Here is a 43,036-nt window from a genome sequence, read left to right on the forward strand (position 1 = left end):
TTAAATCATCACGGATTCAGGTACAAGAGACAAACCCAAGTAAATGGATGGATTTGCACCAGGAACTGCCGTTTTCAAAGCAGCTGGTGCAGCAATATAGGAAGCACTCCCTGCTAATACCCCCATTAATGTAGTACCACTTAACCCGAGTTTCGGCAGTTTAAGCCTAAAAAATTTATTTTTGGGCTTTTTAGATAAAACCCCTTATCAAAATGCCTATTTATCAAGGTTTATAAAAATCTAAATTAGGAAAATTAAAATGTAGTGACCTAATATACAATTTATACCATTGAAAAAGTCTTGGTATTTTGAAACACTTATAATATGATTTTTCAACTTTCAAGCAATAGATATTAATTATAGGAGAAATCAGTATGCTCACGGTTATATGTTGTAAAAGTAATACAATTAGTTCATTTGTAGTGACCAAATTAAACAATCAAATCCCTTTGCAACGGGGTTTTTCTGCCCTTCTGCCGAAAGTTGGGTTAAAGAAAGTCCAGTAACGCTACCTACCACTACCCCTATACTTCCAAATAAAACCGGAGCCATCAATCCGAATATGATGATTTTTACACCATGCTTTTTCACCTCTGGTAACCGTTGCCTGGCAATAATGCCCATATTTAAAAGAAATAAAATTAAGACACTACTATATAGATCTAAAAACAGCGGCTTAACAGCAGGTAAAGCTCTTTCTCCCAGCACAAATCCTATAAATAAACTCCCTAGTAGAAGTATGATGCTTTTGCTAAAAAGACTCTCTTTAAATATCTCTTTATCAAGAAAGCTAAAGTTTGGGGGTGATACAACACCTAATCGTTCCGAGAAAATTGCAGATGTCCCTTCCTTTCTTTTCTCAATTATTTTTAAGATGACGATGGAAACTAATATTGCTGGACTTTCCATAACAACCACTAAAGCACTCATAAATCCTTCATATGAAATATTACTAATCGTTAAAAAAGAAGTTGCAGCCCCATAGGTAACAATACTTACCGAACCGTATGTCGCCGCTAGTCCTATTGAATTGTTAATGTCTAATTTCATCGCCTTCGTGAGGAAAAGTACGATTACTGGAATGAGTACACCTAAAATTAATGAAGCAATTAAAGGAACAACCACTGCATCAAATGAATAATGTGAAAGTTCAATTCCTCCCTTTATACCAATAGCGATTAACAAATAAATACTGAGCCCCTCACTTAAACCTTTAGGAAATGCCAAGTCTGATTTTACCAATGCTGCCAGAATCCCTAAAAGAAAGAATAATACTACCGGGGTTAGAAGATTATCAATAACCAAGTCCATTCTCATTTCCTCCTTTTATTTTAAATACCAAACAAAAAAACCGACACAAATTCAGAATAAAAAGTCATAATGACTCTTCTTTTCTGATTTATGTCGGTTTTCCTTCAACTAATCTATAGTTATTTGAAGAACTCCCTGTTCTATTCAAAATACTTTTTATCATAATCACTGGATACCTTAAACACCATAACCCGGTCTCCTGTTACAGTACTTATATCCGTGTAAAAGCTTTTTACTTCTTCACCAGTAATCCTATTGATAATATCTTTTAACTCAGTAATTCCCGATTCAACTAACTCTGAACGAATTCTCTTAATCGAGAGCATACCTTCCTTCGTTTGGCAGACATTATATTCAGCAGGAGTTAAAATGCCACGCAGATTAACGATAATCAAATCTCTTAAAATATCTGTTTTAACTGAGATCGATCCTCTTCCTAGAAAATCTTTTTCCCACTGGGTTAGAGCTTTGCTAATTTCTGCTTCAATTGATTCCTTAGTCTTTTTCAATACAATCCCGCCCCAAACATACTCCTTGACCCTCGTCTACATAGGCAAGTAAATATACCGATTTATTTTATCCTAACTTGTTTAATCTTGTAATCTATCCCTTTTTCATAAAGATAATACTATTACCAGTATGCTAAAGATCCCTCTCATCTTGTGTTTTCTGGAGTGAGACCAATATTTGCTTAAGCAAGACAATGGAAACAGAGAAAATCAATACATTTAACAGGATCACAAAAAAAGTGAATTCAGATCATCATTTCGCAGTTGTTCTATTATCGTTACTATTGAGAAATATAGCAGCCCCAGCATTGGCATTAGTACTGTAAACATCAGTTTGCTATTATTTTTTAAATTTGTTATCCAACGCATCTCGAAGCCTCTTTCCTACTTTTCTATGAAACTTAAAAATTTACCATTAAAAATTCGTTTTTATTTTTACTCGGATATAATTGGATTTAAGAAGATTATTTATTTTGTGAGGTGACTTCCTTCAGAAGAAAATCATTGCCACAAAATATCCTTTTTCTTCCTATCTTTCTTCATTTTTCTGAATATCGACAATAATCTTTTGAATCTCTTCGTTATCTCCTTTAGAAACCATCTAGATAAATTCATTTACTAAGTTTGTGTCAAACTGGCTTCCAGAGTTTTTTCCCAACTCCTCTAATGCTTCTTCCACTGTATAATTACAGTTTCGATAAATATACCTTTCCCTGGTCATTGAATCAAAAGCCTCACAAATATTAATGATACATTCTTGAATCGTTATTTCTTCACCTTTTAATTCGCGTGGATACCCTTCACCATCCCATCGTTCATGATGTTCTAGAATATAGGTTGCGGCGATGGCATTTCCAAATATATTTCGAACAATCGTATTCCCAATGTGAGTGTGTGATTTCATTATGATGCGGTGATTGCCTGTGTGAATAAGTTTTTGAAAGTTGCATTTCAACTTATCCACCACGGCCTCCTGTACCGGTACGAATCAGGCAAGGTTCCGTGACAGAATTCCTCTAACTATAGCATACAAGCCCCTGCGAAATAACAGGACCCGCCAGGTTTATTTGGTGTGTCCATTTTTGGTGATTCCGTGTTGCTTAGTGTGCAGGCGCGCGAGCCGAAGACCCTGCAGCGAGCGGAGCGAGTGAAGCCGCTGATGCCGTGCCCGTGGCAAGCAAGCGCCGGAATGGAAATCAGCGACTTAGTGCATCTCGATCACTCTTTTCTCCTGAAAAATAAACGGGAAAACTCTTGACTAATGGTCAGAAAGCGCATGTTTCTGCATCGCTACGCTAGCTTCGAAACGTGATAGTGCGTTGTAACGGAAATCGACAGCGTCATTAAAGAGGGCTGCCCTTAAAAGTCATTTTCTTTGACTATTGGGACAGCCCCACGTTTATTGTTATAGGAAAATTTTTAATAAGACCTCATTTACTTATGATACGGTTCCCCTTAGCAGGTCTAATGAGGTTTTACCCTATTCCATTTTAGATAGCTGGCTGAAGGATCTTCCTAATCTCTCCTACTTCAACAGCTCTTCCGGAATCAGCTTAAATCCTTCAATCATCGTGTCTTCTTCCACCTCGATCATTAGATACCGTTTGCCATTGTGATTGACCTGTCTGACAAATCTCAAGTCTTGTGGGCTGATCGTAATATTCGCTACTTTCGTGCTGATTTTGATTGACTTGGATGCGTAACTTGGAACGATATGGCTTGCTTTCAGTTCATACGTTTTGTCGTCGACCACCTGCTGAAAGGCCCTTTCCACTTTTTCCGTATTCACATCTTTTACACCGCTCGCCTTCAGCACACGTTCAACCTCTTTAGTATCCAAAGTAGGAGTACTCCAATCTTCGTCCTCATTCTCTTCTTCCATCACCAACATATAATTGATTTCATCATACACACTCGCGAGGGTTTTCGAATTCACTTCATCACCAATTATTGCTTTGACAATTTCTTCAAACACCGCTTTATCTTCCTCGGCAGTCATGATTTCCTTGCCGTTCAACACATTCTCGATAAATTGCAAATCCGGTTTATTCGCTTTGCCCGCAGCATAAAGGATGTGATTGACGTCTGCGGCGTTGTCCGTGAAGCAAGGGAACAGAAATCCACCAATTGGAGAGGCAAGTTTAATGACCGTATCGGCTAGCAGACTCGACTTAAACTCCCTCTCGATAAAATCAAATACCAGTGAACGTTTCGGCAGTTCGGTTTGATTCATGCTACTAAGAATAAAAGGTGTGGTATACACTTCATCCCGAACGTTTATTTCCGTTTCATCAGAATTGCGTTTCGTCGTTTTATAATAATTTCCACGAATGAATGTGACGACCATGTCCTTTTCATATTGGATGTCCTGAACCATCTTCAAGGCGATACGTTGCATATCCGCTTTCCATTCACCTACATCATCTGTATGAAGCCCCTGATATAAAAGTCGTTGCGTATGGTCCGTTTGCTCCTCAGCTTGAGACTGAAACTTTACCTCAAACAGCTTCACATCCAGTTTCCCGCCTAAAACCTTTTTAAAGTTGGTAAGGAACAACTCTTGCTGCTCCCGGTCCAACAAGGAAAATGACTGACTCTCCTCATGATAGATATCACTGCTTTCCTGCTTGATGTAAACGTTATAAATATCAGCGATTTTCAGTAAATCAGAATCCATCTTAAATTGTTTGCTAATCGCTGCTATGTCCTTCTTATTCATCTCTAATTCCAACTCCCTGGCTAGTAAGATCCGTGATATTGAATTAAAATCCGTGTTCTATGCAAAAAAAAGAGTATCCAAAGCTACAATTTAGCTGTTGACACTTCTTTATTATAACAATATTTAAGATGCATAAAGGAACACAGTCGGTTTTTTGTGGGTAGTAATTTGGGCTAAGGGATTTCCAATATATTTAATTGTCTGCTCTTTGGCATCCGCGTCATCTTTAGCTAATTTCAACCGATTGGATCTGGATCTGCTGTGTCCCTTAAAAATTGTACTTTCTATAAGTGTAGGTTTGGCTACTTTCATTTTAAAGATAGTCCGGTTTTTTTGTATTTATTTTTAAAGATTTTTTGTATATACCCGTTGATTTTTAAACACTTAATAGATTGTAGTGAGCAGCGGTGGAAAACATCTGCTCCTGTATCGCTACGCTAGCCTCGTCGCAAAGCATAAGAACCAATTACCTTTGGTCCTATTCTTTACTGCGGGAACAACGTGTCCAGGTCAGACCCCAACAATGGAACGAAGGCTATGACGCAACAACGCGAGTCCACGCCTTCGTGACCAACACCCTGTTAGCCCGAGAAACTCACTTACCGCCCGCGGAAAGCGCTGCCCGTTTCTGAATTGCTACGCAAGCTTCGAAATATGAAAGTGCGTTGTTACGGAAACTTTCAGCATCATTTTTATATGAAAAAAGGATTCCTTAAATGTCATTTTTTATGACTATTGGGGAAAGCCCCATGCTTATTGCTATAGGAAAAAGTTTTAATAAAACCTCATTTACTTATGATACGGCTTCTCCTGGGTTTACCTTAAACGCATCGGTTATATAAAGAGGGAGCAGACTCTCCACATGAATGTCTGCTCCCTCTTAAACCTATTACTGAGTCATTTACGAGCCCATGCAGTAATGGCTGCAATATCCTCAGGGGTTGTCCTGCAACAACCTCCGATGATTTGGGCACCAGCTTCATACCACCGTTTTGTGTTAGAGGCAAAAGAATTTGCCAAAAGCTCTTCATTCCATGTTTTACTTGTTGCATCGTATTCTTCACCTGAATTAGGGTAAACAATTATCGGTTTGGAAGATCGACTTTTTATTTCTTTAATTAGTGATTCTATGAATTCTGGTGCTGAACAATTGATGCCGATTGCAGCTACTTGCTGTTCTCCATCTAACCATTCGCCGCAATTGGATATTCTTTCCCCATCACTTATGTGATACCCATCCTTCGCACTAAAACTGAACCAAGCATAAACCTTCGGGAATTCCTTTAGTACCTTCACAATTGCTTTAGCTTCTGCAAGACATGGAATGGTTTCACACGCTAAAATATCAGCCCCTGCTTCCACCAATACCTTTATCCTGTCTTTATGAAAGGCAACCAATTCATCTTCGTTTAAAGAATAATCACCCCGATATTCAGAGCCATCCGAAAGAAAAGCGCCATATGGACCTACAGAGGCTGCAACTAATGGTTTTGGTCTGTTCGATTTATCATCCAACTCTGTCCAAAATTCATCACGGGCCTCTGCTGCAAGTTGAACAGACTTTTTGATCAATCCAAATGCCTCTTCCTCTGTCAATCCTATGGCTTTAAAGCCTTCAATAGTCGCCTGGTAGCTGGCAGTAATAGCACAATCTGCACCTGCTAGAAAATAATCCAGATGAACCTTCTTTATCAATTCTGGATTTTCCATCAGTATTTTTGCTGACCATAAACGATCATTCAAATTGCATCCATAATTCTCAAGCTCTGTAGCCATTGCACCGTCAAGGATGACGATAGGAAAGTTATTCAAAATTTGTTCTATAGGATTCACTCCAAAACATCCTTCCAAATCCAAACTCGTTTCACCATCTTTTAATGGGGTCTAATTGCTTTAACTAAAAACTACTTCGTTCTTTCAAATTTTGGAGTATTAACTCTAAATCAAAAGAGGAACTCAGTTCGTCAAACAATAAAACTTTTAGAAAGAGACTCTCTTTATTTATAAAAGAGAGTCTCTTTTTCGATGGTGATGACCTGTTTTGTTTCAGCTGCTTCCATGATACCTAAAATGACTTTCAGCGATTTAAGAGCATCCTCGCCAGTGACAATCGGCTCCTTATTCAAACGAATTGAATCGATAAAAGCGTCAATGACTCCGCTGTTTGTCTGGTTATCGTTAGTTTGGATAGCTTCCAGCTGGTAATTTATTTTCTCACCAGAACGCATGATGATTTCAAGCTGGTACTCTTCGTTATGATAAATTTTCATAATACCTTTCTCGCAATAGACAATGGTGCTGTTATCTTCTTCTCCGTAATAAGTCCAGGAGAAGGCGGCGTTTCCGAGACGCCCTTTTTTTGTTGCCAAGCTGCATACGAGATTGTCGCATACTTCAATTGGTTCACCATTCTCATCAACTTTATGCAGGGCTCCCTGAAATGCACTCACTTGGACAATTTCATCGTCGAGCAAGTAATGCAGCAAATCTATTTTGTGGATGCCAAGATCTCCGCCGACGCCAAATCCGGATCGCTCCTTTTTGAAAAACCATGTGGAATTGGTCTTATTGATGCCCCAGGCTTCAGGACCTGAATGTCCGAATGCCGTACGGAACGTCAACACATTTCCAAGGTCCCCGCTGACAATGATTTCTCTTGCTTTTTGGTGCGCGCGCGTAAAACGCTGGTTATGGTCAACCATCAGTTTTTTTCCGGATTTTTTCTGGGCATCCAGAATTTCTCTCGCGTATTCTATCGTCAATGAAATCGGTTTTTCGCACAGCACATGCTTTCCGCTCAAAAGCGCCTGGGTAGAGAATACATGGTGATACTCATTCGACGAACAATCGCTGATTGCAACGATACCGGGATCAGCAAACAATTCATCGACACTCTGTACAACAGTCCCACCAAACATGGCTGCCATTGCTTCTGAACGGTCGAGGTTACGGTCGTAGAAGACGATTTCATCGACATATGGATTCGCTGAATATTCCGGTGCATGGCGTATTTTTGTAATGGACCCGCACCCGATAATACCTACCTTGATGCCCATTCGATCTCCTCCTACTCTCTTTTTTGGAACACAACAGCAATGATGATGATCAATCCTTTAACGAATCCCTGAAGATGAGGAGAGACATTCATCATATTCATCATATTGTTCAGGATACCCAAAATCAGGATGCCAAAAAGCGTTCCGATTATTTTTCCGCGTCCACCGGTCATACGCGTTCCTCCAATTATAACTGCTGCAATGGCATCGAGTTCGTATTGCGAACCCGAACTTGAAGAGGATATCGAATTCAGGCGCGAGGTTTCAATGACTGCAGCGACCCCGACCAACATACCAATGAGCGTATAGACCACGATTTTGATACGGTCCACGCGGATAGCTGACAGCATCGCCGCTTTTTCGTTCGAACCAATTGCATAGACGTACCTGCCGAATCGGGTTTTGTGCATCAATATATAAATAAGTACCGCCATCGTGAAGAAAATGACGACGGGAAAATCCAAAATCCATAAATTATTGTTGGCGATTGCAGTAAATCCGCTGACTTCAGCTGATACACTGCCTACTTCAGCGAGGAATTCTTATCTTCTGAAGTTACAAAAAATGGAAGTGTCTTTTCAGTAAAAAATGTGGAAGTATTCACTTAAACAAACGGGTGGCGGTGGCGATGCTTGAATAAAGACATTACGGCTCCCTTTATGGGGGACGTTCACACGGAGCAACTCGACGGACTACTAAACTATACTTTCTCGGTTCCCGCAGATCTATAGGGAGTTACGAAGTCGCTCTCCTCTACCGTTCCTACTAGATACGAAAAGAACCCATACTTTTTATACGCTAGCCTTCCGATCGGGTACGTCCTGTGAAACCTCTGTAACGGAGGTGGAGGAACAAACCCAAGTCTAGCGATAAGTAATAATCTTTTTTGAACCGTGCATTGCACCTGTCTGGTAAGAACGTGGGAACATCATTTCAAAATAATAATGATGCTACAGTACAAGCTCTTCGATTAAGAGTAACTTAAAACTTATAATTAATAATACCATCGCTAGTTGGTACGCGGAATGCCTGGAAACTGGCACGTTCCGTGTGGAGTAGGCGAAAAACTGGCGATAACTTCAAATGCTTACCTATTACTAACAAAGTTGAAGAAAGGCATCTTGAAAGATAAAGAAGTTGTAATATCTATGACAAATAAATTAGCAGTAATTCGAGCATCAATTACCAGGAGCATTGAAACATCAAAGTAAGGCAAGTTGAATCTTTTATCAACCAAATCGAAGCGGAGATAGGTAAATCTATAACAATCGAACACGCAGATTTATTGATCCAGCTTGTAAGGTTATAGTAACATTCAAAAAGGTCTTGTGTGACCCTTAAACGGGAACACAAGGCCTTTTTTTCTACGATATTAAGATTAACGCACATGCTACATCTCGGGAACGATTGATCTGCAAGTCAAACTAAACGATTTGCACTTTGGCGGACACTACGAACGTTTTCTTAGCATATTTGAACACTTCTTGCTAGTTGACGGACGAAACCAGTTATTCAAACATTTTCTAAATCATTTAAGAGTTTCTGTATCCGTTAATCCCCGTTAGTTATGGTAAGGTTCCCCTTTTTATCCCAAAGTGAGGGGCATTTTTTAGCAGCTGGTACTGAGGAAATAATAATAATGGCATTCGGGGTCGTTTCGTTTCTAAGTGGCGGTACCCCAATTGTCCTTTGCGTAATAGTTTGACAAGTTGCACTCTAAAAATTTACAAAAACCGTCCAATACTTGTAACAGCCACCTGAGACAAGCATGTATTTTATTATTGCAATCACTCTACTTTATCCGTACCACGGTTTTCCTTTTTCAATTTAACATCCTGCTCTTTTGTGAAATCCGGTTCCTCACCGAATTCTGTTCTTAAATTAGGATTGGAGAAACTTGAATGTCCATCGTTAACCGTGTCGACCTCTTCATTAAGTAGTATGTGTTAAAATCTATGGTAAGGTTCTAGAATCAAATTAACTTTCATTTTCATTTATCCCTGTAAACAAAAAAAGACTAGTCGATTTGATTGAACTCTTTTAGTGAATGTATGTAATGAATTTATATTCATCACCCATTCACAGAATATCTATTCTATCAAAAAAATTGGAAAAATAGGGTATTAAATAACGAAAACCATAACTCTAAACTGAGTTATGGTTTCACATTTATTTATGATACGGTTCACCCTTAATTATCCGAAATGCTCGATACACCTGCTCCACTAATACCAATTTCATCAACTGATGTGGCAAGGTCATCTTTGAAAATGATAGTTTTTCATCCGCTCTCTTCATGACATCTTCGTGTAAACCAAGTGATCCTCCTATTATGAAAGCCACTTTGCTGCGGCCGTATGTCATAAGAGATTGTATATCTACAGCCAACTGTTCAGACGATTTCATTTTTCCTTCTATTGCTAATGCGATGACATACGTATCATCGCTTATTTTGGATAAAATCCGTTCACCCTCTTTTTTCTTGACGATTTCCATATCTGCAATACTTAAGTTTTCGGGTGCTTTCTCGTCTGCTACTTCTACTATTTCAACTTTTGCATAACTTCCTAATCGTTTCGTGTATTCTTCAATCCCCATTTTTAAATACTTTTCTTTTAGCTTTCCTACTGAAATTATTACGATATTCACAGGTTATCCACCTTTACATTTTGTTTACAAACACTTTATCCACAGAAGTTATCCACATATACACAGGGTGAAACTATATATGGTGTGCAATCATATGTTCGCCACTAAATAGATTGCTGTAACTTCGCAGTAATCACATTTTGTGGATAACTTTTCTTCGTCCGTTAATTCTGTTAAAATTGGAAAGGTATTTTGTTCAGCTACAAACATATCAAGTGCATGATCTATATGGGTTTGACAACATTTAATTTTCATTTTTTATCATCCTTTCGATTTCCGAATTATCCTCAAAGTTATTCACAATTTATTGTTATTATCCACAATCTATTTTAACAAAGTAAAAGCGAGTAGGAAAGGTGCAACTTCGCACTCCTACTCGCTTTAAAATTTTTTTAAGAATCGGAAAATGTTATCCACAATCAAATAATAGTATAGATATTACACAGCTGAATTATCTTTTAATATTAATTTGGACTCCATCAGTTCCCCACCGCGATATATTTTCACAGTTAAGTCCTCTCCAACTTCTTTTTCATTGTATAAATGTTTACGTAATTCAATCATATTCTCAATTTTTTCTCCATCCATTTCAACGATAACATCATACTTTTTTAATCCAGCTACATCTGCTGGAGATCCTTCAATCACTTCGTCAATAACTACTCCCATAGAAATTTCTTCTGGTAAACGAAGCGTTTCACGTTGGTGCAAAGCAGAAACATTAGTTACATCAACAAGTGTAACTCCCATTGATGGACGTTTTACTTTTCCAAACCTTTCTAGGTCTTCGATGACTGGAATAACTGAGTTTACAGGAATTGCAAGTCCCATTCCTTCAACTGTTGCTTGTGAAATCTTCATTGAATTAATACCAATTAATTGTCCTGTTATATTCACAAGTGCTCCACCACTATTTCCTGGGTTAATCGCAGCATCTGTTTGTAATACTTCAGCTTGCCAATCTTCTTGGTTGTCTCCATTTAAATCTACAGGGATCGTACGGTCTTTACCTGATACCACACCTGTTGTCACTGATCCTGAAAAGTTCAATCCGAGTGGGTTTCCAATTGCAATTACTGGTTCTCCTAATCTTAATGCATCAGAATCTCCAAATTCAGCAACTGTCGTTACCTTTGATGCGTCCATTTCAAGAACCGCTAAGTCAGTCCAAATATCCGCGCCTAGTAACTTCGCTTGTACTTTTACACCATCTGCTAAAGTTACTTCAATCTCATTTGCACCTTCAATCACATGATTATTTGTAATGACATATGCTTTACCATTGGCTTTTTTGTATATGACACCTGATCCTGTTCCCGCTTCTTGTCCTTCACTTGATGGGCTTAAGAAATTTGATGTGGATTGAATATTCGTGACACCTACGACTGAATCTCCGGCCTTTTCCACTGCTTTAGTAACATCTGTTGTGGTATCCATAGTTATCTGTTGGGTTTCGTTTAATACATCAGATGAATCGTCCCCGTTAACTGAAGTATTACTTCCTGGCATTATGCCAACGAGCGAAGGTAACATCAGCCATACGATTAGTGCCCCAATCATTACACCTATAAGTCCACTGAAAAAGTAGCCTCCTTTACTTCCTTTTTTGACATTCCTTAATTTTAATCTATATTCTTCCTGTCCCTCTTGAGGTTCTTGAGGTTTTTCATCATAATATCCCATACCTTTATCGTCCTCTCTGCTATGTGTTATCTTTACTTTACCCGTCCAACATTAAAATTAGATGAAAATAGCTTTAAAACTTCCTCAAAGTTATAGATGAATTTTTTAATAATAATAACTATACGATAGAATGATATCAATTGATCACTATATCAACAAAAAAAACCTCATGAATTATGAGGTTTAGACAGTTACTAGTTTAGTTGCTTTATTTGTATCAGTATCATATAGATTCAAAAATTCACCTGTTACTATTCCACAAGATTTGAGTGTTTGTGTAACACTCATTCGGGCCAAATCTTTCATGTTATTATCTTTACTTAAGTGTGAAAGATAAATACGTGTAGGCTTCTCTTCAACTACTTCACTCATTGCGACTGCAGCATCTTCATTGGATACATGGCCTACGTCACTTAAAATACGACGTTTTATTGACCAAGGATAGCGACACATTTGTAGCATACCAACATCATGGTTACTTTCAAAGATATATGAGTCTGCACCTTGAATATAGCCTTTCATCCGATCACTGACATATCCAGTGTCGGTAATCAATACTAATTTACGCCCATTCTCATGGAACACGTAAAACATTGGATCCGCTGCATCATGAGATACTGCAAATGATTGAATATCAAGCGATCCAAATGTTTTCACAGTTTCCATGTCAAAATGAAATCGCTGATCTAGTGGAATCTTTCCAACTAAGTGGTCCATTGCCTTCCACGTCTTGACGTTAGCATAAATGGGAACTTGATATTTACGGGCAACTATTCCTAGACCTTTTATGTGATCACTATGTTCATGCGTGACTAAAATTCCGCTTAACTTTTTATTATTGCGGTCAATAGAAGTTAACAGTTCATCTATTTTACGTCCACTTAGACCAGCATCAACTAAGAATGCATGTTCTTCATTTTCTACATAAATCGCATTTCCACTACTACCGCTTGCTAACACACTAAAACGCATGACGAAAACTCCTTATTGTTCTACTATTTCCTCGGGATCTTTGCTAAATTCAATAATCTTGCCCTCTACAGCATTAACAAAGTAGTCTTCATTCGTACCATCTTGTAATTCTACACGAACTCGCCAGGTGGGTGCAAACACTTGTGTCTCTGTTAATTGAACGAGAGTTGAATAACCTAAGCTTATCAATGAAATTGTAGAGTTAGGTTTTATCAGATTCCGTTGATACAAGACTTCTACAGCTGTATCATCTGTTAATAAGTTTTCGGTTTGCTCAAAAGCTTCAAGATCTTCCAGTGCTGTCTGTTCATATTTGTACACTTCATTTTCTTCATTCCAATAGATTGTAAGAAGTGCATTTTGATTATGAAAGATCTGTCGATTATTTATCGTTTGAAAATAAGTAGCTTCCATAGAAGTTTCATCAATTTTAAACAATTCATACGATGCACCATTGAATACATGTTCATTTACAAATAAGTTTACAACTGTGGGATTAACTAGAGTACCGAGACCAATTGGTTCATTAAAACTGGCCAAAAGTTCTGTGCTATTAAATACTTCGTATGTCTGATTTTCTGATTCTGGTAAATCTTCAAAGGAATACACCTGAATATTTCCAGAAGCATATGACTCTTTAATGGTATCTACAGGTGTACTGTTAAAACGAATATTATCTGCTTGCAGTCGCTCTTGAATTGTTGTTTCACCATCTACTTGGTATTCTTGTGCTTCATTATAACGATTAAAAAACAACAAAAACAAGAAAATATTTAAAATAAAAAAAACGATAATAAAGATAGTTTTAATCTTATTCCAATCCAACCTACTCACCTCCTAAATCATCAGACACGAAGCGTGTCCAGATATTATTCGATAAATAAAACCATGTTGGTTCTAAAATAAGTAAGCGTTGTTCATTATCACGTGTTAAATAATAACCCAATGTAATTTCATCAATATTGTTAAAATCAATTTCTTTCATCCTGTTCAACGCTCGAGATACTTTCTCCCCTGAAGCCAAATTCGAAATTACAGTATCAAATGGCAAGGACAAGTCAAGGGTGTAATACGGTCTCAAATAATTATAAATACCAGGGCTTCCCCAATAAGCTGTAATTTTAGTAGAAGTATCACCACTGAAGACCGGATATCCTAACAAAAATAATTGATAATCGATTTGTTGATTTATTGGATTAATACCAGCAAAACGAAAATCGTCAGTCCACCCACCATGTTCATTTACAAAGTCTAGGCTATCGAATACCAATTTTGAAGGGATGGCAGGCGTAAATATTTCAGAAGAAGGATTTACAAAACTTAAAGTATGTTCTAGTAAATTTACATCCATCAAAGCGGTACCATCCGAATACTGTGCATGATTTGCCCCCACAGGACTTTGTCTCACTAGGTTAGGGTCATTAAATAGCGCATCTCGAAAGCGATTTATATCAATCTCTTTCAAGTAATACGTATATCGAATACTCTCCACATCATCTTCAATAAGAAACAGAGATAACTTGCCTTCTCGTTTAACTTCTACGTATTCTGAAAAATTCACATTTGGTGAAACAACTTTCTGTTTGAATATTTCCATATCTACATTTTCTGCTATTGCCGAATATAGGGTATTTGTTTTTGAACTAGCGAAGTATATTTTTAGATTTTCACTATCAGATTGACCCCAATTAACAATTAAGCGATCAAAACTACTCTCAGGAATGTCTGTGATGGAAAAAGGTAAGATTCTATCGTATACCGAAAACGGTACATTGTCTTGGAAAAACAATGTAATGCCATTATCTGTAGTCATCAATTTATTTAAATTATCGTTATCTAAATTATTATTTTCTAACTTCAATTCTCTTAGTTCCCAATCCTTCATTATACTAACAACTAGATCTAAATCAAACTGAACCATAGAACCAGTCAATTTGTTTTCCTGGTTTACAATCATTTTGTAAGGCTTTATTACATCATTTATACGTTTTTGTTCAGCAATAGATATATTCACAACTGGTGGTTGTTGGTTAGTTTCATAAGTCGGCGTATAAGTCCATATTGTGAATGTTAAGGTTATACTTAAAAAGACTAACAGGGTTAGAATAACCGATTTAGTTTGCTCTACATATCTCAATCCCATTCACCTGCCTCATCTAACTCAATTGGCAAAGTGAAGAATATCGTCGTTCCATAACCTTCTTCACTTTCTGCCCATATGGCGCCACCATGCGCTTCTATCATCTCACGAGCAATTGCAAGACCAAGTCCTGACCCACCCATTGATCTAGCGCGTGCTCGGTCAACACGATAGAAACGATCAAAAATTCGTTCTACATTTTCTTGTGGAATCCCCATGCCATCGTCAGAAATCATTGCTTTTAATAAACCGCCCTGAACAATACAGCCAAAACGAATATTACCGCCGTCTGGCGAATACTTTAAAGCATTCGAAATAATATTATCGATGACTTGCGTTAACTTGTCAGTATCGATTTCCACAAAATATTGTGCCTCTGGCAACAACCGAAGAAAATGTACATCTTGTGATCTTGACATTTCAAAGCGATCTATGATGCGATTAAAGAATTTATTAAATTCAACAAGCTCTTTGTTCAAATCAGAACTTCGGCTATCCATTTTAGATAGCTGCAACAAATCATTTACTAATCGAATCATCCGTTCAGTTTCTGTTTGTGTAACGTTTAAAAATGATGGGGCTAATTCTCGGTCTTGCCAAGCACCGTCCGCTAGGGCTTCCAAATAACTACGCATTGTAGTGAGAGGTGTACGAAGTTCATGAGAAACATTTGCTACAAATTCACGTCTCTCCATATCAATCTTCTCTTGTTCGGTATTATCATGGAGAACCGAAATAATTCCATTCACAAACCCAGTTTCTTTTTGAATAACTGAAAAGTTTACTCTTAGAATATAGTTACGTTCAGGTGAACTAAAATCAAGATTAATGGAGTCTTTCATATGAATTAAGTCTTCAAACGTATATTCTGAATCAATTCCAAGAACGACTGAAATTGGTCGATGCATGACCAGTTCTCTCGGAACCTTTAAAAGTCGAAGTGCAGTTTCGTTAATTAACATAATTCGGCCTTTTCGATCGGTTGCAATCACACCGTCTGTCATATTAGAAAGTACAGAGGCCAATTTACGCCTTTCACCTTCTGTTGTCGACTGGGCTTCTTGAAGTCGATTGGTTAAATGGTTAAAGGCAATCGCTAGTTGACCAATCTCATCATTACCGTAAACTCGTACTTTACGAGAAAAGTTTCCTTTTGCCATGGCTTGGGCTTGTCTACGCATATCAGAAATTGGTCTAGTAATTGTTTGAGCAATTAATATACCCAAAATCACTGTAATTGCGAGAGACATAGCTGTACCACCTGCAAGAATTAAATTGATCTCACTCATCTGCTCAAACACAGTTTCAATATTTGATTCTAAATAAATCGCACCTAACACTTCACCTTGATAGATTATAGGCGAAGCTAATACCCAAATCCTATCCTTTTTTTGCAGATCTACTTTAATAGTATTAAACGGAGTTTCAGAAGAGATAGATCTACGAACATTCGTATCCATTGAACGTTGACCCACAATCGATTGTTTATTTGTATCGGATGTAGCTAATATGCGAAAATTGGTGTCCACTACACGAATTTCATTAATGTCTTCTGATCGCACACTATAAAGTACGGTACGCAAACTTTGTTCTATAGTTGGGTCTTCTTCTCCACGCTTTTTGATAATTTCTGCACGCATACTAAACTCCAACAAATCCACTCGTTGTTGAATGGATTCGATGAAGCTGTCTTTTAGCGTATCTTCTAATTCACGTGCAAAATATAAACCAATGATTTGCATAGCTATTACTATCAGCAATATGTAAACCAATACGAATTTTACGTGAATCGACTTAAAAAAACTTACCTTTTGCATGCTGACTACTCCTGTTCAGGATTACGCATATAATACCCTACACCACGACGTGTCACTATCCACATCGGATGACTTGGGTTGTCCTCAATTTTTTCGCGAAGGCGACGAATGGTTACGTCAACTGTACGAACATCTCCAAAATAATCATATCCCCACACAGTTTGCAATAAATGCTCACGTGTCATCACTTGACCTAAATGTTTCGCTAAGTAATGCAGCAATTCAAATTCACGGTGAGTTAATTCTATTGACTCTTCTCGTTTCAGTACTAAGTATGCATCTGGTTGAATTATTAGTAAACCAACTACAATTTCATTTGACACTTCTTCTGTACCCTCCGCCTGAGAAGTTTGATGGCGGCGCATATTTGCTTTTACACGAGCAATCAATTCACGTGTACTAAATGGTTTTGTTATATAATCATCTGCACCTAGCTCTAAACCAAGCACTTTATCAATTTCAGAATCTTTAGCTGTTAACATTATGATAGGGAAATCGTGTTTTTTGCGAACCTCACGACAAACTTCCATGCCATCTAAGTTTGGTAACATAATATCTAGTAACATTAAATCGGGTTTTACTTCTTCTACTTTTTTCAATGCTTCGTCTCCATCATAAGCACAAAAAACGTTATAACCTTCTTTTTTTAAATTAAATTGTAAAATATCGGCAATCGGCTTCTCATCATCAACTACTAAAATGGTTTTAATCATACTTCGTCATCCTCTCAATTGCAATCTAGCTATATGAAAACGAGTAAATGAATTTAGTCTCTTTATACTACATACTGTATCACGCTTTACCTGATTACGCATCTATAGGATTAAGTGGTAGATATAATAAGTATTTCCCGGGCAATACTTCGACAAATTCTACTGAAAGTCGTCAAAAGCTTAATCTATTTCGACAGCTATAGTTCGTTTTTTAGAATAAATGGGTAAACACTCTACATAATGCCCCTTTAAACTTTCGAACCTAAAACCGTTAGACCCCCTAGCGCACCTTTTTTCTGGAACAAATAATCTATTGAAACGTATACTTCCAATACTATGAAAAAACGACCAACTCTGTAAAATTGATCGTCTCGTGATTTTTATTGTCTTACAAGACTCAACGGATCAATAATTTTACCGTTTTGAATTATCTCAAAGTGTAAATGTATTCCTGTAGATCTTCCAGTTGCCCCCATAATTCCTAAATTCGTTCCAACTGGCACACTTTGTCCAATATTAACGTTTATAGAAGCTAAGTGTGCATAAACTGTTTCATATCCATTGTTATGGTTAACTACCACTTTGTTGCCATATGATCCATCTCTACCAGCAAAGGTAACAACGCCGTTATCTGATGCTTTAATTGTATAATCACTTGGTCTAGCAATATCAATTCCGCGGTGGAATGAACCCCAACGATTACCCATCTTACTTGAAATGTAACCACCCACAGCCGGCCAAGAGAAGTGGCCTGTACCACGAGAAGGAATTATTTTTGTTCCATTTAAGACAATGTTATTTTTCATTTCTTTCACAACAACTTCTTGTTGTACGGAACTATCGATTTGTATTCCATTTTGTTCATGTATTAAATAGGTCGTTTCTTTAATTCCGTTACTGCCTTCTTGAATAACTTTTGAATCACCTTTAAACATCTCATCTGACTTTTGTTCTTGATTTTTAAATTGAACTTCTTCTGTTACTTTCTTCTCACGAACAACTTCTACGTTCACTAAAGGCTCGTAATCAGTTACTAACAACTCTTGTCCAATTTGAAGGATACTATTTTCATCAACGCCGTTATTTAACTCTGTTAATTTCGCAGAAGTTATGTCATGTTTAGAAGCGATTTTGCTTAACACGTCACCAGATTGGACGATATATACCTTCTCTTCTAAAGTACCCCTTAAAAGGTACTTTACGGCCTCAGCAGCAGTCATGATGTTTTCAGGTTTCGTTTGTTGTGTCACACCAGAAACTGATTCACTTAAGTTTACTTCTACAATACGGGTTTCATTGTTCTTTAATTCGGGTAAAGATTGTTGAGAATGTTTTCGTTTTTCAAGTTCAGCAAGCTCTTTTTCAGAAACTGATTGAAGTTTAAGGTTTTTAACAACTTCATCATAGGTTGCTAAATCACTAACGTAGACAGCAATTTCGTTATTAACAGACAATGCAAAAGCATCGGTTTCAATAGTTATAAGACTATCTAGTTTATCCAATATTATTGTATCGTTTGTTTGTTTATTAAAGACTTGTTCAGAAACGATAGATATATTTGATCCAGCACTTAAAATAAGATTATCGTATTTGGTGTTTGCAATTGCTAATTTATCATTAACAAGTTCTTTTACTGCATTTTCATCAGATACTACCCCTACGTATTGATCACTAGCATATATATGAAAGACCTTCTGTAACTGTGCACTATCATTGTCATTTGCAAATCCTGTACTCATTGTCAAACTAGAAGTAAATAATACTATAATGGCTGTTTTTTGTATTATATTTAATGTATTATTTCGTTTTAAGTTCATTGTTAGCCCCTCTCGAAAATTCACTCTATAATTAAGAATGACTCTCTCGTTATAAAAATTTGCGCCCCTATAATTTAACACAAACTATCTGACTGTTGTAAATAAGTACCATTCTGTAAAACAAATGACTCATTTGAACCATAAATTTCAATTAATTTCATTATTTTGGGTTTTATTTAATTCTAATTTACTATTATATTTTTAAGTTAATTATATTTTCTCTCTATTTTCATCTTTTTACTCCTTATTTAGCAGATTTTATGTCATATTTGTCATAATTCAATGTCATTTCCTATCGGAATCAAAAGAAATGCTGTAAAATTAATATATTCATTGTGAAAAGAGGTCAAATATTTTGACAGATGAACAACAGTTACAAGTAGTTCATAAACATCAGGCTTCCCACCGAAAAGCATCCAAACCCGTAATAGCGAAGCGTATTCTAATGATTATTGCTGGTGCTATTTTAATGGCAATGGGTATAGAGTTATTCCTTGTACCTAATCAATTATTAGATGGTGGAATTGTGGGTATATCCATCATTTTATCTCATTTAACAGGTATACAATTGGGACTATTCATTTTCCTCTTAAACATTCCTTTCTTCTTTATAGGATACAAACAAATTGGTAAAACTTTTGCTCTAGCAACTGTATTAGGTATAACCGTCCTTTCTATTAGTACATATCTCTTACATCCAGTAGCACGATTCACAGATGATTTGCTCCTTGCTACTGTCTTTGGAGGCATAGTATTAGGGATTGGTGTTGGACTAGTCATTCGTTATGGTGGTTCTTTAGATGGAACAGAGATCTTAGCGATTCTTTTTAGTAGTAAAACAGCTTTCTCTGTAGGAGAAATTATTATGTTTTTCAACTTAGCCATTTTCACAGTTGCGGGATTTGTCTTCACTTGGGAACAAGCGATGTATTCAGTATTGACATATTATATCGCTTATAAAACAATAGATATTGTTATTCAAGGATTAGACGAATCTAAATCTGTCTATATCATCAGTGATTTGTCTGAAGAAGTCGGTGATGCGATTATGGATCGACTTGGACGAGGTGTAACTTTCTTACATGGTGAAGGTGCGTATACTGGTGACAGTAAAAAAATTATTTTTACTGTTATCACACGTTTAGAAGAAGCAAAATTGAAAACAATTGTAGAAGACATTGACCTAAATGCTTTCGTTGCAATCGGCAATATCGCAGAAGTACGTGGTGGAAGGTTCAAGAAAAGAAATATACATTAACGACATACAAAAACTGCGCTTTCCTATTTTGGAAGCGCAGTTTTTGTATGGTTTTCTATTGTTCTGTTACTAAGAAAATATCTTCTGAAGTCTGGAAATAATATAAAAAGGCAATAAGAACAATAGAAAAGTAACACAATCCCATTCTTCTATAACCACTTAGGTCAAATTATGTCACCAAAGAAAATCCGTCTTAGAATGATAGTCTCCATATACTAAAACACCATGGACATGGGGTTCATCTAATTCATATACTTTTGTAGCTTTTAAGCACTGCGTGTTACGCCTTATAGCCCGACGCTTGGACGTAGACATATCATTCCAAGTTCAAAGGTGTCACTCGAAAAAACTTCTTGTATCGCAAAAGCGGAGAAGGTTCCCCTTCTCCGCTTTTGCTTTAATAATTTAGCGCCAAACACTCGTAATAATATTTGTTTGATTTCGATCTGGTCCTACTGAGAAAATTGAAATTGGAACACCACTTAATTGGGAAATGCGCTCTAAATAGTGTCGTGCATTTGCTGGAAGCTCATCGAGTGATTTACAAGATGTGACGTCTTCGCTCCAACCTGGTAGTTCTTCGTATACTGGATCACATTCAGCTAACATACGTAAGTTTGCTGGATATTCTGTAATCAACTCACCTTTATAACTGTATGCTGTACAAATCTTCACAGTCTCTAGACCACTTAACACGTCAATCGAGTTAACTGTAAGATCTGTTAGACCACTTACACGACGTGCATGACGGATTACAACACTATCAAACCAACCAATCCGACGTGGTCGCCCTGTTGTTGTCCCATATTCTTTCCCTACTTCACGAATTTGCTTGCCTACTTCATCAAACAATTCTGTAGGGAATGGTCCATCCCCTACACGAGATGTATATGCTTTACAAACTCCTACAACATGACTAATTTTTGTTGGACCAACACCTGCACCGATTGTAACACCACCTGCTACTGGGTTAGACGATGTCACGAATGGGTAAGTACCTTGGTCAATATCCAACATAACGCCTTGTGCACCTTCGAATAAGACTCTACGTCCTTCATCCAATGCATCGTTCAATACTTTAGATGTATCTGTTACATACTTTGCAATTTCTTGACCATACCCGTAGTATTCTTCCAATATTTCTTCCAAAGTAAAACCATTCGTTTCATAAAACTTCTCAAATAGACGGTTTTTTTCTTCTAAATTGTACTTAAGTTTTTCTTCAAATATTTCTTTATCAAGTAAATCCGCCATCCGAATTCCAACACGTGCAGCCTTATCCATGTATGCTGGTCCTATACCTTTACCTGTTGTACCAATTTTGTTTGCACCACGGCGAGCCTCTTCCACTTCATCTTGCTTCAAGTGGTAAGGTAATATAACGTGTGCGCGGTTAGAAATTCGTAAGTTTTCTGTAGTTACCCCACGATCATGTAATCCCTTTAATTCTTTTACTAATGCTTTTGGATCTACAACCATACCGTTACCAATTACAGAAACTTTGTCTTTGTAAAAAATACCAGATGGAATTAAATGAAGCTTATATGTTTCCCCACCAAAAATTATTGTGTGTCCTGCATTATTACCACCTTGATATCGAGCAATTACTTCTGAGTGTTCTGAAAGAAAGTCAGTAATCTTTCCTTTTCCTTCGTCGCCCCATTGTGTTCCTACTACTACAACTGATGTCATATCAGCACCTCCGTCAGACGTTTTCACGCGTCCTGAATCGAACAGTGTAATTGTACCAACGTTAACGTATATCGTCAACCAAAAAACAAAGAAAACACGAACATATAAATGTTTATATACATTTATCGTTCGTGTTTAGTGTATAACTACTTTAGGCAGGTGGAGCTTGTTGATGTTGACTCCAATCAATATTTACAAACTTATTAAACTCTTTAACAAAAGCAAGTGTTACAGTTCCTACCGGGCCATTACGTTGTTTAGCAATGATGATTTCAATCATATTTTGATTTTCTGATTCTTTATCGTAATAATCTTCTCGATATAAGAACGATACGATATCCGCATCTTGCTCAATACTTCCCGAATCACGTAAATCCGACATCATAGGACGCTTATCCTGACGTTGCTCTACTCCGCGGGAAAGCTGAGACAAAGCAATGACAGGCACTTGCATTTCACGAGCAAGTGCTTTTAATGAACGAGAAATTTCCGATACTTCTTGCTGTCGGTTCTCTTTGCCATTGCTGCTTCCTTGTATTAGCTGCAAATAATCAATCATAATCATTCCTAAACCATATTCTTGTTTTAAACGACGACATTTTGATCTAATTTCATTCACTCGAATACCTGCTGTATCATCAATAAAAATTCCCGCGTTTGATAAACTACCCATAGCCATCGTTAGCTTGCGCCAATCCTCAGCAGTTAATGCACCTGTTCTCAAGACTTGAGCATCTATATTTCCTTCTGCACATAACATACGCATCACAAGCTGATCTGCACCCATCTCAAGGCTAAAAATAGCTACATTTTTATCGGTTTTAGTTGCTACGTTTTGTGCAACATTAAGCGCGAAAGCAGTTTTACCAACTGAAGGACGTGCTGCAACGATAATTAAATCGTTGGGTTGGAATCCAGCGGTAATTTGGTCTAAATCACGGAAACCACTTGGCACTCCTGTAATGTCACCTTTACGAGAATGTAGTAGTTCAATATTGTCATAAGTTTGCACGAGTACATCTTTAATATGTCTGAAATCCCCCGAATTTTTACGGTTGGCAACTTCCATCATATTTTTTTCCGCTTCTGACAATAAGGCTTCGACTTCATCTTCTCGAGTAAATCCATCTTCCACGATATTCGTTGCTACACGAATTAACCGTCGAAGTAATCCCTTTTCTTCAACAATACGAGCGTAGTATGCAATGTTAGCAGCGGTAGGTACAGAATTTGCTATTTCTGTTAAATAGGAAAGACCACCAACATCTTCTAGTTCTTTCTTTGATGATAACTCCTCGGTAACGGTCACGACATCAATAGGTTTACCTTTGTCGTTTAGACTAATCATCGTTTGAAATATTTTTTGATGCGCAACGCGATAAAAATCTTCATATTGTAATATTTCTGCTGCCGTTATGAGCGCTTGAGGCTCTAAAAAGATAGCCCCAATAACAGCCTGCTCGGCTTCTTGGTTGTGAGGGGGAATCCTGTCCATCATTTGCTCGCTCATTTATTTACGTGTCTCCTTATATTTCTTCTTTTACATGTACTTTTAAAGTAGCCGTTACATCTTGATGTAATTTAACCGGGATCTCTGTATAGCCAAGAGCACGTATTGCATCGTCTAGTTCCATTTTTCTTTTATCGATTTTAATTCCCGTTGCTTTATGAAGTTGTTCAGCAACTTGCTTCGTTGAAATTGAACCAAATAAACGGCCCCGTTCTCCGGATTTCGCGTTAAATTCAACCGTTAATTGCTCTAACTTTTCTTTTAAATCTTTAGCATCTTCATAGACTTGTTCTACTTGTTTATCTTCCTTACGTTTTTGACCCTCTAATGCGCTAATAGTTGCTTGATTTGCTTCTATTGCAAGGTTATTTTTCAACAAAAAATTATTTGCATATCCGTCTGCTACATTTTTAATTTCACCTTTTTTACCTCTGCCTTTAACATCTTTTAAGAAAATTACTTTCATGTTTGTTGGCCTCCTTCGACAATTTCAGTGATCGCTAATTTCAGTTGTACAATCGTATCTTCAATAGTACCATTTTTTATTTGACAAGCAGCATTGGTTAAATGACCACCACCACCAAGTTTTTCCATAATCAATTGGACATTCACTTCACCAAGTGAGCGAGCGCTTATTCCCATGTCTCCATTATTTTTCTTGGCAATAATAAATGATGCTGAAACACCCTTCATGGTCAATAATATATCTGCTGTTTGTGCAATTAGCACCTGGGTATAAGTGTTCGACTCTTCTCCATATGCAATTGCAATGCCTTCACGGAAAAATTCAACTGTTTGAACAATTTTTGAACGCTCGATATATGTTTCAATATCTTCTTTTAATATGCGCTGAACTAACACCGTATCTGCTCCGTTTGTACGTAAATACGAGGCTGCTTCAAACGTTCTTGCCCCCGTTCGAAGAGAAAAGCTCTTCGTATCAACGATAATTCCAGCAAGCAATGCGGTTGCTTCAAGCATCGTTATATCATCATATTTAGGTTGATATTGGATCAATTCCGTTACTAGTTCTGATGTGGATGATGCATACGGCTCCATATACACCAGCATCGTATTTGAAATGAATTCTTCTCCACGACGATGATGATCTATAATCACTACTTTTTCAGCACGGTTTAATAATTTTTCTTCAATTACCATACTTGGTTTATGTGTATCTACGACCACAACCAACGTACGTTCCGTTAATTTTGATAAGGCTTCATCAGGTGAAATAAAACGCTCAAATAACTGGGGTTTGCTCTTCACTTCTTCCATCAAACGCGTCACACTTTGATCGAGTTCATCAAAATTAACAACGACAAACCCATTAATTTTATTCATCTCCGCCATTTTCCGAACACCCATAGACGCGCCGATTGAATCCATATCCGGTAATTGATGCCCCATTACGAAAACCTGGTCACTATCTTGAATTAAATCACGTAGTGCATGTGAAATGACACGTGCTCTAACTCGTGTACGCTTCTCAGCCGGGTTTGTCTTACCACCATAAAATCTCACCTTACCATTTGGTTGTTTAATACCAACTTGGTCTCCACCACGTCCTAATACTAAGTCCAAACTCGTCTGAGCGAGTTGTCCAAGTTCTACTAGTGAAGAAGAACCAGCACCGACACCAATACTAAGTGTCAAATTCAAATTTAGTTTAGATGTAGCTTCTCTAATATCATCTAAAATCGAAAATTTCTTTTTTTCCAGTTCAAGTAAAATGGATTCATTTAGTACAGCTAAAAAACGATCAGATGAAATTCTCTTAACATAAATTCCATAGCCCGCTCCCCAATCATTCACAAGAGACGTTACTAAACTATTTAATTGACTGCGCATTTGATCGTCCATTCCTTGCGTTAACTCATCGTAATTATCAATAAATAAAACACCAATAACACTACGATCTGCATAATAAAGTGTTTCAATCTCTGTTTGCTCTGTGATATCAAAGAAATATAGTAGCTTTTCTTCTTGTTTGTAAAACACTTTATATTCCTTGCCGGACAAGCTAATAGTTTGCTCTTTGTTTTCATTTTGCTTCACAAGCACATGGAAATCATCAGATAATGTAAACAAATCTTCTCCAATGAGTGAATCCACTTCAAGCTCTCTAGTCATAAAAGGATTTGCCCACTCAATTGTCCAATGGTTGTTTACTAATAAAATACCTATTGGCATCTCAAATAATGCTTCTTCCCCTACATGCTTAACACGATATGATAAGGTTTCGATATGTTTTTCAGTCTCTTCATATAACCGTTTTTCCGTTTGCCAGCCTATGGCCAAGACTATCACAAATAAAATAACAGTAACTATCCCAATCCAAACTTGCCAGAACAGGAGTAAAAGAACGCTTATCAAGCCGAGCAATGATAGAAAAAATAATGGAACACGAAGTGGTCTTTTTCTAAAAAATGCTGACATTTTTTCAGCTCCTTATTTTCTGTTCTTATTTTTAATAAATGACCGTGCGTTAAATCCTAAATCAAAAATTCCAAGGAGTAACACAAACGGTTGTAAAGGTAATGCTAATAGGGTTGCAACAATAATCGTCCATTTTGGCCCACCTTTTTCATGTATGTAGAAATGAATGAAAGATACACCTTGTAAAAATAGTAATACTTGCAATACTAAAGAAACATTTGCAAACACCATAAATGGAAACGTTCCTTGTTCTAACTCAACGAGTACCGTGAATATTAACACTACTAGGTAATACCATATGACGGATTTGGGTAATACCATGTATCTATACGCAGGAAACTTCGGTACGTCTAATCCTAATTTTCTTAAGACGGGTAACTGAATGTTAATGAATATATATACAAAGAGGAAAAGCCCAATTATCAAAAGGGATGGCAAGGTCGTTTCAAACATCAATAAGGCATCCGAAACTGTTTGTTCATAATCATTTGGCAATGCATTAAAACGTTCTAAAAACTCACCCATTTGTACATATTGATCTGTCGATACCGCCAAAAATTCCTTCACTGGATTAAAATTGAACACTAACACAGTTACCACATATTGAATTGAGATCGTTACTAACAATACAATAGTTGTTGATAATAACATGAATAACTTACTTTTATTCAGTCGTATCGCATCCCCAATAACAAGACCCAGAAATGCATGAATCATTGCAAAAGGAACGGCTAGCAGTCCTCCAATAAATAATGAAATGAAAATACTAACTACAGTGACAAGAATGGAGGCTTTACGTTTAAATTTCGCACTATAATAAGCAATTGGCAATGCAATAAAGAACGATGTAACTAAGTTTAGTACGGGTACATATAAAGAAACAGCCAACAAAATAGAAAATAGTGCAACCATCATTGCACCTAACGTTAACTGTTTTGTTTGTTCGTTGGGCATTCAATATCCTTCCTATCTTTAAAAAACATTTTCTCTAAGTGCCTTGACACTCAAACTATAAAATAAACAGGATATTTTGGATAACTAAAAACATTCCTAGTTCATTTCTTTTTATGATATGGCATCCTAGATACATAAAGGAAAAATCATCTTGTAACTAATTCTAGGCAATTTGTAATTAGCTTTTGAGGTCTGGCTATTACGGCTATTTAGTTTCCGAACTGAAAGGTACTTTACCTTTCTATTATATCATGTTGAACAAGATGCAACAAAAATTCAAAATAGGAAAAGTATTTGACACATCAAAAAGAAGACCGGTTTCCCGGTCTTCTTTTAGTTAGCATTAAATTTTTATCTCTCTTCAGTAGAGAATGGAAGTAAAGCCATTATGCGTGATAATTTGATTGCTGAAGTTAATTTACGTTGATATTTTGCGCTTGTTCCAGTAACTCGACGTGGAAGAATTTTTCCGCGTTCTGAAACGAATTTTTTAAGCAAATCAACATCTTTATAGTCAATATGCGTAATATTGTTAGAGTTAAAATAACAAACCTTTTTGCGTCTCTTGCCTCCGCGACGTGGTGCCATATCGTTTCGCCTCCTTAGTTTTTAATTATATTTGGATGTAAGTTAAAGTCATCACATTCTTCTCGATATCGGACTTCAAGTGCCAGCTTACATTTCCTCTCAGAAGCTCAAACGAAAACAAGTTTTCATTTTGTGCTTCCTAGCATACTAGTCAAGCTTGTGTGGCACTTTATGCTTATCCACTTAGAATGGCAAATCGTCGTCTGAAACTTCGATTGGGCCACTACCTTTAGAGAACGGATCTTCATCTATACGGGTATGGTTTTGCTGATTTGGTGATTGATTCTGTTGATTAGAAGGATATTGATTATTTTGATTTGAACCGCTACCGTAAGGTTGTTGTTGTTGAGGGCGATCTCCACCAGAACTATTACTATTACGTGGTTCAAGGAATTGAACACTATCAGCTATAACTTCGGTCGTGTAAACACGCTTTCCATCTTGGCCTTCATAGCTTCCAGTTTGAATTCGCCCTTCAACACCTGTTAAACTTCCTTTTTTCAAGAAGTTTGCTGTGTTTTCAGCAGGTTTTCTCCAAACAGTACAGTTAATAAAATCTGCTTCTTTTTCACCTTGTTGGTTAGAGAATGAACGATTTACAGCTAATGTAAATCGTGCAACTGCAACTCCACTTGGTGTGTAGCGAAGCTCAGGATCTTTTGTCAATCTTCCGACTAATACGACTCGGTTTATCATCAGAATACAACCTCCTTCATCTGCAAGTTGTTTCGAGTATACTCGATTTTATATTCTTACTTAACTTGTGCTTTGACAGCTACAAAACGAATGATATCTTCGTTAATTCTAGCTAGACGGATATATTCATCGATTGCTCTTGAATCAGCATTTGCTTTCACGATTTGGTAGAAACCTTCGCGGAAGTCGTTGATTTCATAAGCCAAGCGGCGTTTACCCCACTCTTTTGACTCGATGATTTCAGCACCATTCGAAGTCAAGATTTCGTCGAAACGAGCTACTAAAGCTTTTTTCGCATCCTCTTCAATCGTTGGTCGAATGATGTACATTAATTCGTATTTTTTCATCTTTTTGCACCTCCTTATGGACTTGGGCCTTACTGTTGACAGTAGGCAAGGAGTAAGTAACGTTGATTACTCACATTCAAGTATTATACCATAAACCGCATCCGGTTGCAACACCCTTTGTAATGTACATACTATTTTTTTTCGCTATACTACATATTAAGAGGTGAAATGCATGAAGGAATGGAACAATCCCAGTAAAGTCATAGAGTTAAACATCCAACACATTGGTAAAGTAAGTTTGATCTTGACAATTATTTTGAGCATTTTACTATTGCTACTTAATAGTATTGTTCATCAAGACTTTTCTATTAATATTTCTTGGTTTGGTTTGCTCCTTTTTGTGGTTGGTTACATTTTATTAATCTTCATGCATGAACTATGTCACTTAATAGGATTTGTCTTGTTCGCCAAAGTTCCTTGGAGTTCTCTTACCTTCGGAGTAAATTTACAATTAGGAGTTGCATACGCTACAACAACAGAAGCCGTTCGAAACAAGGCTATGAGAGCCGTTCTAATCCTTCCGTTTTGGATCACCGGGGTTTTACCTGCTATTATTGCAATTTCGCTTAATAGCCCGTTGCTCGCCTTGTTAGCAGCTTGGTTAATTGCGGGTGCAGTTGGGGATTTTGCGATGATAAAAGAACTTCGTATGGTTGATGATGACGCTTGGATTAAAGATGATCCAGAGTATCCAAAACTATTCATTTTTGAACAAAAAAATAAAGTTGCATCCTGGAGTTAAGGGTGCAACTTTATACATTCATCTAATCAATGAACTTCGATATTCAATCCAGTTTCCAGAGGGAATTAAAACAGATTTCATCGATACATCGCATATTGTATAAACAATCACTTCAATCAAACCTTCATTCGTCTCTACTTTCACGATCTCTTTCGAATACATATCTGTTAGGGGGTTACCCGTATATCCTTCTAAAGCATCGAGGCTTGACCATATGTACTCTTGAATTTCATAAACTTCACCGACAATAGTAGAACCTTCTTCAAGCTCAATAGCAGGATAACCAATGTTTGTATCGTACATTTTCGCTTGAATTTTAATCCCTTCAAATAGAAGTGTTGCACCCTCGAGTACGTGATGATTACTTTCTCCACGTAATAATGTTCCATACACAAATAACTTCATGTTGATAATCCTCCCTGTCATCCTATGATTTAAGAAAAACCGAGTACTGTACGCCCGGTCCTTTAAGAAAGTAAAAAACTACTGCACTATAACCTGAATAGAGAGATAGCCTTCTATTCTAATCTTGTGATTTCCGTTACAGGCGGACGCTTTCCGCGGGCGAGCGCCGAGCCTCCTCGTCGCTAACGCTCCCTGCGGGGTCTCGTCTGTCTCGCTTTTCCCGCAGGAGTCGCCGCCCTCCACTTCAATCATTCACCTGTTAAAAATCAACAGTGATAACAGTATACTTTTAAAAATAAAAATAAAGTATCGTCCTATCTTGTAAAATGAAAGTACCATACTTATATTTAGATAGGACGATTTTTTATGTACAATTCAAAGAATAATAACCAAGAATATATCACTGAACAAAATTCACCTCCACTGAGATAAAACTTTCGTTTCTAAAAAAGGAAATTACGACTTCGAATTAACGAGAGTCCCACCGAAGAAATTCTGTTTTAGAATGTTAGTCTCCATATATTAAAAACACCGTAACCAAGGTTCATGGCACCATAGATGTTACTCCAAGTTGAGTCGAAAAAAAGGAATAGTCGACATGTCGACTATTCCAAAAAATTTATACGTTAAAGCGGAACAACATTACGTCGCCATCTTGAACGATGTATTCTTTACCCTCTAATCGTACTTTACCTGCTTCTTTTGCTAAAGCCATGGATCCAGTTGCGACCAGGTCATCATAAGATACAGTCTCTGCGCGTATAAAGCCACGCTCAAAATCTGTATGGATAACGCCTGCACATTGAGGAGCTTTCATGCCTTTACGGAATGTCCAAGCACGAACTTCTTGTACACCTGCTGTAAAGTAAGTTGCAAACCCCAATAATTTATACGATGCTTTCACAAGTAGGTCTAAGCCCGCTTCTTTAATGCCCAATTCTTCAATAAACATTGCTTTCTCTTCATCATCCAGTTCAGCCATTTCTTCTTCTATCTTCGCGCAGATCACAATAACTTGTGCATTGTCTACCTTAGCAAATTCACGAACTTTTTGAACATATTCATTTTCATCAGCGTTAGCAATTTCGTCTTCAGAGACGTTTGCAACATAAAGCATTGGTTTAGATGTTAATAGATTCAAACCTTTAACTACGCGTAATTCTTCCTCTGTAAAATCAATTGAACGTCCTGGCTTTTCATTTTCAAAGCCCTCAAGAAGTTTTAATAATACTGGTTCTTCAATCATTGCTTCTTTGTCTTTCTGTTTAACCATTTTACCTACTCGCAATAAACGCTTTTCAACGCTCTCTAAATCAGCCAAAATTAATTCTAAATTGATTACTTCAATATCTGATATCGGATCTACTTTTCCCGTGACATGTGTAACATTTTCATCAACAAAGCAGCGAACTACTTGGCAAATTGCATCTACTTCACGGATGTGCGCTAAAAACTTATTTCCAAGTCCCTCGCCTTTACTAGCACCTTTTACAATCCCCGCAATATCAGTGAACTCAAATGCTGTAGGAACAGTTTTCTTTGGAACAACAAGTTCCGTTAATTTATCAAGACGCTCATCAGGTACTTCTACAATTCCTACGTTTGGATCAATCGTACAGAATGGATAGTTTGCAGCCTCTGCTCCTGCTTTTGTAATTGCATTAAATAAAGTGGATTTACCAACATTCGGTAACCCTACAATTCCTGCCGTTAACGCCATATAGATTCCCAACCTTCCTAATTACCTGCTTTACTATATCTAAACTTTAAATCTTCATTTTACCTATTAAATCCTGAACACCATCAAGAACTAGAGTTCTTATACTTGATCAAAAAAATTTAATTTTGCAGTTCCATTGTATAGAAGCAATCTAAGTTACAATGTTTGTTTTTCCTACAACTTATTTATTATAGGTTTAAGCTTAGTAATTGTCTATTCTCCTGGAGCAGACTGTGCTGTTTTTAGTGTTTTCTTCATCTTTTTCTCGAATTCTCTTCGTGGAATCATAACACTGTGCTGGCACCCTTCACACTTTATCCTAACGTCTGCCCCCATGCGTATTATCTTCCATTCATTTGTTCCACAAGGGTGCTGTTTTTTCATTTCCACTACATCACCGAGTTCAAAGGTTTTTCCATTCATTAGATTTTCCCCTTATCGATAGTCTTAACAGGGTCACCAATACCTGAGTCAACTGAACCGGTTTCTTTTTGATACATAACCATTTTAGGATATGGGATTTCAATGCCGTGTTCATCCATAAATATTTTTAAGTCCCGACGAATAATTCGAGCAGCTGCCCAGTGTTGTAACGGTTTTGTTTCTGCCATAATTCTCAACACTACTTCGGAAGCAGCTAAATTTTGGACCCCTAGTAGTTCTGGTTCTTTCACTAATAGTTCATACTTTTGTGGTAGTTGTGATAAAAACACACGGATCAATTCTTCTGCTTTTGGTATATCTACTTCATATGCAATACTCACATCAATAATCGCAACTGAATTATTGAGAGAGTAGTTCACTACTTCAACAATCGTTCCATTTGGGTGGATATGGATTTCCCCATTTATCCCTTGAATCTTGGTTGTGCGCAACCCAATTTCCTGAACAATTCCTTGTGCTGTGCCAATTTGGACATAATCACCAACTGAAAATTGGTCTTCAAAAATAATAAAGAAACCTGTTATGATATCACGCACTAAGTTTTGCGCTCCAAAACCAACAGCTAAACCTAGAACACCTGCCCCTGCAAGTAATCCTGTTACTTCAATTCCTATAGCTGATAGAACCGCTATTATTGCCGCGAAATAGATTACATAGGCAACCACGTTTTCGACTAGTTTCAGCAATGTATTTTGTCTTCGTTCTGAAAACCTCATAGGGGCTTTCATCCGTATTGCAAAGGCTTTCCTAACCACAGCTTTAATAATCTTAACGACCACGCCTGCAAGTAACAATACAAATACTATTTTTAATACACCTTCACCTATATCAATCCATAATTGTTCATTTAACAGGATACTTTCGGCGTTTTTTAACAATTCTTCAATGTACATTTGACTAGCCACCTTTTTGAATAAAGATCAATACTAGAACGTATACTAACAAAAAAGAAAGTGAGCTTTCCATATGCTTCTAAATTCGTCTCATCTACAACCAGAAGAATTTTCCTATCAAGATATAGGTGTCGCTTGGCGCTTAAGCTCCCTTTTACTTCAACTTATTCCATTTGAAAAACCGTCTCTAACCTTTTGTTGCATTGGAACTGATCGTTCTACCGGCGATGCGTTGGGCCCTTTAGTTGGCACATGGTTAGGTGAACACTCTACATTCCCTTACGAAGTAATTGGCACTTTGCAGAAACCACTCCATGCTTTAAATTTACACCAAACTGTTGAATCACTACAAGAAAGAACAATTAAACCTTATGTAGTAGCAATAGATGCATGCTTAGGGAGAATCGAGAAAATTGGACATATCGTTATTGAAAACGGCCCTTTATTACCCGGTAAAGCAGTTAAAAAGGTATTGCCCCCTATTGGTGACCTCTCGATCAAGGGAATTGTAAATATTTGTGGATTTCAGGATTATACCGTTTTACAAAACACGCGATTACAATTGTCATATGACATGGGAAAAGTTTTATCCCGTGCACTTTTACTGGCTTGGCAAAGGCATCAATTGAAATTGGTAAATAACAGTCACTACAATAACTACTACAAAGATACCTGGCAATAGATTGGCTACTCTTATGTTAGTCAAACCAATCATATTTAATCCAATGGCTACAATCATTATTCCACCTGTAGCCGTCATTTCTTGAATAAATAAAGCAAGTGCTTCTTCGGGAATAAACCGGCTAATTTGTGTTGCAAAAAGAGCAATTATACCTTGATACAAAAAAACAGGAACGGCCGATAAAAGAACACCAATTCCTAGCGTTGTTGCTAAAATAATAGATGTAAATCCATCAATTAATCCTTTTACTATCAATAAATCGTGATCATTACGCAAACCACTGTCGAGTGATCCTAAGATAGACATTGATCCGATAACAAAGATTAATGTAGCAGACACAAACCCTTGTGCAATGCCAATGGTTTCGCCTTTTTTATTTTTACCGACTTTTGATTCCAACCATTGCCCAAATTGATTTAGTTTGTGATCCAAATCAATCCACTCACCAATTACAGCACCAATAACTAAACTAATAATAACAATTAGAAATTGACCACTCTCAAATCCCATTTGTAGTCCAATCACGGTTACCGCTAGCCCAATAGCATACATCACGGTTTGTTTCATGTTTTCAGGGATGTTTTTTAACAACCTTCCGATAATTGTCCCAATGATTATGAGAAGTGCGTTAATCAATGTCCCTAACAATATCATGTTTTATTCCTCATTTCTAAAATAGAACCTATTCCCTTAAAGAAAACCTTTAAGGGAATAGGTCTATTATTCTTCTAACAATTCTAGGATACGTTCTAAATCATCTTCGGAAAAAAACTCGATTTCTATTTTCCCTTTATTCTTTGTCTTTCTAATCGAAACAGTAGTACCAAAATATTCACGCAGCTGTGTTTCTTTTTCCACTATAAAAATATCTTTGTTTTGTACTTTAGATGTTTCACGTGAAACATCTTCATTGGTTCGATGCACTAGTGATTCGAGTTGACGAACATTTAAGTTCTCTAACATTACCTTTTTTGATATAGAAGGTATTAGGTTTTTTTGTTTCAAGCCAAGTAGTGCTCGTCCATGTCCCATTGATAAATTATTTAAAGAGATTTGTTCCTTTACCACTTCTGGCAAAGATAACAAGCGGATGTGATTGGCAATGTGCGGACGGCTCTTACCTAACCGAAAAGCGAGCTGCTCTTGTGTGAAATTTAGAGTTTCCATTAAATTTTGATAAGCATTTGCTTCTTCAATAGGGGTTAGATCTTCTCTTTGTAAATTCTCAAGTATAGCAATTTCCATCATTTGTTGATCCGTAAAGGAACGAATTACAGAAGGTATTTCTGTTAACCCAGCAGCTTTAGAAGCTCGAAATCGACGTTCTCCCACTACTATTTCGAATAGTTTTCCTTTTTTTCTTAAGATGATTGGTTGTAGAATACCGTGCTCTTTAACAGATTCTGTTAACTCTTCAAGTGCAGCTTCATCAAATATTTTTCGTGGTTGAAATGGATTAACTTTAATTTCATTTAAAGATATCTTTTCAACTGTTTCCATCTGGTTAATTGATTCGCCTGGAAATATGGCATTAATTCCTTTTCCTAATCCTTTAGACATTCTGTATCACTTCCTTTGCCAAATCTAAATAAACTTCTGCTCCACGAGATTTAGCATCGTAAATAATGATTGGTTCGCCATGGCTTGGAGCTTCGCTCAAACGTACGTTACGAGGAATAACCGATTTGTATACTTTATCTTGAAAATATTTTTTAACCTCTTGAATTACTTGGATTCCTAGATTTGTCCGTGCATCAAACATGGTCAATAATACTCCGTCTATAACAAGCTGATTATTTAAGTGTTTTTGTACTAAACGAATCGTACTTAATAATTGGCTTAACCCTTCTAATGCGTAATATTCACATTGAACAGGAATTAATATAGCGTCTGAAGCTGTTAATGCATTAATTGTTAATAATCCAAGTGATGGCGGACAGTCAATTATGATAAAATCATATTCTTCTTTCACTTCTTGAAGTGCTCGTTTTAATCGGACTTCTCTCGAAATAGTAGTTACTAATTCGATTTCAGCACCAGCTAAAGAAATTGTAGCTGGAACTATATAAAGGTTTTCAACTTTTGTCTCTAATATTACTTTTTTAACATCTATATCATCTATTATGACGTCATAAATACATTGGTGCACATCACCTTTATTTACTCCAACACCACTTGTAGCATTTCCTTGGGGGTCTATATCTATAAGTAATACTTTTTTACCTAAGTACGCAAGACATGCACTTAAACTTACAGATGTTGTCGTTTTACCTACGCCGCCTTTTTGGTTGGCGATCGCAATGATTCTTCCCACACCTACACCTGCTTTCTTCAAATCACGTCTAGAATAGAAGGTCCTAGATCCTTCGTTTCACTTCTTCGCTTTTAATTACATCAGTTTATACATGTCAGCCTCAATGTCCGTTCTAACCTCTCTTTATAAACTTTATGTAAAACTATCACTCTAACATCAAAGCTTAACTAGTTTAACTTGTTTTTCCCAACTAATTTAATCAGGAATACTTTTTTCTCTTTAAAGAGTTCATTTCTTGTTGCAATAGGTCTCGTAGCTTTTGTTTTCTCTTTATTCTAACAAATTTTTCATTAAAAAAGGTTATATTATCATTACAAAATAAAAACTCTTACTATTTTAATAGCAAGAGTTCACAAATACAAAATTATCATTACTTCTTTTTAGGGATTTTAACGATAATTTGATAATAATCTTCTAGTTCTGATTCTTCTGTTTCCATTTTAATACCCGTTTTGGTCACCATTGCAAATGACTGTCTTAGAGTATTTAATGCAATTCTAACATCGAGACTTACCGTTTTTCTCTTTGGTTTCACTTTTTTCTCTGCAACTTCGGGTGGATTTAACAATTCATCCACTTTCTTTTCAAGTTGCTTAACATTGTAATGCTTTTCTATGCTTTCATTAAAGAGTTCAATTTGTTTTTCTTCATCCTTAATAGGCATTAAAGCACGAGCATGGCGTTCAGAGACTTCTCTTTTTAAAATTCCATCTTGAATTATCTGTGGTAGTTTCAAAAGTCTTATTTTATTAGCAACTGTTGATTGTCCCTTACCTAAACGTTGAGCCAATGCTTCTTGAGTAAGTTCATGAAGTTCTAACAGTTTTTGGTAAGCTAATGCTTCCTCTATTGCCGTTAGCCCTTCACGTTGTAAGTTTTCAATCAAAGCAACTGAAGCAGTTTCTTTATCACTTAAATTGCGTACAATTGCAGGTACTTGTTCCCATTCAAGTTTTGTCATTGCACGAAAACGGCGTTCTCCAGCAATTATTTCATAAAGATCCTCTTCTAGTTGACGTACAATTATTGGTTGAATAATCCCATGTGTATGAATTGTACGAGCTAATTCCTCTATTTTCGACTCATCAAAAATAGACCGGGGTTGATACCGATTCGGAATAATTGACTTTAAAGGAATTTTTAAAATTTCTTCATTTTGTTCAGTTGTTTGTCTTGTAGCGGCTATCTCTTTTTCGCCACTCCCAAAAAAACGTGTGAAAGGACTTTTCATCCCCATGCACCACCCTTAAAAAACTCACTACTAACACTTATTCGCTATAAATCTCTTCAATCCTTTATTAATGTTTCACGTGAAACATTAATGCTACAATGGAGCTTTATTTGGAATGCCTGGTTTTCTTGGATATTTTTTTGGTGTGCTCTTTACTTTGTTAAAAACAAACAATGACCTTTCACTATCTTCAATTGGTAGTGTGAAAGAATATTCTTCACTTTTTTCTGCACCCAAAATATTTAATGCCTTTTTTGCATCCAACAATTCATCTTGAGCTGCTGAGGCTTTCATCGCTACAAACAAACCGTCTTTTTTGACTAATGGAACACATAACTCTGATAATACAGATAGTCTTGCAACCGCTCGTGCTGTTACAATATCATACTTTTCTCTGTAAATTGGATTTTGTCCAAATTCTTCAGCTCTAGCATGAACAAAATGAACATTTGAAATTCCTAGTTGCTCACTTAAATGAGTTAGAAACTGAATGCGTTTATTTAATGAATCTACAATCGTAACTTCCATTTCAGGAAAACAAATTTTTAAAGGAATACTTGGGAATCCAGCACCAGCACCAACATCACATATTGATTGACCTTTAGAAAAATCTACATAAAAAGCCATACTAATCGAATCATAAAAATGTTTTAAATAAACAGATGGTTGATCTGTAATTGCTGTTAGGTTCATTTTTTCATTCCACTCAACAAGTAGTTCATAGTATTTATTAAACTGTTGAAGTTGTGTAGAACTCAAGTTGATACCTTTTTCTTTTAGTGCTTCAATAAATTGTTCTTGATTCATATTAGCTCCTTCCGTATATTAAGAGTGTTTATACGCTTTAGTTGCATATAAACACTCTTATACTCATCCGGATATTTTTGCTATTCTACCATGTTCAATATACACCAATAAGATGGAAATGTCAGCAGGATTTACACCTGAAATTCTTGATGCCTGAGCAATTGATAAAGGTCTTACTTCTTTCATTCTTTGTCTAGCTTCAGTCGCAATACCAGAAATGGCATCATAGTCAATTTGAGAAGGTATTTTTTTATCTTCCATCTTTTTAAGTTTATCAACTTGTTGTAGTGCTTTTTCGATGTAGCCTTCATATTTTATTTGTATCTCGATTTGTTCTTTCATTTCTTCAGTTAAATCAATTGTTGAGGGCGATAACTTCACAATATCATTATAAGTCATTTCAGGACGTTTTAGTAAATCTTGAGCTTTAATTCCATCCTTTAACTCACTTCCACCTTTTTCAAGAATAGCACTTTGCGTTTCTTCGTTAGGTTTGATAATGGTTTTACGTAATCTCGCAATTTCTTCATTAATCAATTTCTTTTTAACTTCAAAACGCTCATAACGATCTTTAGATATTAACCCAGCATTAAATCCAATTTCAGTTAGTCTCAAATCTGCATTATCATGTCGTAATAACAAACGGTATTCTGCTCTTGATGTAAGCAAACGATATGGTTCGTTTGTACCTTTTGTAACTAAGTCATCTATCAACACACCGATGTAAGCATCTGAGCGACTTAAGATAATTTCATCTTTTTCTAAAGCGCGAGCAGCAGCATTCATGCCAGCCATTAACCCTTGACCTGCAGCTTCCTCATAACCAGATGTTCCATTAATTTGCCCCGCTGTATACAAATTATGAATTTTCTTTGTTTCTAATGTTGGCCATAATTGAGTTGGTACAATTGCATCATACTCAATTGCATATCCAGCACGCATCATTTCAGCCTTTTCTAAGCCTGGAATACTTTCAAGTAATTTTCGTTGTACATGTTCAGGTAAACTTGTGGAAAGACCTTGAACGTACACTTCATTCGTATTGCGGCCTTCTGGCTCTAAGAAAATTTGGTGACGTGGTTTATCGTTAAAACGCACTACCTTATCTTCAATAGACGGGCAATAACGTGGTCCTGTACCTTTAATCATTCCAGAATACATTGGTGATAAATGTAAGTTCTCATCAATTACTTGATGTGTACGTTCATTTGTATACGTTAACCAACAAGGCAGTTGATCTGTAATAAATTCAGTCGTTTCATAACTGAAAGCTCGAGGTGCATCATCACCAGGTTGAATTTCTGTTTTGCTATAATCAATTGTCTTACTGTTTACTCGTGGAGGAGTTCCTGTTTTAAAACGTACTAAATCAAAACCTAAATCACGTAAGTTAACTGCCAATTTCAATGAAGGTTGTTGATTATTTGGTCCACTTGAATATTTCAAGTCTCCAATAATGATTTCTCCTCTTAAAAATGTTCCAGTTGTCACAATTACCGTTTTTGCTCGGTAAATTGCCCCAACTTGAGTGATAACTCCTTTAATTTCGTTATCTTCCGTAATTAATTCTTCAACCATTGCCTGATGAATTGATAAATTATCTTGCTCTTCCATTAATCTCTTCATTTCTGATTGGTATAACACTTTATCGGCCTGTGCACGTAAGGCACGCACCGCCGGGCCTTTGCCAGTATTTAGCATTCTCATTTGGATATGAGTTTTATCTATTACTTTCCCCATTGCCCCACCTAAAGCATCAATTTCACGAACAACAATACCTTTGGCTGGTCCTCCGATAGAGGGATTACATGGCATAAAAGCAATCATGTCTAAGTTGATCGTTAGTACTAGAGTTTTTGCACCCATACCGGCTGCTGCTAAAGCTGCTTCAGCACCAGCATGTCCAGCTCCTATAACAATTACATCGTATGAACCTGCTTCAAATTTTTTCATCTTCTTTCACTCCTTCCTCCATTTTTTATTTATGGTTGAACTATCAAAAGTTCTTGAGACTCTTTCTACTTTCCTAAACAAAATTGTGAAAATAATTGGTCAAGTAAACTTTCTTCGACTGTATCACCAGTAATTTCTCCAAGTAATTCCCATGTTCTTGTTACATCAATTTGTATCATATCAATTGGAACAGCAGCGTGTGCTGCATTTATAGCATCTTCAATTGTGTTTTTTGCTTGATGTAATAATGCAATATGACGTGCATTAGATACATAAGTCAGATCTGCATTGTCTAGTGACCCTTCAAAGAATAGGGATGCAATCGCTTCTTCTAACTGATTTACGCCTTCTTCTAATAGCAAGGAAGTGGTAACGATTTTCCGATTACCCGCCAACTTCTTTACTCGTTCGCTATCTATTCTCTTTTCTAAATCTGTTTTATTAATAACGACAATGAAATCCATGCCATCAATTGCTTCAAATAATCGTTCGTCTTCGATTGTTAGCTCGTCCGAATGGTTTAGTACTAACAAGATCAAGTCTGCTTGTTTAAGCACTTGCCTAGATCGTTCTACACCTATTCTTTCTACGATATCTTCTGTTTCACGAATACCTGCTGTGTCTACGAGTTTTAATGGTACCCCCCGTACATTCACATATTCTTCAATAATATCTCGTGTTGTTCCAGCAACCTCAGTAACAATTGCTTTATTTTCTTGCACCAAGCTATTTAGTAATGATGACTTCCCTACATTTGGACGACCTATAATCACAGTAGATAAGCCTTCTCTTAAAATTTTCCCTTGGGAAGATGTTTGTAATAAGCCTTCTATTTCACGTTTGACCCAATTGGACTTTTCAATAATCATCGGCAACGTCATTTCTTCTACATCATCGTATTCAGGGTAATCTATGTTAACTTCAACTTGCGCCAATATTTCTATCAAAGCTTGACGTAAGTTTGCAATTAATCGTGATAATTTTCCATCCATTTGACCTAATGCCACATTCATAGCTCTGTCTGTTTTAGCACGAATTAAATCCATAACAGCTTCTGCTTGTGATAAATCTATACGTCCATTTAAAAATGCACGTTTCGTAAACTCACCAGGTTCTGCTAGTCTTGCGCCGTGTCTTAGGACAAGTTGTAGTACATGGTTTACAGTCACAATACCACCGTGACAATTTATTTCAATTACATCTTCTCTTGTAAAAGTTTTTGGACCTTTCATTAAAGACAGCATTACTTCTTCTACTATATCGCCTGTTTTAGGCTCTACTAAATGTCCATAATGAATTGTATGTGTTAATTGTTCACTTAGGATTTTATTCCCTGGTGAACGAAATATTTTACTAGCTATAGAAATTGCTTCTGGTCCACTTAACCGTACAATTGCAATCGCTCCTTCACCCATAGGTGTGGATATTGCAACAATCGTATCGAATTCCATATTCGTCCACCTCCATCTCTAAGTTATCCACATGTGGATAAGAAAACATTCATGGTACTCGAACATATTATTATAGCATGAATTTACTTTAATTTAAAGTAGTTCTTGTTATTTTATCCACAAGTAAAAGACCTTTTCACTTTTAGGCGAAAGGGTCGAGATTTTATACCCATTAAATTTTGGTAATTCTATAGATAAAGAGTTACACCACATTTTACTGAGTTTATTCTAAATGTAATGGTTTCACAATTAAATTCTCTATTATATCGGATCTATTTAACCAGGTTGTTAGTTTACCCTACAGCAATTTCTAGAATTCGCTGATTAAGTAATTTAAAGACCTTTTTTAATTCACCTTTAGGAATACTTGCGTAGTTATCGCCAATACTAACTTCAAAATAACATCCTTCATGTATATCTTTTAAATTACCGGTTAATCCTATACCAGTTTCTTTATAAATTTCTATTAATATTCTTACTATATTTTCTTTTTCCTCATTTATATGAACATGAAACATATTTGATACTGGTTCTAAAGGTACTGTTGAAATAGTATGGCATTCATTGAAAAGTACAGCAAGTTCTTTCGAGTCTTCATAATACTGCTCCATTTTATGTACTCTTTTATCAAAATAATAATTTGCACTAATAATATATGGATACAAGCTGATTAAGTCTCCACCTAGTCTCCTTTTCCATACTTTTGATTCCTGCATAAATGTTTTATCCCCTGCTAAAATTGCTCCAGCTATACCACCAATTCCTTTGTATAATGATACATAGACAGTATCAAATAAACTACAGATCTCTGCAGCTGACTTTTGATAATACGGAAGAATTTCATATAGTCTAGCTCCATCCAAGTGTAATTTGATTCCTTTTCCTCGGCAATAGATAGAAATTTCTTCAAGGGTTTTGTAAGCTGGTAATTGACCTCCTATCTCACGCTGAGGCAATTCAAGCAATAGGCAAGCGACATCCTCTTCCATACTTACAACATCTTCTAATGTAATCAATCTGTTTTCATTAGCTAACAGAACAGATTTTATGTGATGCAATTCTCTTAACACATTTTCTTCATGAATTTCTATATGTGCTAAAGGATGATAAGCCACTTTTTGTATACCTTTTTTATCACACCACATTCGTAGGGCAATTTGTTGTGCCATGGTTCCACTAGGATAAAATACTGCAGCCTCTTTTCCCAAATAGCTTGCCATCTTTTCTTGGAAGTCCTCTATGATTTTACCAGAACCGTATATGTCACTTTCTTGGTGTCCACCATAGTCATCTAACACATTTTTTAATACATGGACATCCCTATTGCTATGGCCGATCACTTGATAATCTGTTTGTTTGAACACTTCTAATAAAGGATTTTTTTTACTCATAATCTTACTCCTTTCAACATCTTATTTTCACTTCTCCACCGATCATATCATATGTTATCTGACAATTATGAAGCATGATATATAATTTTTCTTGAATTCTCTATTTTTAAACACATAAGAAAAACCGGGCAAA

At 36.5% G+C, this 43,036-nt stretch carries 40 protein-coding genes and 1 pseudogene; 4 read left to right on the top strand and 37 right to left on the bottom strand.

Annotated features, from left to right (window positions below; genetic code table 11):
• The 8 genes and pseudogenes from B371_RS23090 to B371_RS22080 all read right to left on the bottom strand — a co-directional run.
• Nucleotides 1–159, bottom strand: a complete 159-nt coding sequence (locus B371_RS23090) for a sodium-dependent bicarbonate transport family permease (protein WP_369751124.1) — start codon at nt 157–159, stop codon at nt 1–3.
• Nucleotides 160–408: 249 nt separating this feature from the next.
• Nucleotides 409–1,311, bottom strand: coding sequence for a sodium-dependent bicarbonate transport family permease (locus tag B371_RS0118020; RefSeq protein WP_019415715.1), 903 nt, complete (start codon nt 1,309–1,311; stop codon nt 409–411).
• 140 nt (nt 1,312–1,451) lie between these two features.
• On the bottom strand, nt 1,452–1,820 hold the full coding sequence (locus B371_RS0118025) for a DUF2294 domain-containing protein (RefSeq protein WP_019415716.1): 369 nt from the start codon (nt 1,818–1,820) through the stop codon (nt 1,452–1,454).
• A 601-nt stretch (nt 1,821–2,421) separates the two neighbouring features.
• Entirely contained in the window at nt 2,422–2,784 is a 363-nt protein-coding gene (locus tag B371_RS22075) for an HD-GYP domain-containing protein (protein WP_019415718.1), read from the bottom strand.
• 561 nt (nt 2,785–3,345) lie between these two features.
• Nucleotides 3,346–4,539, bottom strand: a complete 1,194-nt coding sequence (locus tag B371_RS0118040) for a DUF4317 domain-containing protein (RefSeq protein ID WP_019415719.1) — start codon at nt 4,537–4,539, stop codon at nt 3,346–3,348.
• 897 nt (nt 4,540–5,436) lie between these two features.
• Nucleotides 5,437–6,372: a homocysteine S-methyltransferase gene (gene mmuM, locus B371_RS0118045; protein ID WP_026023122.1), complete on the bottom strand. Its 936-nt coding sequence runs from the start codon at nt 6,370–6,372 to the stop codon at nt 5,437–5,439.
• 164 nt (nt 6,373–6,536) lie between these two features.
• On the bottom strand, nt 6,537–7,595 hold the full coding sequence (locus B371_RS0118050) for a Gfo/Idh/MocA family protein (RefSeq protein ID WP_019415721.1): 1,059 nt from the start codon (nt 7,593–7,595) through the stop codon (nt 6,537–6,539).
• 11 nt (nt 7,596–7,606) lie between these two features.
• Nucleotides 7,607–8,086, bottom strand: a pseudogene (locus B371_RS22080) (ABC transporter permease); the annotation flags it as partial.
• Nucleotides 8,087–8,620: 534 nt separating this feature from the next.
• Here B371_RS22080 and B371_RS0118060 point away from each other — a divergent pair.
• On the top strand, nt 8,621–8,806 hold the full coding sequence (locus B371_RS0118060; protein WP_019415723.1) for a hypothetical protein: 186 nt from the start codon (nt 8,621–8,623) through the stop codon (nt 8,804–8,806).
• Between the two features lie 958 nt (nt 8,807–9,764).
• On the opposite strand, the gene rlmH is transcribed toward B371_RS0118060, so the two are convergent.
• The 9 genes from rlmH to B371_RS0118105 form a co-directional block, all read right to left on the bottom strand.
• Entirely contained in the window at nt 9,765–10,244 is a 480-nt protein-coding gene (gene rlmH / locus B371_RS0118065) for a 23S rRNA (pseudouridine(1915)-N(3))-methyltransferase RlmH (RefSeq protein ID WP_019415724.1), read from the bottom strand.
• A gap of 90 nt (nt 10,245–10,334) precedes the next feature.
• Nucleotides 10,335–10,499: a CxxH/CxxC protein gene (locus B371_RS23100; RefSeq protein ID WP_019415725.1), complete on the bottom strand. Its 165-nt coding sequence runs from the start codon at nt 10,497–10,499 to the stop codon at nt 10,335–10,337.
• A gap of 183 nt (nt 10,500–10,682) precedes the next feature.
• Nucleotides 10,683–11,927 (bottom strand): S1C family serine protease, encoded by a 1,245-nt coding sequence (locus B371_RS0118075; RefSeq protein ID WP_019415726.1) that lies wholly within the window; start codon nt 11,925–11,927, stop codon nt 10,683–10,685.
• Between the two features lie 183 nt (nt 11,928–12,110).
• Nucleotides 12,111–12,899: an MBL fold metallo-hydrolase gene (locus tag B371_RS0118080; protein ID WP_019415727.1), complete on the bottom strand. Its 789-nt coding sequence runs from the start codon at nt 12,897–12,899 to the stop codon at nt 12,111–12,113.
• 12 nt (nt 12,900–12,911) lie between these two features.
• Nucleotides 12,912–13,724: a two-component system regulatory protein YycI gene (locus B371_RS0118085; protein ID WP_019415728.1), complete on the bottom strand. Its 813-nt coding sequence runs from the start codon at nt 13,722–13,724 to the stop codon at nt 12,912–12,914.
• A gap of 1 nt (nt 13,725) precedes the next feature.
• Nucleotides 13,726–15,042 carry a YycH family regulatory protein gene (locus B371_RS0118090; RefSeq protein WP_019415729.1) on the bottom strand — a complete coding sequence of 439 codons (1,317 nt, stop codon included), beginning with the start codon at nt 15,040–15,042 and terminating at the stop codon, nt 13,726–13,728.
• Nucleotides 15,033–16,856 (bottom strand): cell wall metabolism sensor histidine kinase WalK, encoded by a 1,824-nt coding sequence (gene walK / locus B371_RS0118095; RefSeq protein WP_019415730.1) that lies wholly within the window; start codon nt 16,854–16,856, stop codon nt 15,033–15,035. The genes B371_RS0118090 and walK overlap by 10 nt, the downstream gene beginning before the upstream one ends.
• A gap of 5 nt (nt 16,857–16,861) precedes the next feature.
• Nucleotides 16,862–17,569: a response regulator YycF gene (gene yycF, locus B371_RS0118100; RefSeq protein WP_019415731.1), complete on the bottom strand. Its 708-nt coding sequence runs from the start codon at nt 17,567–17,569 to the stop codon at nt 16,862–16,864.
• 380 nt (nt 17,570–17,949) lie between these two features.
• Nucleotides 17,950–19,386 carry a peptidoglycan DD-metalloendopeptidase family protein gene (locus B371_RS0118105; protein WP_019415732.1) on the bottom strand — a complete coding sequence of 479 codons (1,437 nt, stop codon included), beginning with the start codon at nt 19,384–19,386 and terminating at the stop codon, nt 17,950–17,952.
• Nucleotides 19,387–19,741: 355 nt separating this feature from the next.
• Between B371_RS0118105 and B371_RS0118110 the strand changes: the two genes are divergently transcribed.
• On the top strand, nt 19,742–20,644 hold the full coding sequence (locus B371_RS0118110; RefSeq protein WP_019415733.1) for a YitT family protein: 903 nt from the start codon (nt 19,742–19,744) through the stop codon (nt 20,642–20,644).
• A 405-nt stretch (nt 20,645–21,049) separates the two neighbouring features.
• Here B371_RS0118110 and B371_RS0118115 read toward each other — a convergent pair whose 3' ends face one another.
• The 8 genes from B371_RS0118115 to rpsF form a co-directional block, all read right to left on the bottom strand.
• The gene (locus B371_RS0118115; protein WP_019415734.1) at nt 21,050–22,336 is read right to left on the bottom strand and encodes an adenylosuccinate synthase; all 1,287 of its coding nucleotides are present in this window, start codon (nt 22,334–22,336) and stop codon (nt 21,050–21,052) included.
• Nucleotides 22,337–22,487: 151 nt separating this feature from the next.
• Nucleotides 22,488–23,846: a replicative DNA helicase gene (gene dnaB, locus B371_RS0118120; protein WP_019415735.1), complete on the bottom strand. Its 1,359-nt coding sequence runs from the start codon at nt 23,844–23,846 to the stop codon at nt 22,488–22,490.
• A 16-nt stretch (nt 23,847–23,862) separates the two neighbouring features.
• Nucleotides 23,863–24,312, bottom strand: coding sequence for a 50S ribosomal protein L9 (gene rplI / locus B371_RS0118125; protein ID WP_019415736.1), 450 nt, complete (start codon nt 24,310–24,312; stop codon nt 23,863–23,865).
• Entirely contained in the window at nt 24,309–26,285 is a 1,977-nt protein-coding gene (locus B371_RS0118130) for a DHH family phosphoesterase (protein ID WP_019415737.1), read from the bottom strand. The genes rplI and B371_RS0118130 overlap by 4 nt, the downstream gene beginning before the upstream one ends.
• A gap of 12 nt (nt 26,286–26,297) precedes the next feature.
• Nucleotides 26,298–27,239, bottom strand: a complete 942-nt coding sequence (locus B371_RS0118135) for a YybS family protein (RefSeq protein ID WP_019415738.1) — start codon at nt 27,237–27,239, stop codon at nt 26,298–26,300.
• A 351-nt stretch (nt 27,240–27,590) separates the two neighbouring features.
• Nucleotides 27,591–27,827 carry a 30S ribosomal protein S18 gene (gene rpsR / locus B371_RS0118140; RefSeq protein WP_017378776.1) on the bottom strand — a complete coding sequence of 79 codons (237 nt, stop codon included), beginning with the start codon at nt 27,825–27,827 and terminating at the stop codon, nt 27,591–27,593.
• Between the two features lie 183 nt (nt 27,828–28,010).
• Entirely contained in the window at nt 28,011–28,523 is a 513-nt protein-coding gene (ssb, locus tag B371_RS0118145; RefSeq protein WP_019415739.1) for a single-stranded DNA-binding protein, read from the bottom strand.
• A gap of 56 nt (nt 28,524–28,579) precedes the next feature.
• Nucleotides 28,580–28,870 (bottom strand): 30S ribosomal protein S6, encoded by a 291-nt coding sequence (rpsF, locus tag B371_RS0118150; protein ID WP_019415740.1) that lies wholly within the window; start codon nt 28,868–28,870, stop codon nt 28,580–28,582.
• A gap of 172 nt (nt 28,871–29,042) precedes the next feature.
• On the opposite strand from rpsF, the gene B371_RS0118155 reads away from it, so the two are divergent.
• Nucleotides 29,043–29,612, top strand: a complete 570-nt coding sequence (locus B371_RS0118155; protein ID WP_019415741.1) for a DUF3267 domain-containing protein — start codon at nt 29,043–29,045, stop codon at nt 29,610–29,612.
• An 18-nt stretch (nt 29,613–29,630) separates the two neighbouring features.
• Here the strand turns inward: B371_RS0118155 and B371_RS0118160 are convergent, their stop codons facing one another.
• From B371_RS0118160 to B371_RS0118180, 4 genes are all read right to left on the bottom strand, one after another.
• A complete protein-coding gene (locus tag B371_RS0118160; protein ID WP_019415742.1) occupies nt 29,631–30,017 on the bottom strand; it encodes a gamma-glutamylcyclotransferase in 387 nt (128 codons plus the stop codon).
• Nucleotides 30,018–30,636: 619 nt separating this feature from the next.
• On the bottom strand, nt 30,637–31,737 hold the full coding sequence (gene ychF, locus B371_RS0118170) for a redox-regulated ATPase YchF (RefSeq protein WP_019415743.1): 1,101 nt from the start codon (nt 31,735–31,737) through the stop codon (nt 30,637–30,639).
• Nucleotides 31,738–31,950: 213 nt separating this feature from the next.
• Nucleotides 31,951–32,160 (bottom strand): DUF951 domain-containing protein, encoded by a 210-nt coding sequence (locus tag B371_RS0118175; RefSeq protein ID WP_019415744.1) that lies wholly within the window; start codon nt 32,158–32,160, stop codon nt 31,951–31,953.
• Entirely contained in the window at nt 32,160–33,074 is a 915-nt protein-coding gene (locus tag B371_RS0118180; protein ID WP_019415745.1) for a mechanosensitive ion channel family protein, read from the bottom strand. Before B371_RS0118180 ends, B371_RS0118175 begins: the two co-directional genes overlap by 1 nt.
• 73 nt (nt 33,075–33,147) lie before the next feature.
• Between B371_RS0118180 and yyaC the strand changes: the two genes are divergently transcribed.
• Complete coding sequence (gene yyaC / locus B371_RS0118185; RefSeq protein ID WP_026023124.1) at nt 33,148–33,756, top strand: spore protease YyaC; 609 nt, start codon at nt 33,148–33,150, stop codon at nt 33,754–33,756.
• Here the strand turns inward: yyaC and B371_RS0118190 are convergent.
• The 8 genes from B371_RS0118190 to B371_RS0118225 all read right to left on the bottom strand — a co-directional run bounded on the left by B371_RS0118190 (nt 33,676) and on the right by B371_RS0118225 (nt 42,903).
• Nucleotides 33,676–34,410, bottom strand: coding sequence for a DUF554 domain-containing protein (locus B371_RS0118190; protein WP_019415746.1), 735 nt, complete (start codon nt 34,408–34,410; stop codon nt 33,676–33,678). The genes yyaC and B371_RS0118190 overlap by 81 nt on opposite strands.
• A 66-nt stretch (nt 34,411–34,476) precedes the next feature.
• The gene (locus B371_RS0118195) at nt 34,477–35,316 is read right to left on the bottom strand and encodes a ParB/RepB/Spo0J family partition protein (RefSeq protein ID WP_019415747.1); all 840 of its coding nucleotides are present in this window, start codon (nt 35,314–35,316) and stop codon (nt 34,477–34,479) included.
• Complete coding sequence (locus tag B371_RS0118200; RefSeq protein WP_019415748.1) at nt 35,309–36,070, bottom strand: ParA family protein; 762 nt, start codon at nt 36,068–36,070, stop codon at nt 35,309–35,311. Before B371_RS0118200 ends, B371_RS0118195 begins: the two co-directional genes overlap by 8 nt.
• A 370-nt stretch (nt 36,071–36,440) precedes the next feature.
• A complete protein-coding gene (gene noc, locus B371_RS0118205; RefSeq protein ID WP_019415749.1) occupies nt 36,441–37,301 on the bottom strand; it encodes a nucleoid occlusion protein in 861 nt (286 codons plus the stop codon).
• A 93-nt stretch (nt 37,302–37,394) separates the two neighbouring features.
• Complete coding sequence (rsmG, locus tag B371_RS0118210; protein WP_019415750.1) at nt 37,395–38,108, bottom strand: 16S rRNA (guanine(527)-N(7))-methyltransferase RsmG; 714 nt, start codon at nt 38,106–38,108, stop codon at nt 37,395–37,397.
• Nucleotides 38,109–38,171: 63 nt separating this feature from the next.
• Nucleotides 38,172–40,061: a tRNA uridine-5-carboxymethylaminomethyl(34) synthesis enzyme MnmG gene (gene mnmG, locus B371_RS0118215; RefSeq protein ID WP_019415751.1), complete on the bottom strand. Its 1,890-nt coding sequence runs from the start codon at nt 40,059–40,061 to the stop codon at nt 38,172–38,174.
• Between the two features lie 65 nt (nt 40,062–40,126).
• Nucleotides 40,127–41,512 (bottom strand): tRNA uridine-5-carboxymethylaminomethyl(34) synthesis GTPase MnmE, encoded by a 1,386-nt coding sequence (gene mnmE, locus B371_RS0118220; protein WP_019415752.1) that lies wholly within the window; start codon nt 41,510–41,512, stop codon nt 40,127–40,129.
• 293 nt (nt 41,513–41,805) lie between these two features.
• The gene (locus B371_RS0118225; protein WP_019415753.1) at nt 41,806–42,903 is read right to left on the bottom strand and encodes a low specificity L-threonine aldolase; all 1,098 of its coding nucleotides are present in this window, start codon (nt 42,901–42,903) and stop codon (nt 41,806–41,808) included.
• Nucleotides 42,904–43,036 lie beyond the last annotated feature (133 nt).

Source organism: Paenisporosarcina sp. TG20, from assembly GCF_000286315.1.
In the GTDB taxonomy this organism is placed as follows: Bacteria; Bacillota; Bacilli; order Bacillales_A; family Planococcaceae; genus Paenisporosarcina.

Bases quoted from the DNA above. Each gene is read 5' to 3' on its own strand.
- B371_RS0118020 (WP_019415715.1), bottom strand. From the start codon at position 1,311: ATGGACTTGGTTATTGATAATCTTCTAACCCCGGTAGTATTATTCTTT.
- B371_RS0118040 (WP_019415719.1), bottom strand. From the start codon at position 4,539: ATGAATAAGAAGGACATAGCAGCGATTAGCAAACAATTTAAGATGGAT.
- B371_RS0118050 (WP_019415721.1), bottom strand. From the start codon at position 7,595: ATGGGCATCAAGGTAGGTATTATCGGGTGCGGGTCCATTACAAAAATA.
- B371_RS0118060 (WP_019415723.1), top strand. From the start codon at position 8,621: ATGCCTGGAAACTGGCACGTTCCGTGTGGAGTAGGCGAAAAACTGGCG.
- B371_RS23100 (WP_019415725.1), bottom strand. From the start codon at position 10,499: ATGAAAATTAAATGTTGTCAAACCCATATAGATCATGCACTTGATATG.
- B371_RS0118075 (WP_019415726.1), bottom strand. From the start codon at position 11,927: ATGGGATATTATGATGAAAAACCTCAAGAACCTCAAGAGGGACAGGAA.
- B371_RS0118080 (WP_019415727.1), bottom strand. From the start codon at position 12,899: ATGCGTTTTAGTGTGTTAGCAAGCGGTAGTAGTGGAAATGCGATTTAT.
- B371_RS0118090 (WP_019415729.1), bottom strand. From the start codon at position 15,042: ATGGGATTGAGATATGTAGAGCAAACTAAATCGGTTATTCTAACCCTG.
- walK (WP_019415730.1), bottom strand. From the start codon at position 16,856: ATGCAAAAGGTAAGTTTTTTTAAGTCGATTCACGTAAAATTCGTATTG.
- yycF (WP_019415731.1), bottom strand. From the start codon at position 17,569: ATGATTAAAACCATTTTAGTAGTTGATGATGAGAAGCCGATTGCCGAT.
- B371_RS0118105 (WP_019415732.1), bottom strand. From the start codon at position 19,386: ATGAACTTAAAACGAAATAATACATTAAATATAATACAAAAAACAGCC.
- B371_RS0118115 (WP_019415734.1), bottom strand. From the start codon at position 22,336: ATGACATCAGTTGTAGTAGTAGGAACACAATGGGGCGACGAAGGAAAA.
- dnaB (WP_019415735.1), bottom strand. From the start codon at position 23,846: ATGAGCGAGCAAATGATGGACAGGATTCCCCCTCACAACCAAGAAGCC.
- rplI (WP_019415736.1), bottom strand. From the start codon at position 24,312: ATGAAAGTAATTTTCTTAAAAGATGTTAAAGGCAGAGGTAAAAAAGGT.
- B371_RS0118130 (WP_019415737.1), bottom strand. From the start codon at position 26,285: ATGTCAGCATTTTTTAGAAAAAGACCACTTCGTGTTCCATTATTTTTT.
- B371_RS0118135 (WP_019415738.1), bottom strand. From the start codon at position 27,239: ATGCCCAACGAACAAACAAAACAGTTAACGTTAGGTGCAATGATGGTT.
- rpsR (WP_017378776.1), bottom strand. From the start codon at position 27,827: ATGGCACCACGTCGCGGAGGCAAGAGACGCAAAAAGGTTTGTTATTTT.
- ssb (WP_019415739.1), bottom strand. From the start codon at position 28,523: ATGATAAACCGAGTCGTATTAGTCGGAAGATTGACAAAAGATCCTGAG.
- rpsF (WP_019415740.1), bottom strand. From the start codon at position 28,870: ATGAAAAAATACGAATTAATGTACATCATTCGACCAACGATTGAAGAG.
- B371_RS0118155 (WP_019415741.1), top strand. From the start codon at position 29,043: ATGAAGGAATGGAACAATCCCAGTAAAGTCATAGAGTTAAACATCCAA.
- B371_RS0118160 (WP_019415742.1), bottom strand. From the start codon at position 30,017: ATGAAGTTATTTGTGTATGGAACATTATTACGTGGAGAAAGTAATCAT.
- ychF (WP_019415743.1), bottom strand. From the start codon at position 31,737: ATGGCGTTAACGGCAGGAATTGTAGGGTTACCGAATGTTGGTAAATCC.
- B371_RS0118175 (WP_019415744.1), bottom strand. From the start codon at position 32,160: ATGAATGGAAAAACCTTTGAACTCGGTGATGTAGTGGAAATGAAAAAA.
- B371_RS0118180 (WP_019415745.1), bottom strand. From the start codon at position 33,074: ATGTACATTGAAGAATTGTTAAAAAACGCCGAAAGTATCCTGTTAAAT.
- yyaC (WP_026023124.1), top strand. From the start codon at position 33,148: ATGCTTCTAAATTCGTCTCATCTACAACCAGAAGAATTTTCCTATCAA.
- B371_RS0118190 (WP_019415746.1), bottom strand. From the start codon at position 34,410: ATGATATTGTTAGGGACATTGATTAACGCACTTCTCATAATCATTGGG.
- B371_RS0118195 (WP_019415747.1), bottom strand. From the start codon at position 35,316: ATGTCTAAAGGATTAGGAAAAGGAATTAATGCCATATTTCCAGGCGAA.
- noc (WP_019415749.1), bottom strand. From the start codon at position 37,301: ATGAAAAGTCCTTTCACACGTTTTTTTGGGAGTGGCGAAAAAGAGATA.
- rsmG (WP_019415750.1), bottom strand. From the start codon at position 38,108: ATGAATCAAGAACAATTTATTGAAGCACTAAAAGAAAAAGGTATCAAC.
- mnmG (WP_019415751.1), bottom strand. From the start codon at position 40,061: ATGAAAAAATTTGAAGCAGGTTCATACGATGTAATTGTTATAGGAGCT.
- mnmE (WP_019415752.1), bottom strand. From the start codon at position 41,512: ATGGAATTCGATACGATTGTTGCAATATCCACACCTATGGGTGAAGGA.
- B371_RS0118225 (WP_019415753.1), bottom strand. From the start codon at position 42,903: ATGAGTAAAAAAAATCCTTTATTAGAAGTGTTCAAACAAACAGATTAT.